General features: G+C 54.0%; 48 protein-coding genes and 1 CRISPR repeat array (2 of these 49 running past the window's edge). Of the genes, 37 read left to right on the plus strand and 11 right to left on the minus strand.

Features of this window, described 5'->3' with window-relative positions; translation table 11 throughout:
• From SNR34_RS05205 to SNR34_RS05260, 12 genes are all read left to right on the plus strand, one after another.
• Nucleotides 1–153, plus strand: partial view of a sensor histidine kinase gene (locus SNR34_RS05205; protein ID WP_486181329.1) — the 3' portion only. Its footprint begins 1,308 nt before the window's first position; only the last 153 of its 1,461 coding nucleotides appear in the window; its start codon lies off the left edge, out of view; the stop codon is at nucleotides 151–153.
• Nucleotides 150–1,322: a hypothetical protein gene (locus SNR34_RS05210; protein ID WP_486181330.1), complete on the plus strand. Its 1,173-nt coding sequence runs from the start codon at nucleotides 150–152 to the stop codon at nucleotides 1,320–1,322. Before SNR34_RS05205 ends, SNR34_RS05210 begins: the two co-directional genes overlap by 4 nt.
• A 190-nt stretch (nucleotides 1,323–1,512) precedes the next feature.
• Nucleotides 1,513–3,540, plus strand: coding sequence for an ABC transporter substrate-binding protein (locus SNR34_RS05215; RefSeq protein ID WP_486181331.1), 2,028 nt, complete (start codon nucleotides 1,513–1,515; stop codon nucleotides 3,538–3,540).
• A gap of 7 nt (nucleotides 3,541–3,547) precedes the next feature.
• The gene (locus SNR34_RS05220) at nucleotides 3,548–4,615 is read left to right on the plus strand and encodes a FecCD family ABC transporter permease (RefSeq protein ID WP_486181332.1); all 1,068 of its coding nucleotides are present in this window, start codon (nucleotides 3,548–3,550) and stop codon (nucleotides 4,613–4,615) included.
• Between the two features lie 81 nt (nucleotides 4,616–4,696).
• Complete coding sequence (locus tag SNR34_RS05225; RefSeq protein WP_486181333.1) at nucleotides 4,697–5,758, plus strand: FecCD family ABC transporter permease; 1,062 nt, start codon at nucleotides 4,697–4,699, stop codon at nucleotides 5,756–5,758.
• Nucleotides 5,759–5,790: 32 nt separating this feature from the next.
• Entirely contained in the window at nucleotides 5,791–6,621 is an 831-nt protein-coding gene (locus tag SNR34_RS05230) for an ABC transporter ATP-binding protein (RefSeq protein WP_486181334.1), read from the plus strand.
• A gap of 1,172 nt (nucleotides 6,622–7,793) precedes the next feature.
• Entirely contained in the window at nucleotides 7,794–8,492 is a 699-nt protein-coding gene (locus SNR34_RS05235) for an ABC transporter ATP-binding protein (protein ID WP_486182399.1), read from the plus strand.
• A 1-nt stretch (nucleotide 8,493) separates the two neighbouring features.
• A complete protein-coding gene (locus SNR34_RS05240; protein ID WP_486181335.1) occupies nucleotides 8,494–9,861 on the plus strand; it encodes an ABC transporter permease in 1,368 nt (455 codons plus the stop codon).
• An 87-nt stretch (nucleotides 9,862–9,948) separates the two neighbouring features.
• Nucleotides 9,949–11,025 (plus strand): efflux RND transporter periplasmic adaptor subunit, encoded by a 1,077-nt coding sequence (locus SNR34_RS05245; protein ID WP_486181336.1) that lies wholly within the window; start codon nucleotides 9,949–9,951, stop codon nucleotides 11,023–11,025.
• A gap of 660 nt (nucleotides 11,026–11,685) precedes the next feature.
• On the plus strand, nucleotides 11,686–13,863 hold the full coding sequence (locus SNR34_RS05250) for a glycoside hydrolase family 6 protein (RefSeq protein ID WP_486181337.1): 2,178 nt from the start codon (nucleotides 11,686–11,688) through the stop codon (nucleotides 13,861–13,863).
• Between the two features lie 545 nt (nucleotides 13,864–14,408).
• Nucleotides 14,409–16,751 (plus strand): rhamnogalacturonan lyase, encoded by a 2,343-nt coding sequence (locus SNR34_RS05255; protein ID WP_486182400.1) that lies wholly within the window; start codon nucleotides 14,409–14,411, stop codon nucleotides 16,749–16,751.
• A gap of 51 nt (nucleotides 16,752–16,802) precedes the next feature.
• Nucleotides 16,803–17,048 (plus strand): hypothetical protein, encoded by a 246-nt coding sequence (locus tag SNR34_RS05260; protein WP_486181338.1) that lies wholly within the window; start codon nucleotides 16,803–16,805, stop codon nucleotides 17,046–17,048.
• Here SNR34_RS05260 and SNR34_RS05265 read toward each other — a convergent pair.
• Entirely contained in the window at nucleotides 17,043–17,660 is a 618-nt protein-coding gene (locus SNR34_RS05265; RefSeq protein ID WP_486181339.1) for a histidine phosphatase family protein, read from the minus strand. The two genes, SNR34_RS05260 and SNR34_RS05265, sit on opposite strands and share 6 nt — an antisense overlap.
• 330 nt (nucleotides 17,661–17,990) lie before the next feature.
• Between SNR34_RS05265 and SNR34_RS05270 the strand changes: the two genes are divergently transcribed.
• The 14 genes from SNR34_RS05270 to SNR34_RS05335 all read left to right on the plus strand — a co-directional run bounded on the left by SNR34_RS05270 (nucleotide 17,991) and on the right by SNR34_RS05335 (nucleotide 32,091).
• Nucleotides 17,991–18,461 carry a hypothetical protein gene (locus tag SNR34_RS05270; RefSeq protein WP_486181340.1) on the plus strand — a complete coding sequence of 157 codons (471 nt, stop codon included), beginning with the start codon at nucleotides 17,991–17,993 and terminating at the stop codon, nucleotides 18,459–18,461.
• Entirely contained in the window at nucleotides 18,458–19,477 is a 1,020-nt protein-coding gene (locus SNR34_RS05275; protein WP_343261492.1) for a CehA/McbA family metallohydrolase, read from the plus strand. The genes SNR34_RS05270 and SNR34_RS05275 overlap by 4 nt, the downstream gene beginning before the upstream one ends.
• A 12-nt stretch (nucleotides 19,478–19,489) precedes the next feature.
• Nucleotides 19,490–20,230 (plus strand): glycerophosphodiester phosphodiesterase, encoded by a 741-nt coding sequence (locus SNR34_RS05280; RefSeq protein WP_486181341.1) that lies wholly within the window; start codon nucleotides 19,490–19,492, stop codon nucleotides 20,228–20,230.
• On the plus strand, nucleotides 20,227–21,246 hold the full coding sequence (locus SNR34_RS05285) for a LacI family DNA-binding transcriptional regulator (RefSeq protein ID WP_486181342.1): 1,020 nt from the start codon (nucleotides 20,227–20,229) through the stop codon (nucleotides 21,244–21,246). The genes SNR34_RS05280 and SNR34_RS05285 overlap by 4 nt, the downstream gene beginning before the upstream one ends.
• Before the next feature lie 19 nt (nucleotides 21,247–21,265).
• Complete coding sequence (locus SNR34_RS05290) at nucleotides 21,266–22,090, plus strand: ABC transporter permease (protein WP_486181343.1); 825 nt, start codon at nucleotides 21,266–21,268, stop codon at nucleotides 22,088–22,090.
• A 40-nt stretch (nucleotides 22,091–22,130) separates the two neighbouring features.
• Nucleotides 22,131–23,171 (plus strand): ABC transporter ATP-binding protein, encoded by a 1,041-nt coding sequence (locus SNR34_RS05295; protein ID WP_343261580.1) that lies wholly within the window; start codon nucleotides 22,131–22,133, stop codon nucleotides 23,169–23,171.
• A gap of 15 nt (nucleotides 23,172–23,186) precedes the next feature.
• Complete coding sequence (locus SNR34_RS05300) at nucleotides 23,187–24,359, plus strand: extracellular solute-binding protein (protein WP_339276352.1); 1,173 nt, start codon at nucleotides 23,187–23,189, stop codon at nucleotides 24,357–24,359.
• Entirely contained in the window at nucleotides 24,356–25,195 is an 840-nt protein-coding gene (locus SNR34_RS05305) for an ABC transporter permease (RefSeq protein ID WP_486181344.1), read from the plus strand. Before SNR34_RS05300 ends, SNR34_RS05305 begins: the two co-directional genes overlap by 4 nt.
• Before the next feature lie 226 nt (nucleotides 25,196–25,421).
• A complete protein-coding gene (locus SNR34_RS05310) occupies nucleotides 25,422–26,462 on the plus strand; it encodes a helix-turn-helix domain-containing protein (RefSeq protein ID WP_486182401.1) in 1,041 nt (346 codons plus the stop codon).
• A 138-nt stretch (nucleotides 26,463–26,600) separates the two neighbouring features.
• Nucleotides 26,601–28,106: an alpha-galactosidase gene (melA, locus tag SNR34_RS05315; RefSeq protein ID WP_486181345.1), complete on the plus strand. Its 1,506-nt coding sequence runs from the start codon at nucleotides 26,601–26,603 to the stop codon at nucleotides 28,104–28,106.
• A 237-nt stretch (nucleotides 28,107–28,343) separates the two neighbouring features.
• On the plus strand, nucleotides 28,344–29,531 hold the full coding sequence (locus tag SNR34_RS05320) for an amidohydrolase (protein ID WP_486181346.1): 1,188 nt from the start codon (nucleotides 28,344–28,346) through the stop codon (nucleotides 29,529–29,531).
• Between the two features lie 152 nt (nucleotides 29,532–29,683).
• Nucleotides 29,684–30,454 carry an amino acid ABC transporter substrate-binding protein gene (locus tag SNR34_RS05325; protein WP_486182402.1) on the plus strand — a complete coding sequence of 257 codons (771 nt, stop codon included), beginning with the start codon at nucleotides 29,684–29,686 and terminating at the stop codon, nucleotides 30,452–30,454.
• 168 nt (nucleotides 30,455–30,622) lie between these two features.
• Complete coding sequence (locus SNR34_RS05330; RefSeq protein WP_236420218.1) at nucleotides 30,623–31,282, plus strand: amino acid ABC transporter permease; 660 nt, start codon at nucleotides 30,623–30,625, stop codon at nucleotides 31,280–31,282.
• Nucleotides 31,283–31,335: 53 nt separating this feature from the next.
• The gene (locus SNR34_RS05335) at nucleotides 31,336–32,091 is read left to right on the plus strand and encodes an amino acid ABC transporter ATP-binding protein (protein WP_290371486.1); all 756 of its coding nucleotides are present in this window, start codon (nucleotides 31,336–31,338) and stop codon (nucleotides 32,089–32,091) included.
• A 308-nt stretch (nucleotides 32,092–32,399) separates the two neighbouring features.
• Here the strand turns inward: SNR34_RS05335 and SNR34_RS05340 are convergent, their stop codons facing one another.
• The 6 genes from SNR34_RS05340 to SNR34_RS05365 form a co-directional block, all read right to left on the minus strand.
• Nucleotides 32,400–32,654, minus strand: coding sequence for a DUF554 family protein (locus SNR34_RS05340; protein ID WP_486181347.1), 255 nt, complete (start codon nucleotides 32,652–32,654; stop codon nucleotides 32,400–32,402).
• Nucleotides 32,651–32,803 carry a hypothetical protein gene (locus SNR34_RS05345; protein ID WP_486181348.1) on the minus strand — a complete coding sequence of 51 codons (153 nt, stop codon included), beginning with the start codon at nucleotides 32,801–32,803 and terminating at the stop codon, nucleotides 32,651–32,653. The genes SNR34_RS05340 and SNR34_RS05345 overlap by 4 nt, the downstream gene beginning before the upstream one ends.
• Nucleotides 32,804–32,832: 29 nt before the next feature.
• Entirely contained in the window at nucleotides 32,833–34,155 is a 1,323-nt protein-coding gene (locus SNR34_RS05350; RefSeq protein ID WP_486181349.1) for an amidohydrolase family protein, read from the minus strand.
• Between the two features lie 88 nt (nucleotides 34,156–34,243).
• On the minus strand, nucleotides 34,244–34,852 hold the full coding sequence (locus tag SNR34_RS05355; protein ID WP_486181350.1) for a TetR/AcrR family transcriptional regulator: 609 nt from the start codon (nucleotides 34,850–34,852) through the stop codon (nucleotides 34,244–34,246).
• Nucleotides 34,853–35,194: 342 nt separating this feature from the next.
• Nucleotides 35,195–35,633: direct repeats of the CRISPR family, unit length 33 nt; unit sequence GTCGCACTCCGTATGGAGTGCGTGGATTGAAAT.
• Between the two features lie 186 nt (nucleotides 35,634–35,819).
• A complete protein-coding gene (locus tag SNR34_RS05360; RefSeq protein WP_486181351.1) occupies nucleotides 35,820–36,764 on the minus strand; it encodes an EcsC family protein in 945 nt (314 codons plus the stop codon).
• Between the two features lie 79 nt (nucleotides 36,765–36,843).
• Complete coding sequence (locus SNR34_RS05365; protein WP_486181352.1) at nucleotides 36,844–37,548, minus strand: hypothetical protein; 705 nt, start codon at nucleotides 37,546–37,548, stop codon at nucleotides 36,844–36,846.
• A gap of 762 nt (nucleotides 37,549–38,310) precedes the next feature.
• Between SNR34_RS05365 and SNR34_RS05370 the strand changes: the two genes are divergently transcribed.
• Both SNR34_RS05370 and SNR34_RS05375 read left to right on the plus strand, forming a co-directional pair.
• The gene (locus SNR34_RS05370; protein WP_486181353.1) at nucleotides 38,311–38,976 is read left to right on the plus strand and encodes a DUF6709 family protein; all 666 of its coding nucleotides are present in this window, start codon (nucleotides 38,311–38,313) and stop codon (nucleotides 38,974–38,976) included.
• A gap of 347 nt (nucleotides 38,977–39,323) precedes the next feature.
• On the plus strand, nucleotides 39,324–39,623 hold the full coding sequence (locus tag SNR34_RS05375) for a DUF4190 domain-containing protein (RefSeq protein ID WP_236420261.1): 300 nt from the start codon (nucleotides 39,324–39,326) through the stop codon (nucleotides 39,621–39,623).
• A 286-nt stretch (nucleotides 39,624–39,909) separates the two neighbouring features.
• On the opposite strand, the gene SNR34_RS05380 is transcribed toward SNR34_RS05375, so the two are convergent.
• Nucleotides 39,910–42,096 (minus strand): YhgE/Pip family protein, encoded by a 2,187-nt coding sequence (locus SNR34_RS05380; RefSeq protein ID WP_486181354.1) that lies wholly within the window; start codon nucleotides 42,094–42,096, stop codon nucleotides 39,910–39,912.
• A gap of 58 nt (nucleotides 42,097–42,154) precedes the next feature.
• Nucleotides 42,155–42,733: a TetR/AcrR family transcriptional regulator gene (locus tag SNR34_RS05385; protein ID WP_236420203.1), complete on the minus strand. Its 579-nt coding sequence runs from the start codon at nucleotides 42,731–42,733 to the stop codon at nucleotides 42,155–42,157.
• Between the two features lie 252 nt (nucleotides 42,734–42,985).
• On the opposite strand from SNR34_RS05385, the gene SNR34_RS05390 reads away from it, so the two are divergent.
• Both SNR34_RS05390 and SNR34_RS05395 read left to right on the plus strand, forming a co-directional pair.
• Nucleotides 42,986–43,534 (plus strand): hypothetical protein, encoded by a 549-nt coding sequence (locus SNR34_RS05390; protein WP_486181355.1) that lies wholly within the window; start codon nucleotides 42,986–42,988, stop codon nucleotides 43,532–43,534.
• Nucleotides 43,535–43,587: 53 nt separating this feature from the next.
• On the plus strand, nucleotides 43,588–43,917 hold the full coding sequence (locus SNR34_RS05395) for a DUF4190 domain-containing protein (protein WP_486181356.1): 330 nt from the start codon (nucleotides 43,588–43,590) through the stop codon (nucleotides 43,915–43,917).
• Nucleotides 43,918–44,424: 507 nt separating this feature from the next.
• Here the strand turns inward: SNR34_RS05395 and SNR34_RS05400 are convergent.
• A complete protein-coding gene (locus SNR34_RS05400; protein WP_486181357.1) occupies nucleotides 44,425–46,191 on the minus strand; it encodes a methyl-accepting chemotaxis protein in 1,767 nt (588 codons plus the stop codon).
• Nucleotides 46,192–46,612: 421 nt separating this feature from the next.
• Here SNR34_RS05400 and SNR34_RS05405 point away from each other — a divergent pair, with 421 nt between their 5' ends.
• Nucleotides 46,613–48,679: a CotH kinase family protein gene (locus tag SNR34_RS05405; protein WP_486181358.1), complete on the plus strand. Its 2,067-nt coding sequence runs from the start codon at nucleotides 46,613–46,615 to the stop codon at nucleotides 48,677–48,679.
• 348 nt (nucleotides 48,680–49,027) lie between these two features.
• Here the strand turns inward: SNR34_RS05405 and SNR34_RS05410 are convergent, their stop codons facing one another.
• Nucleotides 49,028–49,945: an EamA family transporter gene (locus tag SNR34_RS05410; protein ID WP_486181359.1), complete on the minus strand. Its 918-nt coding sequence runs from the start codon at nucleotides 49,943–49,945 to the stop codon at nucleotides 49,028–49,030.
• A 117-nt stretch (nucleotides 49,946–50,062) separates the two neighbouring features.
• Between SNR34_RS05410 and SNR34_RS05415 the strand changes: the two genes are divergently transcribed.
• From SNR34_RS05415 to SNR34_RS05440, 6 genes are all read left to right on the plus strand, one after another.
• Nucleotides 50,063–50,959: an AraC family transcriptional regulator gene (locus SNR34_RS05415; protein ID WP_486181360.1), complete on the plus strand. Its 897-nt coding sequence runs from the start codon at nucleotides 50,063–50,065 to the stop codon at nucleotides 50,957–50,959.
• Nucleotides 50,960–51,201: 242 nt separating this feature from the next.
• On the plus strand, nucleotides 51,202–52,914 hold the full coding sequence (locus SNR34_RS05420; protein WP_486181361.1) for a response regulator transcription factor: 1,713 nt from the start codon (nucleotides 51,202–51,204) through the stop codon (nucleotides 52,912–52,914).
• Between the two features lie 29 nt (nucleotides 52,915–52,943).
• A complete protein-coding gene (locus SNR34_RS05425; RefSeq protein ID WP_486182403.1) occupies nucleotides 52,944–54,743 on the plus strand; it encodes a cache domain-containing sensor histidine kinase in 1,800 nt (599 codons plus the stop codon).
• Nucleotides 54,718–55,869: a substrate-binding domain-containing protein gene (locus SNR34_RS05430; RefSeq protein ID WP_486181362.1), complete on the plus strand. Its 1,152-nt coding sequence runs from the start codon at nucleotides 54,718–54,720 to the stop codon at nucleotides 55,867–55,869. Before SNR34_RS05425 ends, SNR34_RS05430 begins: the two co-directional genes overlap by 26 nt.
• Nucleotides 55,870–56,062: 193 nt before the next feature.
• Nucleotides 56,063–57,136 carry a galactose ABC transporter substrate-binding protein gene (locus SNR34_RS05435; RefSeq protein ID WP_236420194.1) on the plus strand — a complete coding sequence of 358 codons (1,074 nt, stop codon included), beginning with the start codon at nucleotides 56,063–56,065 and terminating at the stop codon, nucleotides 57,134–57,136.
• Nucleotides 57,137–57,207: 71 nt separating this feature from the next.
• Nucleotides 57,208–57,671, plus strand: partial view of a sugar ABC transporter ATP-binding protein gene (locus SNR34_RS05440; protein ID WP_486181363.1) — the 5' portion only. It continues 1,042 nt past the right edge of the window; the window shows 464 of its 1,506 coding nt (coding positions 1–464); its start codon is at nucleotides 57,208–57,210; its stop codon lies beyond the right edge, outside the window.

Consider the following 57,671-nt stretch of genomic DNA (forward strand, 5'->3'; position numbering starts at 1 on the left):
AATGACGTCAACCGGGAAGAAAAGGGCAGTGCGGGTCTCGGCTTGTCCATCGTCAAAAATACGATTGAGCACCATGGAGGGCAGGTCAAGATGACCAGCGTGTTGGGCAGGGGGAGCGAAATGAGAATATTATTGCCGGAGCAGCGCCCATGAACAAAGGGTGGAATTGGTTAAAAGACAAGCGAGACATCGTCCTATTAGCCGGGATGCTGGTTGCGTTCGTAGGCGGGTTGTACGGCATCGGCAGCTTGTTCGGTATCGTGTCGGCCAAACCGAGATTGGTCGTCCTGCCCGAGAGCCGCGTAGGCGGGGCGCTTGCGCTTGCGCCGGAGCCGGATTCGTCCTTTCGGCTGGAGTCGGCGAGCAAACAGCAGAACGATTTCCCGATGTTCGATTTCCGGGTTGCCGAGCAGAATGCCATTTTTTTGAATCGGTTTCGCGCTTCCTATTCGGGCGTCAAGTTGTCGATGTTATACATGGATGACAATCATGTGAAAGATATCGCGACAAACACCGATTTTGGCATGGCCCTTAGCCCGGACGGCACCAAGGTTGTGTACAGCCGCTACGATGAGAGAAACAAGCCTCAACTATACGCATACGACTGGAAAAAGGGAACGCACCGGAAGCTGAAGGATGACCATGCCTACTGGCGCGAATTCATCGGAGACGATGTGTACGTCGCCTATGATGATGATCAATATAAAAAGGTCGACCTTACCACAGGCGATCAGGATTCGATCATTACCCATGATGAATTGTCCTCGCGTGTGTCAAGGCTCGCCGGAAATACGGCTTCGAAAGACGTTTTGACCATGCCGGAAAGCGTTGCGGTCAGCAAAGACCGACGTTTTTTCTATGTTACGGTCCAGTATGGAGAGAACAAAGAGGGTATTTACCGGATGTCGCTGAAAGACGGCAAGCAGGACGAGCTCCTGGCCAAGACCGAGTACATTCAGGAGTTCAGTGTATTGAATAATGGCAGCATCGTTATGTTGGGCGAGGTGAACGGCACGCACGGGTTATATTTGTACAAGCCGGAGAACAAGGAGTTCAAGCTGCTTCACAAAGGGGACATTTACGGATTCGGCATGGATGAAGACAGGTCGAGGATCGCCTATTTGGACGTGCTGGACAATCAGGAAGGGCAGAATGAGCTGCATGTGGCTTATTTGAAAAACGGGGCATTATCCTCGGATACGGTGATCTACCGCAACATTCAGGATTTCTACAAACTGCTCTGGTCCGGGGACAGTCTGTTTGTCGGAGGCAGCTCCATGGACATGAGCGAAATCTATCGTTTTACGTTCCGGGTATGGTAGGGGCAAATGTAGTAGAAGATAGCAATGATGGGGGTTCCCGTCTGAAAGCAAACGAGCTTTCCGGCGGGAACCTTTCAACTTCTTAATGAGAATTGTTTTCAATTATAATATAATGGGTTGTGGATTCAATGCCATGACCAGACACACAAACGTATGCTTCTGCATCAACATAGAGGAGGTGAAACGTGCAATGCAGGCGAGCCAGCCATTGCTCGTTTGGAGCCATTCGCATATCCATGTTTTGGATATCCGCTACATTGTGCGGGATCAGGGGGAAACGGGCGCGCCGTACCGGCTGCCGGCCAATTGCTTTTTGTATGCAGTGAAGGGAGAAGCGACGATCCATCTCGGCGATGTGCGCCGGCAAGTCGAACGCTTCCTTATATTGCACGGTACCAAAGGGAGTATTTTGGTGATAGACCGGGTGGAAACCTGCTTCGAATATTACCTGATCTTTTACGGGGCAACCTTGCCGGAACTGCTGAAGCAGCGGTTGCTGCCAGGCAAGGATCGGCAAGGGGCTTATTATCAAAGCTACAGCGTAGCGCCGGTATCCTCGTCCGTATTGCTGCATCAGGTGCAGGAAATGATGGCTGCCTGGGAAAACCAGTCCCGGGACAAGCTTCAGCGGATTCGCGTCAAATCGCTCATGTACCAGTTCGTGTACGAGGTTCTGCAGCAGGCCAATACCAGCGGTGCGCTGCTTGTTCACGACGATCTGGTATCCCGGGCCATCCAGTACATGCATGCCAATTATACCCGTCACATCACGCTGGAGGAGCTGGCTGCGAAGCTGTATTGCAGCACGCGCCACTTCTCCCGGATTTTCAAGAACGAGACCGGAAAAAGCCCGATCGAATACATCATTCATCTGCGGATTGCGAGATCGAAGGAGCTGCTGGTCGGCACGGATGCGACGCTTCAGGAAATCGCCGAAAGCATCGGCCAGCCTGACAGTTATTATTTCAGCAAAATGTTCAAAAAACACGTTGGCGTATCCCCTCTGCGCTATCGAACCGAACATAGATATAGCCCCACTTGTCCATATTTGCCATCCGGGATGGCACGATATGACATGGGAGATCCTTTTTTGGCGCAGTACAGTATTGATAAGGATTATCATTCTTATTTAGATGCTAAAGAGGGGGCTTCATCCATGTTCCGCAACAAAAAGTGGGCAGCAACGATGCTGCTTTGTTTTACAGTAGCGCTCAGCGCTTGCTCGACGGGAAATAGTGGTTCGGGCGGAGCGGCCGGGAATGCGGCAGACAACCAAAGCGGGTCCGTCACCCAGCAAACGGCAACAACGCAATCCGCATCAGGGGACACGGCGGCATCCCAGCCTTATCAAGCTTCCATTGAAACCAAATTTGGCAAGGTGGATATTACGGCCGAGCCGAAGCGTATCGTAGCACTGGGGTGGGGAGATGCGGAAACGGCTCTCAGCCTTGGCGTGGAACCGATCGGTGCCAGCGACTGGGTGGCCTTCGGTGGCGACGGCGTAGGGCCTTGGCTGGAGGGCAGTTACCATACAGCACCAACGATCATTGGAACGTTGGAGCCGGACTATGAGCTGATCGCGAGCCTGGAGCCGGATTTGATCCTTGACGTGAAATCGTCCGGGGATGAGGAGCGCTACAAACGTTTGTCCGAGATCGCGCCTACCCTCGGCATTCCGGAAGGAGGGGACCGTTACAAAACATCCTCCGAAGACCAGCTGCGCATGATTGCCAAGGCGCTCAACAAGGTGGATGAAGGCGAAGCGCTGCTGGCCCATGTCAATGACGCATTTGCGAAAGCGGCGAGCGATCATCCCGAATTTGCCGGCAAAACGGCAGTGGTCGGGTCCTATCAATCCAGCGGGTTCGGGGCGTATGTTACGGGCAGCACTCGCATCGACTTCATGAAACGTCTCGGCTTCGTGACGAAACAGGAGATCGAAGAGACGGAAAGCACCAACTTTGCGATCAAAGTGGCAGATGAACGCCTCGAGATGCTGGATGCGGACCTGACGGTCATTGTACCGATCGGTGTGGAGCCAAATGCGGTCACCGAGCAACCGCTGTTTCAGAAGATTCCTTCCGTAGCGGATGGCCGGGGATTGGTGCTGGATCGCGAAACATCGCGCGCATTCTCGACGGGAAGCATTCCTGCCTTGCTCTGGACCGTGGAACATCTTGTTCCGCAGCTCGCAGATGCGTTGAACGGGAAGGAGTAATCCATTGATGGCATCATCCAGTCGTTCCATGAAAAAAGGCAGGCCGGAGGAAGCCAGACACGCGCAAAACACGAAAGCGGCAGTGACAAGGACGGCAGGGCTGCTCGCCCTGCTGATCCTGCTCGCGGGCGGCGTGGTGATCAGCCTCATGGTTGGCGCCAAGCCGCTTTCTGCTGTTACCGTATGGGCAGCGTTGACCGCTCCTGACGGAAGTTACGATCATACAGCCATACTGGAGGCACGGGTGCCGCGCACGGTGCTCGCCTTGGCGGTGGGGAGCGCGCTGGGCTTGTCCGGTGCGCTTATTCAAGCTTTTACGCGGAATCCGCTCGCCGATCCGGGCATATTGGGCGTCAACGCCGGGGCAGCGTTCGCCGTTGCGGCTGGAATAGGCCTGTTCTCGGTGACGAGTATGACGGGATACATGTGGTTTGCCTTTGCGGGAGCGCTGCTGGCTACGATGGCTGTGTATGTGATCAGCGGCGGCGCAGGGAGAGTCTCGCCAACGCCGGTGCAGATTACGCTGGCAGGCGTGGCGATCGGGGCGGCGTTAAGCGGGATCACGACCGTGTTTCGCATGCTGAACAGCGAGGCGTTTTCCCAGATGCTGCAATGGAGCGTCGGTTCTCTGGCGAGAAGAAGCCTGAGCGATCTTTGGCCCGTGTTGCCGTTTATGATCGTTGGCGTGCTGCTTGCGCTCGCCGTATCGCCGGCGCTTAATGCCGTGGCTCTTGGAGATGAACGGGCCGCGTCGATGGGCGTGCACATTCAGCGGACCCGGATCATCTGCCTGATCGCGGTCACCCTTCTGGCTGGCGGAGCCACCGCCGTCGCCGGACCGGTCGGGTTCCTCGGACTGATGGTGCCGCACTGCGTGCGCTGGTTCGTCGGCCCGGACCAACGGTGGATTTTCCTCTATTCGCTGGTGGCGGCACCGCTTTTGCTGCTTGTGTCGGATGTCCTTGGCCGGGTCGTTATGCCGCCTGCCGAAATTCCGGTAGGCATCATTACGGCATTTATCGGCGCGCCGATCCTGATTCTGTTGATTCGAAGAAAAAAAGCAAGCGGCCTGTAGACCAGACCAATGCCATTAAGTTCGACTTATCTTCATGACATTGTCTATAAACGGGTTGGCATGATAAAGGGGATGAGACGATTGCGACCTGTTCAAGCCGGTCGCCGCGAGTGGGCAGTGACTTGGCCGATCAAGATCAGGCTGGGGGTCAAGGCGCTGCTGGCTACCCTGGCGATGCTCGGCATCGTCATCGCGCTCGGCGTTCTTTCGCTGATGGTGGGCACGATGCCAGTAAGCGTGGCAGACGTGTTGAAAGCCATCACGGGTCATGCCGAGGGCATGGTGCGGACCGTTGTGGTGGAGTGGAGGCTGCCCAGAGCCGTTGCCGCCATGGTGTTCGGCGCGGCGCTCGGCGCCAGCGGGGCGATTTTCCAGTCGCTGACCAAAAATCCGCTCGGATCGCCAGACATCATCGGGTTCAGCTCCGGTTCTTATACGGGGGCGCTGCTGGTGCTGCTGGGCACGGGAACCGTATCCTTTGCGGCTGTAGCTTCAGGAGCGATTCTGGGCGGAATCGGCACGGCCGTGATCGTGTATGCATTGGCTTTTCGCGGGGGCTCCAAGGGATTTCGCCTGATCATTGTCGGGATCGGCATATCCGCCATGCTGGGCAGCTTCAACTCCATGCTGCTTCTTCGCAGCGACCCGGATGCGGCGTTTGCGGCCGCGGCGTGGGGCGTCGGTTCATTGAACGGCGTTAGTTGGGAACAAGTGCTGCCTGCATCGGTTGTGGCGGTTGCGCTTCTATTGGGTGCGATGTTACAGACAAGGCCTTTGCGAGAAATGGAGCTGGGGGACGATACGGCCAAAGCGCATGGCGTTGCGGTGGAAAAAAGCCGTTTTCTGCTCATTGCCACGGCTGTGGCCTTGACGGCCGTGCCGACGGCGGTGATCGGTCCCGTGTCCTTCGTTGCGCTGGCCGCGCCGCAGATGGCCAAAAGGCTTGCGGGAGCATCGCGCAGCTTGATGCCTGCCGCAGCCATGGGTGCATTGATGATGCTGGGCGCCGATTTTGCGGCGCAGCGGCTGATACGCGGAACGGTGTTTCCGGTCGGCGTTGTAACGTTGTCCCTGGGCGGATTGTATCTGGTGTGGCTGCTGTTCATGCAGGCGAGAAAAAATGGGTCCGGTTCAGGCAGATAGGACAGGGGAGGAAAGGAACGAATCCGGTAATCATGACAATTTCCGAACATATAAAAACGGGACACGGTGCGTCTGCTGCCTCGCCACTGTGGGCCGAACATTTGAGCATTCACTATGACAAACGTGCCATTATCGAAGACCTGTCGGTAACGATCCCGCAAAATTCGTTTACGGTCATCATCGGTCCGAATGCCTGTGGAAAGTCCACGCTGCTGCGGGCGCTGTCCGGCCTGCTGAAGCCGGAGCGCGGGCATGTGATGCTGGACGGGAAGGAGCTCGCGACGTATAAAGCGAAAGAGGTCGCCCGCCGATTGGGGCTGCTGCCCCAGACGGCCATCGCTCCTGACGGCATTGCGGTAGCCGATCTGGTTGCTCGTGGCCGATATCCGCACCAGAGCATATTCAGGCAGTGGACGGAGGCAGATGAACAGATTGTTGCAGGGGCCATGGAAGCTACGGGCACGAGCAGCCTGGCTGGGCGGCTGGTGGACGAGCTCTCCGGCGGCCAGCGCCAGCGGGTATGGGTCGCGATGGCCTTGGCGCAGCAAACGCCATTGCTGCTGCTGGACGAACCGACGACGTTTCTGGACATCGCGCATCAGATCGAGCTGATGGAACTGTTCACGGAGCTGAACGCGGACGGGCATACGCTGGTAGCGGTGCTGCATGATTTGAATCATGCGGCCAGGTACGCCACACATCTCATCGCCATGAAAAACGGCGCCATTGTGGCGCAGGGAGATCCGCGGGACATCGTGACCGAGGCGCTGGTCGAGGAGGTATTCGATTTACCTTGCAAAGTCATCGAGGATCCGGTGACGGGTACACCGCTTGTCGTGCCTATCGGCAAACGTCGGGCGTGATGCAGGACATAGGCTCTGTATGTGGCGTCAAGCGGGAAAAAGCAACCCGATTCACTGAAACGAAACGGCAGTCGCGGTTCTTTTTTTGATACATAACGTTAAGAAGTTGAAGGTTGACCTGTACGTCATGAAAGTGGCGCGGGTCGACCTTTTTTTATGGGTATAGGAAGAGGTGATGACAAGTCTAACGGAAGGGCAAAACGGCTGTGGCAAAACGTTGTGGCAAAACGTTGTTGGCAAGACGTAAGACGCTGCAGACAAGATGCTGTAGGCAAGATGTTGCTGGCAAGATGCTGTTGAAGACGCTGTAGACAAAACGCTGTGGATGAAGACGCAGCTTGAAAACCACCATGCCGATTATGGCGTAACGAACCTGAGACGTCTTATTTGGTCGATTTCCGTCCTTTTCGTTTTCTTACGAACCTGACACACGTTATTACGCCTAAATGAGCCTTTTTTGGCCTGATTTACCCTAAATAAGACGCCAGAAGTTCGTTAGAGTTCAAGAGTGTGGCACATTGGGGGAGAGCACCCAAGAAGTATCTAAGGAGCACCCGAGAAGCACCCTAGAAGCACCCTAGAAGCACCCGATGCGACAAACAGTACGAACCAGGAATACCAGCAAGACGCACAAATAAAGAGTACCGACAAAGAGTACCGACAAAGAGTACCATCAAAGAACACCACCAAAGAACGCCAACAAGGATCACCTACACATATCTGGGTTCGCCTAAGGAAAAAGCGTCTCCTTTGCAAGAGGGCCTACCCTCACCGAATCGCATCCTGCCTTAAAACCATAGCTTTCAGGCATTATTGCCAAACTTGTAAGAGAGCGGGCCAATAAAAGATTCTCCCTCCAAGATTGCAGAAGGCTACTAAAGTTGTGTAATGGCAACATAGACCCTCCTACCTCAACGCCCCTCCCATGTACGAGTCATCCCCATATGTTACAAATTGGATACATCCGCCGTCAGGACGGATACAACTCGCCACTATAATCAAGGTGTACATAACGATGGGAAACCCATCCGCACGTCTGCGAACTATCGGAGTTCGCCAGAGTTTTTCCGGTTGCCGGTCCCGGCGAGGAGAGAAGTTGAGGTAAGGCGAGGTAAGGAAAGGAAAGGAAAGGAAAGGAAAGGAAAGGAAAGGAAGATGAACGATTGGCAGCAATGTTACGGGTAGAACAGGTATCGCACGCATTTCGCAACGCCAAGGAAAGTGTGCCGGTGCTTCAGGATATCAACCTCACGGTGGAAAAAGGAACGATGGTTGCGCTTCTCGGCAGCTCGGGCTCCGGCAAATCAACCCTGCTTAACTTGATGGCCGGGCTGATGAAGCCGGACCAAGGCAAGATCTGGATCGCCGATCAGGATATCGTGCGGCTGGGCGAGAACCGGCTGGCCGAGTTCCGGCGCAGCCATATCGGTTTTATTTTCCAGTCGTATGAACTGCTGTCCAACCTGACGGTACGCGAAAATGTGGAGCTTCCGCTTGTGTTTATGGGTGTAAGCCCATCCAAGCGCAAAACCAAAGCGTTAAGCCTGCTGGAACAGGTGGGGCTCGCCCCCAAGGCTGCTCTGTTCCCCTCCCAGCTATCCGGCGGGCAGCAGCAGCGCGTCAGCATCGCGCGTTCGCTCATTACCGAGCCGTCGGTTATTTTTGCCGATGAGCCGACAGGGAATTTGGATACGGAGACGGAGGAAGAGATCATTGCCATTTTGCAGCGGTTGAATCGGGAAATGCAGACCACGTTCGTCATCGTGACCCATGAGGCGGAAGTCGCTGAACAGATGCAGGTCGTGCTGACGCTTCAGCAGGGACGTCTCGTTCGCGAAACCGTGCAGCAAGCCGGAGTAAAGGAGAAGTAACGTGAGAATTTGGGATGTAACCCGCATGGCATGGGGGCAAATCGTTCGCAGGAAAGTGGTGACCCTGCTCTGCATGATCGGCTTGTCCATCGGCTCGGCCGCAATGATCATTGCGCTCAGCGTAGGGCAATCCATTCAGGCGTATAGCGAGCAGACGCTAAATGCGAATTACAAGATGGACGAAATCACGGTCACGCCGAATGAAGGCATTCGCACCGGCGGCGCGAGCCGCCAGACCTCGACGTTTGAACGGGGCGCGTTGACGCCGGAGAAAATCGGAATTATCCAGCGGCTCCCGCACGTCATCGCCGTAGCTCCGATGCTGAAGCTGGACATGGTGGAGATGGTGCTGCCCGACGGACGAAGCTCTTATGTGGAGGCGATCGGCACGGAGCTCGGGACGCTGGGCGGATTCGGATACAAGTATGCGCAGGGAAGCGGAGCGGCGGGTGGCGGACGAACAGCCGTTGCAAGTTACGGGGCAACATTCGGACTCGTCGACCCCAAAGTGACGCAAAAATTGTTCGAGCAGTTGAACAACGATCCATATAACAACGACCTGCTCCAGCAATACATGGAGATGGCGTCCAAGCAGGACAAGCTCGTGCAGGAACGGGTGCAATTCAGGTACGAGGATATGGCGAATCCCGACAAAAGCAAAACAAGCGGCTCCGTGCGGGTGACCGGGGAGCTGGCTCAGCCAACGAACATGAGCGGCGAAAGCGCCCGGAACGATAAAAAAATATATATGCCGCTCGATACGGCGCGTGCGCTGCAGGATGAGCTCGGCATGCAGCGGGCGGACGGAAAGGCCGTCGCCCGCCTGAATTCCGCCTTGGTCAAAGTCGAGGACAAACGTTATGTTGCCCAAGTGGAACAACAGATCCAGAAGCTGATGCTGAATACGGAAAGCAACCTGTTCCAGGAAGAGGCTTTGGCAGGCCAACTCGCGATGTACCAGAAGGCAGCCATCGGCATCGGCGGCTTCATCATGGTGCTGGCGTCTTTGTCGATCATCGTGGCGATGATTATGTCGACCCACCAACGCCGCAAACAGATCGGCGTAATGAAGGTGCTGGGCGCCAATCTGTGGCAGGTACGCCAGATGTTCATTGCCGAGGCAGCCATGCTTGGACTGATGGGCGGCTTGGCCGGCGTAGGCATCGCGTTTGCCGCGCTTGGCGGCGTGAACGGCCTGCTGGCAAGCCAGATGGCCGACCAGCAGAACGGGCCGATGACGGTGATCATTCAGCAGTCGGCCTTGCCGCAGGGCATTTTGTTTGCCGTCCTGGTAGGCATCGTTTCGGGCATCTACCCGGCCATCAGCGCGTCACGAACCAATGCGCTCAGCGTGATCAAGTCAGGGTGACCAAGCTCGGGCTCAAGTTCAAGCTCAAGAGCGGATCAGGCACAAGGTCCGGCCAATCACTTTATCAGCGAAAGGGAACATGCAGCAATGAAAAAATGGATCAACGTCATCGTAACCGTGGCGATTATGGCAGGGGCGGGTTACTGGCTATATGAGAAATACAAACCGCAGCCGGAGGCTCCCATCGAGGTTCCGCCGCCGATTACGTTCGAAGTGACCCGGCAAACGATGACCCAGACGATACAGGTAAAAGGAAAGTCGGTCTACACGGACCAGACGGACGTCTTTGCGCCATACGCCGCAAGCATCAAACAATGGAACGTGAAGAACGGGCAGCAGGTGAAGAAAGGGGACGTGCTGTTTACGCTGGATACTTCGACGCTTCAAACGGAGGTCCAGCAGCTGCAAAGCGATCTGGAGAAGGCGAAGCTGGAAATCGAAATCAATCAGGTGACCATGGATCAAGCCGACATAAGCGCATCGCTCGGCGTAACCGAGGAAGAACGCAAAAAGGCTTTTGCCGACCGGGAGAGTAAACGCATGACCAATGAGCTGAACCAGAAAGCAATCGCCTTGAAAGAACAGGACATACAGAAGAAGCAAGAGGTCATCGGCAGGGCGACCGTGTACGCTCCGGCATCGGGCATCTTCCAGTTGAACGATTCCGACACGAAGACCCGCATGGTCAGCGAAGGCCAGTCCGTAGGCAGCATCACGAACACGTCCAAGCTGCAATTCATGGCGGTCATCGGCGAAGAGGAACTGTTTACGCTCAAACCCGGCATGCCGGTAAAAGTTCGCATGACGGCCAATAAAGAGCCGGAGTTCACGGGCAAGGTGAGCAAGGTATCCAAATTCGCCCGCAAAGGCTCCGACGCCGACCTCAAGCAGGCTTCCCAGTTCGATATCGTCATTGACCTGAAGCCGGATGCCCGGATGTATGGCGGAGTCAGTCTTGAGGGAGAGATTGAAACGGCGCGCAAGGACAAAGCCACCGTCGTTTCAAGCCTCGCCATCATGCGCGATCAAGCCGAACCTTACGTGCTGCTCGACAAAGGAAACGGGCAGACCGAGCCGCGAACCGTGAAAACCGGCATGGAGTCGGGGGACCAGACCGAAGTGATTAGCGGATTGAAGCCGGGGGATATCGTGGTTTTACCTTAACAGCAATGAATCTAGTAGGTGTCGAGCATGGCATCTGCCGAAAAATAAGGACAAGCCGGGCAAAGAGAACCGTTTTTGCCCGGCTTGTTTGTTGCCGTTGATTCTCTTCTAAAAAATATAAAATATTTTAATTAATTCAATTTACAGTAATATTTTCATAGGGTATAATCGATTCAAAAGGAGGTGAACATGTCGTGTAAGGTTCAAACGAGCGAAACGCCAGATCATGTGCTTCCATTAACTTCAATTTAGTAAGCGCTTACTCGCAGCCGGTCAACCACCTCATCACGAATACCCGCAATCACCCTCAGAGCAGCATCCACATTTGCCCATTTCTTTGCATCGGTTCGGTTTTACTTACAGACTTCGACGCAACAAAGCATCGCTAATCTCCTTTCAGTGCTTGACCTTCAACATTTCATTTATCCATCGAGAGCTCCTGTATACGTAGACGAACTTTCCGGCCTGTCCAACTTGCCATGGAATCGTTCGATCCATCGCATGGTTCAGAAGCATGCATTATCAAATTGTTTACGGAGGTGTGCCTGCCAATACCCATCCATACATCAGGGCGTTCTCTACCGGGCATGTTCATCTTGCCGACCCAGAGGATCAGTCATGAGGTAATATCCAATCCAAAAGGAGAAAGGTGGAATTATAATGGCAAAGAGGAAAACGATACCGGGAAGCCCGGCGGGAAGGAAAAAGCTGTTCCGCAAGAGCGTCAAACAAGTGCTTGCAGGAGCTTTGCTGGCTGCGGGCATCTTCCCGGGCATGACTGCGGACCCGATCCGGGCAGCGGAGGCGCATGTGGACAATCCGTTCGTAGGTGCCACCGCATACGTCAATCAGGATTATTCAACCCTGGTGGACACGTCGATTGCACAGACGTCCGACACGGCGCTCAAGGCCAAGATGGAAACGGTAAAATCGTATCCGACCGCCGTCTGGGTCGATCGCATCGCGGCAATCTATGGGGGGGCCGACAATGCGGGCCGCAAAAGCGTGGAGCAGCATCTGGACGCCGTCCTCGCGCAGAAGCAGCCCGGCGTGCCGATTACGGCCACGTTTGTCATCTATAACCTGCCTGGCCGGGATTGCCACGCGCTGGCCTCCAACGGCGAGCTGCCTTTGACGCAGGCTGCGCTTCAAACGTATAAAACGGAGTACATTGATGTGCTCGCCGATATTTTTGCAGACCCGAAATACCAGGATATCCGCATCGTCGCGGTTATTGAGCCGGACAGCTTGCCGAACCTGGTCACCAACCTGAGCACGCCAGCCTGCGCGCAAGCGAGTTCCACCGGCATCTATGAAGAGGGCGTGCAGTACGCGATCAATAAACTTCATGCCATTCCGAACGTATACAACTATCTGGACATCGGTCATTCCGGATGGCTCGGCTGGGACAACAACCGTACAGGAGCCATTGCGCTCTATACCGATGTTGTGCAAGGAACGACGTCCGGCTTGAACAGCGTGGACGGCTTCATTACCAACACGGCCAATACGACGCCGCTGCATGAGCCGAACCTGCCGAACCCGGATCTGAACATTGGCGGCCAGCCGATCCGTTCATCCGATTTCTACGAATGGAATCCGTATTTCGACGAAACCGATTTTACCGCCGCCCTCTATAACGGGTTTGTGCAGGCAGGATGGCCAAGCAGCATCGGCTTCCTCATCGATACGAGCCGCAATGGCTGGGGCGGGCCGAATCGGCCTTCCACCGCATCGGGCAGCAATATCAACACCTACGTCGACTCCGGACGCGTCGATCGCCGCGACCATCGGGGCAACTGGTGCAACAACAGCGGAGCAGGCATCGGGCAGCCGCCGCAGGCAGCACCGGGGGCCGCTCATCTGGACGCCTATGTATGGGTCAAGCCTCCGGGCGAGTCGGACGGCTCCAGCTCCGCCATTCCGAACAATGAAGGCAAGGGCTTCGACCGGATGTGCGATCCCACGTTCGTCACCCGGGATGGCGTTCTGACCGGCGCGCTGCCGAATGCACCGATTTCCGGGCACTGGTTCCATGACCAATTCGTTATGCTCGTGCAGAACGCGTTTCCGGTGATCCCGGCGAGCAATGGCGGCGGATCTACGCCGGGCAACGGCGAAACGGCGCCTTCGGCACCTGCATCACTGACGGCGACGGCCGGCAACGGTCAAGTGACTTTAAGCTGGAGCGCGTCTTCCGGAGCAACGAGTTATCATGTAAAACGCGCGACGAATGCATCGGGACCATACGCAACGGTGGCCGCAAACGTGACTGCAGCATCGTACACGGATACGGGCCTGACCAATGGTACGACGTACCATTACGTGGTGAGCGCGGTGAATGCGGCAGGCGAGAGCAGCCCTTCCGTCGCCGCGACGGCAACGCCGCAGAGCGTGGTCGTTCCCACAGGTGATCTGGTGGTGCAATACCATGCAGGAGATACCAATGCGGCCGATAATCAGATCAAACCCTATTTCAATATCAAAAATACGGGAAATACGGCCGTAAACCTGAGCGACTTGAAGCTTCGCTATTACTTTACGAAAGAAGGCAGCGCCGCGATGGATTCAGCCATCGATTATGCCCAGATCGGAGGCAGCAACATCCAGCGCACGTTTGCGGATGGGTATGTGGAGCTCAGCTTCACGGCAGGGGCAGGCAGCATTCCGGCTGGCGGACAATCGGGGGATATCCAGCTGCGGATGTACAAAACAGACTGGAGCAATTTTGACGAAACTGACGATTATTCCTACGATCCGACCAAAGCTTCTTATCAAGATTGGAGCAAGGTAACTCTTTATAAAGACGGAAGCCTGGTATGGGGCATTGAGCCTTGAGGCTACTGCCGAGGCAGTGCTCAGCGTTTTGAAAGAGCTTGGATAACAAGGACAAAACCGCGATCCTCTGGCAAGGAGGATGGCGGTTTTTCCTTTATTTCAAATTTTAAACACTGAATAGTGCCTATTTTGCACTGAAAATTAACTATATTGAGACAGGAACGGGCTCTATAATAATAGCCGATGGGCAGATCAAGAGGGGCTGCTCTAACCATTTCGGCAGGTTGCCAGGGATCAGGCTTGGCAGCGGGGGCCGAAGGATGAAAGGGGGATCGGATCGATGGCCTGCGGCAGATCGTATGCCGCGATGCAAAGAAAGGCATTTTTTTATTTCAAGCAAAATGTAAGCGTATCCATCCAAAGATGAATGAAATCTGGCTGATTCTTCAATAGAGCGGCCAAACGTTCCAAAGCTTGATCATGAAGCTGCTGCAGCATCACCGATTCGGTCTAAGGGAGAGTGAAGGTGGATGAATTCGGAAAGACACATGTCAAGGTTTCAGAACAAGGTATCGCCATTGTACTCAAAACGTGGAAAGACACGCATGCCTTTGGCGGCAAAAGTGCTTTCCTCCGCGCTTAGCGCAGCTTTGCTTCTGGCAGGCACTTCAGGAATCGCCGGGGCGACAGAGCCATCCGTTAGCGGTTCGGCTGATGTTGAAATGCAATCCAACAAAGGAGGCGGTCAGGTGAAAAGCATTCAGCTCGAATACCTGGATCGGGGGCTGGTCGCCGCATCGACATCCGAGGGTGTGTTTCTCAGCTGGAGGCTGCTGGCGGACGAAGCAACGGGATACAGCGACAAGCGGTTGACGGGAACGGACTTTAACGTTTACCGCGACGGCAAGAAGATCGCGACCGTAACGGACAGCACCAATTATGTCGATCCGGCAGGCAAAACGTCCTCCAAGTACCAGGTCGCCGCCGTGAACTCCAAAGGCAAGGAAAGCAAAAAAAGCGATGCCGTCAAACCTTGGGCCAACGGGTATATCGATCTGCCATTGCAGAAACCTGCCGATGGTGTGACTCCTGCCGGAGAAGCCTATACGTATTCCGCCAATGACATGAGCGTCGGAGATGTGAATGGCGACGGCCAATACGAGTTTTTCGTCAAATGGGATCCATCCAATGCCAAGGACGTTTCGCAAAAAGGATATACAGGCAACACTTACGTCGATTGTTACACGCTGGACGGGCAGCTGTTGTACCGGATCGATCTCGGGGTCAACATCCGTTCGGGTGCTCATTATACGCAGATGCTCGTTTATGATTTCGACGGGGACGGCAAGGCTGAATTGATGTTCAAAACCGCTCCTGGCACCAAAATCATCAAATACAACAAGAAAGGCAAAGTCACTTCCGAGAAATACATCACCCTGCCGAAGGAGGACCGCAAAGCGGGCTATTCGAACGAGGATGATTACCGTCTGAGCGCAAAAGGATATTACGATCATGTAGTGCAGATGTTCCGGAACTGGCACAAGCACGAGGAAGTCGTCAAGGGGAACTGGCCTGCCACGCTGGAGGAAGCCTTCGGCATCGAGAAAAAGTATACGTATCCTCTCTCCCAGCAGGATGCGGAGAGCTTGGCCGACTACTTTATGGACGTGTACGCGCCGGAACGGAGCGCACGGAACGATCTGCGCACGTTTGAAGGTTTCATCCTGAACGGGCCGGAATACGTGACCGTCTTTGAAGGCGAATCCGGCAAAGAGCTGCAAACCGTACCTTATGAACCGGAAAGGCATGACGATGGCCTGATGTGGGGCGATTACGCGATGGCGCGCATCGAACCCGGCAACCGGGTAGACCGGTTCCTGGCAGGGGTGGCGTATCTGGACGGCAAGAAGCCTTCCGCTATTTTCGCGCGCGGATACTATACTCGCTCCACAATGGTCGCCTACAACTGGGATGGCAAGAAGCTGAAGAAGGAATGGAAGGTGGACAGCGGCTGGACGCCGATGAAAAATCCGTTCAACGACGGGCCGCATGGCGTAGACGGCACAGATCCGCAATACGGTTCGATCACAACGCAGGGAGCCCACTATTTCAGCGTGGCCGACGTGGACGGGGACGGCAAGCAGGAAATCGTGTACGGCTCGGCCACGATTGACCATGACGGCAGCGTCTTGTACAGTTCCACCGACGTCATGCCGCCGGAGAGCGCTGCGCCGGGGACGGTGGCCCGCTTGGGACACGGCGACGCGATTCATGTGGCGGACATCGATCCGGATCGTCCGGGGCTCGAAATTTTCATGGTGCATGAAGGCGGCCCTTGGGCTCCGTACGGTTATTCGCTAAGAGACGCCAAGACCGGCGAAGTGATCTATGGCGGGTATACCGGCAAAGATACCGGACGCGGCATGGTCGGCGACGTTGACCCGACGCGCAGGGGCCTCGAAACGTGGGCCGTAGGCCTGTGGACAGCCGATGGTCAGAAGATCAGCGATACGGCTCCAGGTACCAACATGAGCATCCGTTGGGCAGGCAACATGACGACCCAGATCGTGGACGGCGCGATCGACGTGACGCCGACGATCAAGGATTGGACGCGCGGCACGCTGCTCACCGCCACGGGCACGCTGACGAACAACCATACGAAAGGAACGCCGTCGCTCGTGGCGGACATTTTCGGCGATTGGCGCGAGGAGTTGCTCGTTCGCACGGCAGACAGCTCCGCGATCCGCATCTACCTGAGCACCGAGCTAACGGATCGCAAGCTGTACACGCTGATGCATGACGCGATGTACCGTGTGGGCATCGCCGGCCAGAACAGCGGCTATAACCAGCCTTCGTATCCGTCGTTCTACATGGCTTCGGACATCGACTGGTCGAAGATACCGCTGCCAAAGTTCCATACGCCAGACAAAGGTAAAGGCGACAAGTAAGTAAGGTAACCGGTAAACGAATCTCCAATAAGGCAAGGAAAGACAAAGGCTTTGACGGACCACGAACTGCTTGCGGCAGGCATTTCGGGTCCCGTCAGGGCCTTATTTTCGTTTTTCCAAGAAACAGGCTCACAATGCTGTGCCCCAAGGGTTAACAATAACGAAAAACTGAATACGCGCTGCATCGCAAGAGCCGCAGAATTCATGCCTGACATTGCTCGTGAAATTTCGCCCATCGCGGTTCGCCGCTTGGACGAACGTGCAGCCAGTGAATTTCATTCGCAGAAGGATTCATGACAGATGTGAAACGGAAGCAAAGTCGGACAGGCAATACCGTCCGTTGTCATGAATCAACCGCGTGATGGAGCACTCCGGCACAAGCTGGCTCTGCTTGGCGATAAACGCATCGTGCCATACGTTCAGCTCTTCTTCGCGGAACAAGTGAACCAGCAAATCAGTGATCAAGCCACCATGCGTAACAATAACAATATTGCGATCATCATCGGATGATGCAGCCGATACGGCACCAAGCTCGTTCAGGCATTCGGAGAACCGCATCCCGGCCTGCCGGGAGGAGTCGCCCACCGGTGGCGCATAATCGGGATCGCGCGTGCAGCGGTCCCACATCTCGACGAATTGCTCCAGCGTCTGGCCGGGCAGATCCCCCCAGTTTGCCCGCTCTCTCAGGCGTACGTCCTCCATCAACGGTGCTTGGATCCGTGCAGCAATGCAGTCGGCCGTTTGCCGCGCCCGCCGGAGCGGACTGGTTACGATGAGGTCAGTGGGCATTGGAGACAATATGCGTGCGACGGCTTGGGCCTGCCGTATGCCTTCAGCAGTAAGGGGAACGTCACCGATCGCCTGCTCTTTGAGCCCATGCCTGACCAGATAGAAAGTATGGGTAACCATGAAATAACCTCCTTTACAAATATAACAGCATTCATGAATTCATAATTAGATAATAATCTAATTATATAATCGACTAATTTGTATTTGCAATCCCGAACATGAAAAGTCAATGCGCATCTTCTCCTTCTTATGCAATGCCACCTGATAATCACGCGGCGGGTTAGAACAAGTTCGAAGCGTTCTCAGGCCCCCAATTTTCTGTTCTCCCTTTTACAAAAGCTTAACATCGTGATGATATCGGGCTAATCCTTCCTCCGTAACATAAGTGGCATGTGGGATCGTTCCCACTGTGGGAACGATCCCACATCACGGCAAGGGAGGATCATCCCCATGAACCTGATGGACATCCAAGGACGCGTGACTCCTGAACAATCCGGGACGCATCTTCGAATTCCTTTTCAATTGACGGCGAATGCCGAGCGCTTGAACATCCGATTCGCGTATTCGCCGAAGGTGCTGGAGGATCGTGAGCGAGCACTCGCTTTGCTGGAGGCCAGTTTTGCCAAATACGTATTGCCGGATCAACAGGAACGGGCAGCGGCACGGGCCGACACCTATTTGCCGTTAAACAATCTGATTACCGTCTCGCTGGATGACGAGCATCAATATCGTGGAGCATGCCATAGGCATGATCCTGTGCAAGAACTGCACCTATCTGAGCTTCACGCATCCCCAGGGCTTGTCCGTGGGTTGATCAGGCAAGGGCGCTGGACAGTGACGCTTAGCATCCACTGCATCGTGACGGCTGCGTGCGATTATCGCCTGAAAGTCTGGACGGATGAAACGGAGGTGCAGGCATGAAATGGCTCGCCTGTGAGCTGCATACCCATACGCTGCACAGTGACGGAAGTCAGACGCTGTCCGAACTGGCCGCGGGAGCAAGCAAGCTTGGCTTCGACGCGATTGCCTTGACGGACCACAATACGATGTCCGGCCTGGCCGATCGCAAAGACATCGCTAAGGAACATGGGTTGCTCATTATTCCGGGCATGGAGTGGACAACGTTCCACGGACATATGGTCACGCTTGGGCTGGATACGTACGTGGATTGGCGGACCGTAGACAAGGACGGCATTTTGGATGGCATTGCAGCCGTCCACGAACAGGGCGGCGTTGCAGGACTTGCCCATCCTTTTCGAATCGGAAGTCCGGCCTGCACCGGCTGTTATTGGGAGTATGAGATCAAAGACTGGTCTGCCGTCGATTACATCGAGGTTTGGTCCGGGACCTTTGCCCCGATCCAACACAACAATCAACGGGCATTCGCTTTATGGAATGACAAGCTGAACGAGGGCTATCGCATATCCGCTACTTCCGGCCGCGACTGGCATACGCAGGCCGACACGACGGATCCGCTGTCCGTGACGTATTTGGGTATTCCGGACGATGCCGATCCTGACGAGGAACAACTCGTCCAGGCCCTGCGCCGCGGACATGTCTCCGTAACGGTCGGTCCGCTGCTGGAGTTAGGCATCAAAACCGGAGGTGCCGCTTATGATCTTGGAGCGATCATTCCGGCACATCCACCGGATGCACACGGTGGCGATTTCGCCATCGCATCGGTGTCGATCGATTTCTCGGTCAGGCCGGGTCGATGGACGCTGCCGGGACGAACCTGCAAGCTGGTGCTGCAGTCCAATCTGGGCACGGAAGTTACTCGTGAGGTGTATGCACCCGAAAGCCATGCGCGATTGGAGCCATGCGAATTGAACATTCCTGATGCCACTGGCCGCAGGTGGATCAGGGCCGAATTATGGGGCAGCGTGCAGGGTGCTTATATGCTGATCGCATTTACGAATGCCATTTATTTTGAATAGGAGTGCATGCAGATGAAGCCATTTCCATGGGTAACCGCACACACGGGATGTATGGGCTTGCCGGAGCATTCAAACGAATCGCTGCACGCGGCGCTCGCGCTGGGGGCGGACATCTACGAAGACGACATACGTGTGACGCGGGACGGCGTGCTCGTGCTCGCCCATGACAACGAAGTGGTGCTGGCAGACGGCAACCATGGCAGCATATCCAGCTTGACGCTGGACGAACTGAACGCCGGCTTGCTGCAGCCGATTCCCCTTTTGGAGCCGATGCTGCGGCAGATCGGAGCCGCGGGCAAAACGATGAATCTGGACATTAAAACGCCGGCCAGCCTGGAGCCTGTCTTCCATATGTTAACCCGGCTGCAAATGACGGACCAAGCTTTCCTGAGCGGCTGCGAGTATGAAGTGGCCATGGAGGCCAACCGTTACGGAAACAACGTCCCCAAGCTGCTGAACGTAAACGTGGACAGCTTCCGAACGCTTGATTACGCGGAGGCCGTCAAGCAAGCATGCCATGAAGCAAGGTCGGCGAATTGCTTTGGGCTGAACATGCCCTATGTATTGATCCGCCCGGAACTAATGGAAACGGCCGAGCGCGAACAGCTGAAGGTCTACGCATGGACCGTGACCGACGCAAGCGACATGGCCAGGCTCGCCGGGATGGGCGTGGCGTCGATCACGACGCGGAACGTGGCCGGGCTGATGGCCGTCAAGGCGCAATGGAATGAAGCGAAGGAGAAACGCGATTGAATACCAAGCTGAATCACAGTTTAAAGGAGCTGGCGCAGCTGGCCGGCGTATCGAAGTCCACGGCTTCGCGCGTCATCTCCGGCAAAGGCTACGCCAGCCCCGAGGTGCGCGAACGCGTGCTGAACGCGGCAGAGAAGCTGCGTTATAAACCAAACGCCGTCGCCAGGGCGATGGTGACGAAACGCACGAACAACATCGGCGTCATCGTGTTTCGCGAGACGCTGCCGATCGTGTCCCATCCGCTGTATGGCAAAATCATCGATGCCATTCTCATGGCATCCGAAGCGAGAGGCTACTCCGTTTTCCTCAAAACCGACAAGGAAATGTCGCTTCGTTCGACCGACTACATGCTGGAGCAGCGGGTAGATGGGCTGATTCTGGTCAGCCGATTACGTAAAAACGTCATCGATTACGTGAAGAAATTCAACATCCCGTATCTGATGGTCAACGGATCGACGGACGATCCGGAGGTCATTCATCTGGTCAGCAACGACGAAGAAGGCGGGGAACGCGCGGCGGAATATATGCATGGGCTCGGCCATCGCAGGTTCTTCATCCTGTCGGGCCCGGGCGCGCACCGAAGCCACTCGCTGCGGTTATCCGGTTTCCACAAGCGATTGCTGCAGCTGGGCGTATCCGGGGAGGAGGATATTTTCATCGCCGAATCTCCCGAATCCCATTTCGATTATGGCGCCCGGCTGATGAACCAGCATTACGACGCATTTCGCGCAGGCGGATACACGGCCTTGTTCACGACGAACGACATGCTGGCATTGGGTGCGATGAAGGTGCTGCTGGAGCACGGGGTACGGATTCCGGACGAAGTCGCCGTGATGGGGTATGACAACATTGAGCTTGGCGCGATGTATTCGCCGGCATTGACGACGGTGAGCGTGAATGCGGCAGGCATCGGCCGGGATGCGGTCGACATTCTCGACCGGTTGATCGGCGGGGAGAAGGACGTGCCCCCGCTGGTCGAATATGACAGCGAAGTCGTGATCAGGCAGTCTACTTGAAGTGGATGGAGGGGAAATCATGCTGTGGTATTGGAAAGCGGTCGGCCTCAGGCGGATTGTGGAATTTGTGCTCCTGACGATCTTTGCCGTGTTTTTTGCCGGACCGCTGCTGAATTTGCTCGTGCTGGCGTTCAGCGAGAAATGGAACTATCCGGACGTTCTTCCGCAGGTATGGGGCTTTAAATGGTGGAACTTCGTGCTTGCCAAGGACGATATCGTCTCGTCCATTTCCTTGTCGTTCCTGATCGCGACGCTGGTTACGGCGTTATCCATCTTGCTGTGCATTCCGGCAGCCTATGCGTTTGCCCGGATACAGTTTCCGCTGAAGCGAATGTTCCTGTTTTCGTTTCTGCTGACCAACGCGTTTCCGAAAATGGGACTGTACGTATCGATCGCGGTGCTCTTCTACAAGGTGGGGTTGATGAATACGCTGCTGGGCGTTGTGCTGATCCACATGATCAACGTGCTGATGTTCATGACCTGGATTCCGACGGCTGCATTCCGCAACGTACATGCCGCCCAGGAAGAATCGGCGAGGGACGTGGGAGCGACGCCGTTCAGGGTGTTCCGCAGCATCACGCTGCCGATGGCCATGCCGGGAATTCTCGTTGCATCGGTGTTCACGTTCCTGCATTCGTTGGATGAAGCCCAGGGCACGTTCCTGGTCGGCATTCCCGATTTCAAAACGATGCCGATCGTGATGTATTCGATCATTTCCGATTTCCCGAGCAGCGCGGGAGCGGTGTTCTCCATCATTTTGACGCTGCCAACGATCATTCTTCTGATTGCCGCGCAGCGGCTGGTTAGCGCGGACGTGCTGGCCAGCGGATTCCAGGTGAAGTGACGGGGCGGAGAGCTTCATGACAGAAAGGGGCAACAGCATCATGCAGTTGAAGGTACAGGAATTGACCAAACGCTACAAAACCGGCGACGGCGTCAGCGGAATCAATCTGGAAGTGGCAAAAGGGGAACTGGTCACGCTCCTCGGTCCCTCGGGCTGCGGCAAAACGACCGTGCTGCGCAGCATCGGCGGCTTTCTGGAGCCGGACTCGGGCGACATTCTCATCGAAGGACAGAGCGTCATCAAGCTTCCGCCGGAGAAGCGGCCCACATCGATGGTATTTCAGAGCTACAATCTGTGGTCCCACATGACGGTGTACGACAACCTGGCGTTTGGGCTGAAAATTCGCAAAATGCCCAAAGCCGACATTCGCGCTGCCGTATCGGATGCGCTCCAGCTCGTTCGCCTGCCCGGCTACGAAAAGAAATATCCGTCGCAATTGTCAGGCGGTCAGCAGCAGCGGGTCGCGCTGGCCCGATCACTGCTGCTCAAGCCGGCGGTTTTGCTCCTGGACGAGCCATTCTCGGCGCTGGATGCCAAGCTGCGGCACGAGATGCGGGAGGAGCTGCGCGAAATCCAAATGCAGACCGGACTTACGATGGTGTTCGTTACCCATGACCAGGAAGAGGCCTTGTCCTTGTCCGACCGCATCATCGTCATGAACAAAGGGAATATCGAGCAGATCGCGAAGCCGCAGGAAATTTACGATGAACCTGCATCGCTGTATGTCGCCAGCTTTATCGGCAAAATGAACTTTTTGGAGGGGGTGGCGGATGAGCAGAACATCCGTGTCGGGGAAGCCGTTTTTCCGAATGACAAACATTTGCGCGGAAAGGTAACGGTAGCGGTTCGACCGGAAGACGTGGGCATCCACGACGGATTGCAGGGACAGGGAATGTTGGCCGGCAAGATCAAACACATCATGATTCTGGGGCACTACGCCGAGGTAACGGTCGATCTGGCCGGCCTTGGCAGTCTGCGGACGTTTCAAACGAAGGAAGCGACGCAGCAGTTGCGAATCGGCAAAGACGTTCAAGTATCGATCACCCGATTGACCGGATATCCGGAACTCGTAACCCAATAACGGAGGCTGAAAAAAATGCGCACAAAAAAAACCTGGTTGACCATGTTCTCTTCAGTGATGCTGTCTGCTGTCATGCTGGCCGGATGCGGAAACGGCGCTTCGAACACCGCTGCGTCGTCCGAAGGCGGTTCATCCACGGCCACAGCGGCCGAAACGACGACTTCGTTCAATTTCTATTTTACCGGATCGCAAAACGTGAAGGACCTGTGGGATACACTGGTTCCGATGTTTGAGGAGAAAAATAAGGAAGTCGACGTGAACCTGGTTTACATTCCGTCCGGAACGGGTGCCCAGCCAACCTATGATCGCATCATGGCGGCCAAACAAGCGGGCAAAGGCTCGGGCGACATCGATCTGTATGAAGACGGCATCGCCGTTGTTTCCCAAGGCATCAAGGATGGCGTATGGTCCCAGCTGAGCGAGGGCGACATTCCGAACATCAGCAAAGTCAGCGCGCAAACGATGAAGGACGTCGAAAACTATGCCGTTCCATATCGCTCTTCCGCCGTGGTACTCGCCTATGACAGCACCAAAGTGGCGAACCCGCCCAAAACGATGGACGAGCTCTTGCAATGGATCAAAGCCAACCCCGGCCAGTTCGCTTACAATGATCCGTCCACCGGCGGTTCTGGCAGCTCTTTCGTACAGACGGTCGTGTATAAGGACCTGCCCGAAGAAGACATCCACAACAGCGATCCGGCCGTGATGGAAAAGTGGGAATCCGGTTTTAACACGCTGAAAGAATTGGGCCAATACGTGTATGGCGACGGCATCTATCCGAAGAAAAATCAGGGTACGCTTGACCTGCTCATGAACGGCGAGGTGTCGATCATCCCGGCATGGTCCGACATGGTGCTGCAGCAGATCAACGAAGGCCTCCTGCCGGATACGGTCAAAATGCAGCAGATCACGCCAGGCTTCAACGGCGGACCGACATACCTGATGGTGAACGGCGAATCGGACAAGAAGGAAGCGATCAACCAGTTTATCGATTTCGTGCTGTCTCCTGAAGCACAAGAGGTTATCGTGGATAAAATGAACGGCTTCCCTGGCATCGAGCTCTCGAACATGTCCCAGGACATGCAGAACAAATTCAACGGCGTATCCGACGGGTTCCGCACGTTCAACATCGGCGATTTGAGCACCGAGATGAACAAACGCTGGCAGAATGAAGTTGCGGCGCAATGAGTAAAAAAATGAAACAGGCGATCGCAGGGCTCGCCATGGTCCTTCCTTCTTTTGCCGTCCTGCTGTTCGTGGTCATCATTCCGATCATCCAGTCGCTGATCATGAGTCTCAGCAATGGCGAGGGCGGCTACGATCTCAGCCGGTATCAGATGTTATTTACCGATAAAGGCATGCGGGCCAACATCATCTTTACGCTCCGCATCACGCTGATCTCCTGCGTGCTTGTGCTGCTGGTCAGTTATGCGCTTGCCATCTACATGCGGTTCAACAACGGCCGGATCGTGGAGATGATTCGCAAAACGTACATGATTCCTTTGTTCATTCCGGGCGTCATTGCCATCTACGGGCTGATCAACCTGCTCGGCAACCATGGCTGGCTGGCACGGCTGTTGGACGGCACGGGCATTGAACTGCCGCGGATCATTTTCGACGAAAAGGGCATCATCATCGCCAATCTGTGGTTCAACATACCGTTTACGACGATGCTGCTCAGCTCCGCGCTCGCGAGCATCCCGTCTTCGGTCATCGAGAGCGCAAAGGACGTGGGTGCAGGCAAGTTGAAGCTGTTCGTTCGTTTCATTCTGCCGCTGACCTACAAGACGTTTCTGGTGGCCGTGACGTTTGTGTTCATGGGCGTGATCGGATCGTTTACCGCACCGTTCCTGATGGGCGCCAATTCCCCGCAAATGCTCGGCGTGTCGATGCAGCAGGTGTTTAGCGTATTCCAAGAGCGGGAGCAGGCTGCGGCCATGGCCTTCTTCTCGTTCCTGCTCTGCTCGGTCATGGGGGCATTCTACATCCGGTCGATGTCGCAGGAGGAAAACGCCAAGGCTTGATATTGTACTATGCATCGTTTCATGAAGCGTGACCCAGTTAGAGAGCTCATCAGCCAAAATAGGATAAACGCTCCGCTCCGGCTTCCCCAATGTGCAGTGATGCATGTTGGCGGACAGCCGGAGTTTTGCGTTATACGGACAGCCGCGATGGGTCCAAACCTGCTACAATGGAGCCATGACGATATGGCAGAACGGACGGGGAGGTTAGGATATGGAACAGGGAAAGTTGAACGGGAGTTTGTACCAGCCGGAGCTGCGCGCGGGAGACTGCGGTCCGCGTTTTTACGCCTACTACTACAAGCAATGGGACGATTACGAAATGTCCCACCATGTTCACGATTCGACCGAAATCATGTACATCATCTCAGGCATGTGCAGAGTGGACGTCAAGATGCCGGACGGCAGCACGGAACAGGCGGTGTTGAAAAAAGGACAGTTCATCCTGCTGGATGCGGGCGTTCCGCACCGACTGCTGGTGCAGGACGGCGTGCCCTGCCGGATGCTTAACGTGGAATTCGGCTTTGCGCCCGCAGCGCCGGGCCAGCCTTCGATTCGCCAGCTCGCGCGGGAAGAGCAGGAGGTCGCAGCTCTGCTCGACGGAGCGTCTCCTTATCTGGTGCTGCCTGATCCGGAAGAGGTATACCACATCATGAAAAGCCTGGTGCTGGAGCTGGACCAGCGCGGCTTGGCTGCGCAGGAACGGCAGGATCGAACAGGCGCCGCCGCGCTTGCAGTGCCGAATCCGCTGCGCGTGCTTGCGCCCGAAGAACGCTCGCAGCATCGCGAAGCCCGCAACCTGCAGTTTCCCGAACAGGGCACGTTAGTGCGCACGCTGTTCGTCCAGCTGCTGGTTCGGGTGGCCCGCCTGCGCGGGGAGCAGCGCCGAAGCGCGCTTGACCAGACCGAGCTGTACGTGAAGCGCACGATCGAGTTCATGCATCAGAACATGGACCGCAGCATTCAAATGAAGGAGATCGCCGCAACCGTCAACCTGCATCCAGGGTATTTGCACCGCATCTTCCGCAAGCATGCGGGACGGACCCCTGCCGATTACCTGACGATGCTGCGCATGGAAAAGGCCAAAATGCTGCTGCAGCAGACCGACATTCCCGTATCGGAAATCTCGGATTACGTGGGCGTGGGCAGCCGCCAATACTTTCATATGCTGTTCAAAAAACATACGGGGCTGACGCCGCTGGAATTCCGGGCATCCATGGAGCGCCATGTTAGCCATTATCCGGATGGCAGCCATGCGGAGGGGGGATGAAAAGTGAGGATTTTTGACACCCTTTCCGCAAAAAGGTCATGATTTTGATAACGCTTCCCCGAAGGGCATTGCTACAATGGACTCATGTGGTGAAACAATAACCGAAGCAGTGTCTTCGGACAATGGGAGGACATGGGCATGTCGTTTAAAGTGGCCTTTATCGGGGCAGGCAGCATCGGATTTACGCGCGGATTGTTGCGGGATCTGCTGACCGTGCCGGAATTCAAAAACATCGAGGTGGCGTTCTGCGACATCAACCAGCACAACCTGGACATGGTGACCGAGCTGTGCCAGCGGGATATTCGCGAAAACGGACTGGACATCCAGATTCAACCGACGACGGACCGCAGGGAAGCGCTCAAGGATGCCAAGTACGTGCTGTGCACGATACGGGTAGGCGGGCTTGAAGCGTTTGCGACCGACGTGGACATTCCGCTGAAATACGGGGTGGACCAGTGCGTCGGGGACACGCTGTGCGCGGGCGGCATTATGTACGGGCAGCGCGGCATCGCCGAGATGCTGGACATCTGCAAGGACATTCGCGAGCAGAGCGCGCCGGACGTGCTGCTGCTCAACTACTCGAACCCGATGGCCATGCTGACTTGGGCCTGCAACACATACGGCGGCGTGCGCACGATCGGTTTGTGCCACGGGGTACAGCATGGGCACCATCAGATCGCAGAAGTGTATGGGCTGGATAAAAAGGAAGTGGATATCGTCTGCGCAGGCATCAACCATCAGACCTGGTATATCAAGGCGTCGCACAAGGGCGAGGACCTGACGGCAGGTTTGCTCGAAGCGTTCGAGAAACATCCGGAGTACAGCCGGACCGAAAAGGTGCGCATCGACATGCTGCGCCGCTTCGGGTATTACAGCACGGAATCGAACGGCCATCTGAGCGAATACGTGCCTTGGTACCGCAAACGTCCGGACGAGATCCAGGACTGGATCGACCTGGGCAGCTGGATCAACGGGGAGACCGGAGGATATTTGCGGGTATGCACGGAAGGACGCAACTGGTTTGAAACCGACTTCCCGAACTGGATGAAAGATGAGCCTATGTGTTTCGTTCCGGAAAAAAGAGGCGAAGAGCATGGTTCGTACATTATCGAATCGCTGGAAACGGGACGCGTATACCGCGGGCATTTCAACACCGTCAACAACGGCGTGATCTCCAACCTGCCGAATGACGCAATTATCGAAGCACCGGGCTATGTGGACCGCAACGGCATCTCGATGCCGCATGTCGGCGATCTGCCGCTCGGACCGGCAGCCGTATGCAACGTCAGCATTTCGGTACAACGTCTGGCGGTAGAGGCGGCAGTGCATGGCGATGACCAGTTGCTGCGTCAGGCATTCATGATGGACCCGCTCGTCGGCGCGGTATGCAATCCGAAAGAGATTTGGCAAATGGTCGACGAGATGCTGGTCGCGCAGGCGAAATGGCTGCCGCAATACGGCGAAGCCATTGCAGCGGCGGAAGAGCGGCTTGCGGCGGGCAACCTTATTCCGACGAAAGCATACGAAGGCGCAGCGCGGCTCAAAGTGAAAACGGTGGAAGAGATGCAGCAGGACCGCGATGCCGCCAACAAAAACGCGGGCGAGTCCGACAAGGGCAAAGATCGCGAAAAGGTACAGCAATAAGATACAGCAATAAGGTGAACTATAAAGTGAATCTATGAAGTGAAGCGATAAGATGAAGCAACAACATCGAAAGGCTTCATGATGCAAGGCGCAGCCGTTAGACGAGGGAGTCTGGCGGCTGGGCTTTTTTTGCATATGAAAATCGATTATACAAAGCGGGCCATTTGGATTATGATGGAATAACCAAGTAAGTTAATGTGTTTACATATAATAGCCATTTAATCTAGGAGGATGATAATGATGTCAACTATACCTGAACCATTGACCACCGAACTGATTGAGCAAGTTATTGCCTGGCGCAGGCATTTGCACCGGCATCCCGAGCTTTCGTTTCAGGAGCATGAAACGTCCCGGTACATCGCCGGCATATTGGAATCGTTCGGCGGACTGGAGATCAGCCGCCCTACGCCGACAAGCGTCGTTGCCAAGCTGATCGGCGCCCATCCGGGCAAAACGCTGGCTCTGCGTGCAGACATCGACGCATTGCCGATTGAAGAGGAAGCGCCGATCGAGGACGCTTCCCGCAATCCGGGCGTCATGCATGCCTGCGGGCATGACGGGCATACGGCCACGCTGCTGGCCGTGGCCAAGCTGCTTAGCGCGCGAAAGGAGCAGCTTCGCGGCGAGATTCGTTTTATTTTCCAGCATGCGGAGGAAATGCCGCCGGGCGGTGCAAGAGAACTGGTTGCGGCAGGCGTCATGGACGGGGTGGATTGGGTCGTGGGCGAACACTTGGCGTCCCTTCTGCCTGTCGGTCAAATAGGCATTGCCTATGGCGAAATGATGGCTTCGCCAGACAACTTCACCATTCTTGTCAAAGGGTACGGCGGGCATGCGGGATCTCCACATAGGGCGGTGGACGTCATCGCCATTGGCGCCCAAATCGTGACCAACCTGCAGCACATCGTGTCCCGGAATGCCGATCCGCTGGAGCGCCTCGTGGTATCCATTGCCCAATTTACCGCAGGGGCCTCCCACAATGTCATTCCGGATCAGGCGATCATCAAAGGAACGGTACGGAGCTTCAGCACGGAAGTGCGGGAAGAGGCCGAAAGAAAGATCGAGCGCATCGCCGGCGGAGTCGCTTCGGCGCATGGAGCGAGCATCGAGCTGGATTACGTGTACGGCTACGATCCGGTCGTGAATGACGAGGGACTGACCCGTACGATTGAAGCGGTGCTGGTGGAAACGTTTGGCCGGGACGCCGTCGTTCATCAACCCCCATCCATGGGCGGCGAGGATTTCTCGGCGTATCAGCGCGCCGTTCCAGGGACGTTTTTCAATATCGGCGCAGGCAATGTGGATAAAGGCATCGTGTATCCCCATCATCATCCCAAATTTATGATTGACGAAGCAGCGCTGCAGAACGGCATATTGGCTTTCGTTAAAATTGCGGAACATTTGCTTGAGTGGAACCGGGATTAGTCAAACAATGTTCAACATCTGGATATGCAGGATAGGATTAACCTTGCGAATCTCTCGACTCTTTTTCCATGCTATGTTATTATAAAAACTCTGATAACGTGGTAACGAGCTAAAGCGTTTTGCTGGCTATAGACATGGAGGGGTAAGAAATGATGAAGAAAAAGGGAATCGCACTGTTACTGATCAGCATGTTCATCGTTGTACTCGCGGGCTGTTCGGGCTCGGCAAGCAAAGACGACAATACCATCGTCGTAGGCATCGACGACAAATTCGCTCCGATGGGTTTCCGTGACGAGCAAAACGAAATCGTAGGTTTCGATATTGATTATGCCCGCGCGGCCGGGGAGAAAATGGGTAAAGAGTTCACGTTCCAGCCGATCGACTGGTCTTCCAAGGAATCCGAGCTGAACAGCGGCCGCATCGACCTGATCTGGAACGGATACACGATCACGGACGAGCGCAAGGAGAAAGTCCTGTTCACGAAGCCGTATCTGGAGAATAGCCAGGTGGTCGTGACGCTGGCCGATTCGCCGATTACGAAGCTGGACGAGCTGGACGGCAAAAACGTCGGTCTGCAAGCATTGTCCTCTGCGGCAGATGCACTCGCGGCAAGCCCGCTGAAAGACAAAGTAAAAGCTTCCGAATTCAAGGATAACGTACTTGCCCTGACCGACCTGAAAACGAAACGCCTGGATGCCGTCATCATCGACGAGGTTGTAGCAAGATACTACATGTCCAAAGAAGAAGGAACGTTCAAACTGCTGGACGAATCGCTCGCTCCCGAGCAATATGGCGTTGGCGTGAAGAAAGGCAATGAAGCACTGTTGAACGAGCTGCAAAAAGCTCTTGACGAGATGAACTCGGACGGCACGGCTGCCGAAATTTCGAACAAGTGGTTTGGCGAAAACAAGGTGCTGAAATAACAGGTTTGATCCGATGAACTTAGATTCGCAAAGGACCTGACAATATCGATTGAACGGCATGGCCTGAAACCCTTTATGCCGCCGTTCACTACCAAGTGACCCCGTATTTCCGATGGAGGCAATGCCTTCGTTGGAGTGCGGGGTCAACAGATTAGAGGAGATTGAATCATGAGCTGGGATTATATATCTACCGTATTAAAACCGATGCTGGACGGGGCGCAGACAACGATCATCATGTTCCTGGTCGCGATCGTATTGTCCGTGCCGCTCGGCTTCGGCATAACGCTGGTCATGCGCAGCCGCTTCAAACCGCTGGCCTGGCTGGCGCACGCGTACGTTTACGTTATGCGCGGCACGCCGCTGCTGCTGCAGGTGCTGTTCTTCTGCTTCGGCCTGCCGCTGCTGCCGGTGATCGGGGAGCATCTGGTCTTCGACCGCTTCGTGTCCGCAGCGATTGCGTTTGTGCTGAACTATGCCGCATACTTCGCGGAAATTTTCCGGGGCGGCCTGCTTTCCATCGACAAAGGACAGCAGGAAGCGGCGCAGGTGCTGGGGCTTAGCCGCTGGCAAACGATGACCAAAGTCATCGTTCCGCAGATGATCCGCGTGGTGCTGCCGGCAACCGCCAACGAATCGATCACGCTGGTGAAGGATACGGCGCTTTTGTACGCCGTGGCCGTGCCGGAGCTGCTGTATTACGCGCAGGCGGCGGTCAACCGCGACATGCAGCTGATTCCGTTTTTCTTGGCCGCAGTCATTTATTTGGTGATGACCCTTGTGCTGACCGTTCTGTTCAAGCTGTTGGAGAAACGTTACTCGTTTAAATAAGCTGCGGCGCAGAGGCCGCACTCAAAATCAATCCGTTAAAGGACTGTCTAAACATGTCACATATCATAGAAGTCAACCAATTGAAAAAATCGTTCGGCACGCTGGACGTCCTGAAGCAGGTTTCCTTCAGCGTGGAGCCGGGCGAAGTCATTGCCGTCATCGGACCGTCGGGCTCCGGCAAAAGCACCATGCTGCGCAGCCTGATCCATCTGGAGGAAATTACGGGCGGCACGATCCGCCTGCAAAATCAGGTGCTGGTTGAGGACGGACGTTACGCTTCCGGTGCGGACATTCGCAAAATGACCGACCGGATGGGCATGGTGTTCCAGCATTTTAACCTGTTCCCGCACCTGACCGTGCGCGCGAATCTGGAGCTGGCGCCGAAGACGCTGAAAAAAGAAAGCAATGCCGCTATTCGTAAGCGCAGCATGGAACTGCTGGACAAGGTAGGGCTGGCGGACAAGGCCGATACCTATCCGGGCAATCTGTCCGGGGGACAGAAGCAGCGCGTGGCCATCGCCCGCGCCCTCATGATGCAGCCGGACATCCTGCTCTTCGACGAGCCGACCTCCGCGCTCGATCCCGAGCTGACGGGCGAAGTGCTGCGGGTCATCAAACAACTCGCCCAGGAAAACATGACGATGATGATCGTCACCCATGAGATGAGCTTTGCCCGCGACGTGGCGGATCGCATTTTCTTCATGGACAACGGCGAGATCGCCGAATCCGGTACGCCGGAGCAAATTTTTGGCAATCCGCAGCTGGAGCGTACGCGTACGTTTTTGCAGCGGGTAGAGCTGGACGCCTAAGCCAGGCTGCACATCATAAAGAGCGAAATCATGCCGGACCACGAGGGGACCGGAAGATTCGCTCTTTTTTGCGTTGACGATACGATGTATGCTGATCGTAATTTACGCTGCAGTCTTCCGCGAGCGCTAACGAATCTCACACACCTTATATGGGCCGTTTTCGTGGTTTGCAGCACCTAACGAACCTGAGAAGTCTTATGCAGCGTAATTTGGGCCGTTCGGGCGTCATTTCACCATAATAACGTGTCTCAGGTTCGTTACGATTCAACGTGAGCTTTATTCCGGTCGGATAGGATGCGTCAAGTTCGTTACAGCAAAAATATGGGGATGAACAAGGCAGGCAGCAGGTTCAACACGTTGATTTTTGTAATGTTCAGAATGTTCAAGCCGGTGCAGAGCGCAAGAATGCCGCCAATGATCGTGATTTCGTTGATGACGCTGGTCGTCATGTATCCGGAAATGAGATCCGCGGAGAAAAATACGGCCGTTTCGATAACAAACAATATAAGTGATGTGAGCATGATGCCGATTCCGAAAGTGGAAGCCAGAATGAGCGCCGTCATCCTTCATTCAAACGGCCCGCACTGATGCCGATGATCAGGGCGCTGACGCCGATCACCTGGTTCAGGATGGATTTGTAGCTCTCATGGATGAACCTTTGGAGATGGCTCCGATCGTGCTGCCGCATATCATCGAAAAACAATTGATCCATATTCCAAGCATCGTGTTCACTCCTGAGGATTACCACACCGAATTTAGAAGTTGGTCGACTTCCGGGATTCGGGTGACGGATGGGGTTGGGATAAGATTGCCGTTGACCATGACCATGTTGACGTTCGACAAGGCTTCGATACGCTCCAGCGGGTTATGATCGAGGACGATCAGATCCGCGTTTTTGCCGACTTCAAGCGTACCGGTAAATTCATCCACGCCCAAAATGTTTGCATTGGTTCGGGTAGCCATCTCGATGACCTGTGCCGTGCTCAGACCGGCCTGTCTCATGTAATGGTCGAGTTCTCTCCACATGTCGTAATGCGTAACGAACGGCATCGCGGCATCGGTGCCGACACCCATCGTAATGCCGTGTTCAATGGCTTGATGCACGCTTTTCAACATGGATGTGTAAACCAGCCTGGAGTTTTCCTTCACGGTTGCGCTCACCTTTGTGACACTGGTGTCCAAGGATGCCGACGGATAAGCGGCTTGCAGAGTCGGGATCAGGGCCGTGTAACCATTCAGGGCATTGGGATTGTTTTTATACAGGTCGATGATTTCGTCATCCATTTCTGCGCCGTGCTCGATCGTATCGACGCCGCCTTTTAACGCCACTCTGACGCCTTCCGTGCTCTCCACATGGGCAGCGACCCGCAGCCCGATTTTGTGCGCTTCGTCGCAGATCGCGGCTACTTCGTCCACCGTCATTTGCAAACGGCCCGCTTCGCCGACCATTTTGGCATCGGTCACCCCACCGGTCACGCATATTTTGATCAAATCCACGCCGTGTTTCACATTGATGCGCACGTTTTTGCGCGCTTCCCATGGGGAGTCTCCCACCAGAGCGAGGTAGGGTGCGCCGTGTCCGCCCGTGACGCTCAGGAAAAACCCGGATACAAGCAAGTTCGGGCCAACGAACGCGTTGGCATTGATTTCATCGCGGAGCGCCACATCGGTGTAGAAAAATTCGCCGACGCTGCGCATCGTGGTCACCCCGGCATGCAGAGCCGTCAGCGCATTGCGTTTCATGCGTTTTATCAGCACGCTTTTTCCGAATTTCGTGTTCAAAATGTGGTTGTACGCAAATTGCAGCATGCCTTCGCTGGCGGACAGCGTGAACGGCTTGCCGTCGGCGAACAGGTGAACGTGGGCATTGATCAACCCTGGCATGACATATTTGCCCGCAAGGTCGATCGTTTCATAATGGGCGGGGATGTCCATTTCGTGTTCTTTGCCGATTTGTTGAATGCGTCCGTGTTCATCGACCAGAATGGTCATGTTTTTGGCCAAACCTTGATGCTGGTCGCCGTGGATTACATTGCCGTTGGTGAATGCATAGGCCTTTGTCATCATAAAATCCTCCTTGAATGCGATGTATAATGAATGAATAATTCATTTTTGGGGCGAAAAAAAGGGCACAAGGTATGTCCGGCTTTTTTTACTCGTTCAAGCTTTTCATACCGTGCAGTCTGTAAATGCTCAACGCTTCGAAAATACGTCTGCGGCTGTCGTCGCTCATCTCTCTTTTCAGCAGATCCAGATTCATGTCGATGACATTGTGGGCGATGATGTTGAGCATGACCATGTTTTCTTCGTGGCCGATTTCGTAGCGTTTATACCGATCCTTGAGATAGGCCTTTTTGGTTTCGATCATCAGGTCGACCAGCTCGTTTTTGGCGTTGGTGTACGTGGTACCTTTGTTTTTTTCGAAAATGATCACGATCTGTTTGCTGTACTTCGTCAACACGTCCACTTGAGCCTGAAACAGGGCAGACCGCTCCTCGCTGTCGGCGCCGTCGAAAAAATGCTGATTATCGAAATGAATCGTCTCGACCAGCACGTTTTTCAGGTATTCCACCAAGGTGGGCGGCACGACGGAGTAGAACAGATCCTTTTTGTTTTTGAAATAGGTGTAGATGTTGCCAACGGAAATGTTGATCTCGTCCGCGATATCGCTCATCTTGGCGTCCACAAACCCTTTTTCGAAAAATACCTTTAACGCGGCATATTCGATTTCTTTTTTGACTTCGTCTTTTTTGGACTGCAATCGGAACGTCTCCTTAAAAGTGAATGGTTAATTCGTTATTAATGTAATCCTGTTTTTGAGGCTTGTCAAATCATCGGATGTTGATAGGGGGAACGGAGGAGATGTGGGGCAGTGTGGTGTGTGCTGTGGATGGCAGGATTATTGCGGTTGTGGTATCATTGGTGCAAATGCCAAGCTCACATAAATTTCCTGGGAGATTCGCACCTCGAAAAATGTCGAAAAGATCGTTTTCGTGACCATTTGGCAATGAAGAGGGATGCTTTGGTTAAGAGAAGGTACTAAAAATGACGTAGGAAAGTTCATTATTTTGAATTGAGTGCGGTTTATACGTTATTTTTCGCTGTCGCACTCCGTATGGAGTGCGTGGATTGAAATATCAACAAAAACAGAATTGCAACAATTCCGCCAAGGGTCGCACTCCGTATGGAGTGCGTGGATTGAAATAGCACAAGATTGTGTTGTTTGATTAAATCCCTGTAGTCGCACTCCGTATGGAGTGCGTGGATTGAAATCGGAATGCTGAAGCGATCAAAAAACTTGGTGTTTGTCGCACTCCGTATGGAGTGCGTGGATTGAAATCACATGTATCCGAAGAACACGAACGCAAATAAAATGTCGCACTCCGTATGGAGTGTGTGGATTGAAATACCTGTCTTGATCGTCAATTCGTGGATCGTCGGGTCGCACTCTGTATGGAGTGCGTGGATTGAAATATGGCCGCAAAAGCCGTAAAGATCCAAATGCTGAAGTCGCACTCCGTATGGAGTGCGTGGATTGAAATTTTTTGTCAGATATTTTATTACATTCAGCTAACGTCGCACTCTGTATGGAGTGCAAGGTTTATAGTGTAGAAAGGTAGGCCCTTGAGGGCAACGAAAAAAGCCCGGCATATGCCGAGCTTTTTTGAGTGAGAACCGATTTGAGTATCCGGCTAAAGATAATTTGCGGTAAAGTCATCTCTCAGCGTTTATACGGGAACCTCCTGTAGTCTTTTCACTTCCAATTGAATGAAATGATGGACATGATCCTGTCCGTATTTATTGTCCAGATAAAGCTTGCGGAAATAATTTTTGGCATTGGTGTGGTTCATTTGCTGAAAAGCCAGGTTAAGTCCTGCATTAAAAACGGCACCTGCAATGGGCACGATCATGCCCAGTTCCTTTTGCGTGATGACGACGCCTAATCGCTCAGCAACCTTTTGCACGAGCCGGATGAGTTGGGGACAGGATTTTTCGATGACTTCGGCGGTCAATTCCCCAGCCATTCCTTCGGCAAACTTGGTTGCAGCCCTCACTTCGGAAAAGGCCAACGATTTCGCCGCCAGAAACCCTTCATCCGAAGCGGATGATGTTGGTGCCATCGCCGCCAAGACATGCGGAATATTCATCGGATCAGCTGTGGAGTATCCATACGACGCCGCAATTTGACTTACATGCCGGGACATCAGCGTCATGGAGGCGGTCACGTCAGCTGCGACGGTCACTGGAAGCAACAGTCCGCCTGAAAGAGTTGTTGCCATTCCCAATGCTGCGCCCTCGGCCGTAACCAAAAAACCGTTGCTGACATCAAACGTATCTGCCACGATATCCATCTCTCTCAAAGGCAAGCCGCGGATCTCCTCTAGACCGGCAATGCGGATATTGTGTTTTTTCATGTATTCTTTGCGAATGGCATCTTCGCTGGTTAATGCTTTGGCCATTTTGATCGTTCCCCGCAAAGAAGACTCAATTGTGGAGTCGATGCGGGTGATGGCTTTTTTGATCATCTTGCTATTGGATGAATGAGCGGCCTCCATGAGTTTAGACACGGGTTTTCCGGCGACTTCAAGCGCAGCTTGGACCGGATTGACCGAAACTTGGCTTTTGGCCATTTCCCCAATGACAAATTGTTCGTACTCCGTAAAGGTCGGCATGATGATTTCCCTCCAGTACAATCGAATGATGATTCCACGCCAACAGCGGACATCTCAAGTCAAAAGCATCCGCCTGGGTTTAGGCTTTGTAGTCTGGGTTATGCTGTTCGTATCCCCCATTTGGACGGTTCACGCTGGTATCCCCGTCGCCATCCCTGTAGTACCCCTCGACGTGCGTGCCGTCTGCGCGATCATAACCTTCGACATAATGAGGTTCAACGTGGTGAGTATTCGGATTTTCGATCGTAGCGGTATCGGTCTGCTCGATATTTGCTGTCGCCGTTGTATGTTCAATAGGCGCTGCATGATTTGGGTCGCTTTCGGCTGCAATTTCACCTATTCCATCTGCACCATCCGCCACGTCAAGTATGCCGACTGCAATGACACTCACCGCCGCGGCAGTGACCAATCCTTTGGCACCGTGCTTCACGCGATCCAGATCCTCATCCTTGATGCCCGTAACGACATCTTTGCCGTTGTTGTAGACGTATTTGGCAGAAGCAACGACGCCTTTGGCGGTATCAGACACAGCGCCACCAATGTCGTTCAAGCCATGATCCACCGTGGCTCCATCGTTTGTAATTACCCCTTTAGCGACATCATATACACCGCTGGCAAGATCGCCCACCGTGCGTCCGGTATGTACGGTTGCTTTTTCAACGCCGTTGCCGACTTCTTTGATGTATTGGCTGCCTGTGACTTCACCAACAACCCGGACGGATCCGCCGAGCACTCTGCCTGTAACTTTTCCCGCGAATTGCCCCAAATCTTTTAGGAAGCTCATATTGTCATTCTCCTTAGACACGTTAGGTACTCAAAGTGCGTCGTTTTTCTTATCCATAATTGTATTATATACGGTTATAAGGGGAAAAGCGGCGCAAAGGTTTGGAAATTTAGGTGCGAACCTCATGCTCACATGAATTTCCCGGGGGATTCGCACCTCGGAATTTGTCGAAAAGATCGTTTTCGTGACCTTTTGGCAATGGATTTGCTCCATTAGTTGAGTGATGTATAATAAAAAAGATGAAGTTACGTAACGATTGTTCCGATTGACACATTTGTTACGTCATTTTTTGCTGTCGCACTCCGTATGGAGTGCGTGGATTGAAATTTACGGTGGTACAAACATGGGGAAAATCGTAAATAAGTCGCACTCCGTATGGAGTGCGTGGATTGAAATTTGCTGATAATGCAACGTACCCACCTGACATAGGTCGCACTCCGTATGGAGTGCGTGGATTGAAATCGCGAGAGAGGGCGGCCGTTAATGAGCTCGTCTAGTCGCACTCCGTATGGAGTGAGAGTGGATTGAAATATCCAATGTTGATCAACCGCATTCTCACGGCCCGCGTCGCACTCTCTATGGAGCGCATAACAACAGAAAACCTGGAATGCGACAAAGATGCGTAAACGATTGTTTACGCATCTTTGTGTTGTTTCATACGAGGTTGGAAGAATAATTATCAAGACCAATTCTTCATATTTTTCCCTGATTGACCGATAACTACTATGAAGTGGAAGAAATAATTGGGAAGGGGAGAATTAATTGCAAGAACAATATGCTTTAGAGAAGAAGAGAGTCATACGTGGCTTTCTGATTGCAGCTGTGTTGGCCACACTCGTGTTCGGAGGTTTTATCGTCTCAGGTTTGATCAACAACGCGAAGTATGCGGAGGGGCCCAGAGATTTGAACCATTTGGATCCGGGAACCCTAAAGGCAGGGGACTACGTTGAGGTACAGTTCGAGAAGATGCACCAAGCTTTTGCCAGGTATTATATGCAGCGGGAAGGAAATGATCTGGAGGTGAATCACTACCTGTATTACATCTATCCTTATCAAGAAAAAGGACTCATTGTGCAAGTGCTCGCACAACATTCATCCCGATACGACCAGCTTGCGTATTCTTCGAATAATGGCGAACTGTCTATGGATACCACGATATACAACACGGGCAGTATGCAAAAGATAGACCCCGAGATTAAGGGGCACGCCACTGAATATATGAAGGAACTTACGGGTACCGAAAAACCATTCGAGGAAGAGTTCTGGCCTTATATGCTTAATTTGGACATTCCTAAGGAAATTGGAGAGGATCAGTCGTCGTTCATACTTCAAATTCTGGGAGGCATTTATCTAGGCATTATTCTATTGGTCGGTCTAATCGTACTCGGAAGATTGAGTGTGCTGAAGCATAAATACCGTCAGTATTAATACATAAGATTGGGCAAAATAACGTTGTAATAAGCGTGAGCTGATTCAACTGTGATTGCAAAAATCCTCCAAATCATGTGATCTGAAATAAGAAAGAGCCCAAAAACCAGGGGATAACTTCGATCCGAATATGTTTTTGACTGTTGGTGTGGTCACATATAAAATGACTTGTTCAACTTCTTTACAGGGCCCCATAAGAAAATTTTTACGAAACCCTTAGCATTTACAAAATATGGAGTATGATTCTACGCACGATCAAGTATAATGGTAGTCAATGAAATGAATGGGGAGGATTTACCTTGGAACATCGTCAGAATGATTGGGATCAGAATTTTCATGATCCACTCATGCCACCGCCACCACCATATATGCCGCTGAAAACGAATGGCAAATCGATTGCCGCACTCGTTTTGGGGATATTGTCCATCATGATTCCATACCTTGGATTTTTGATCGGGATCGTTGCCATCATCTTTGCAGCACTGGCCCTCAAAGAACTCAAGGTTCGCATGGAGCAGGGGAAAGGACTGGCCATCGCCGGTCTCGTCTGCGGAATCATCGGTACAGCGATTTATGCCATCATTATGTTGATTCTTCTCATTGTCTTCTTCGCGGCAGCTGCCGGAAGCAGTTATTACGGCTACTAAAGCCCCATTGAGAGATGGAGTCGGCCATTCTGATTGCATGGTCATACTGACATCTTAGTTTGGATGATAAAAAGACGGTCTTCAGGTCATTTGCGGATGATCTGTAGATCGTCTTTTTTTGGCGTGGTAAGGGTAGATGAGGCAGCATCCAAGCGATGAAAGTCAGTTACATTTCAAAAAAAGCAAGGCCGTGCATGAAGCGACGACCTCTCGCGATTGGACCGAGTTGGGCGAACATTTCATGCCAGCCTTGCTCTTTTAACGATTGGACGTTCACCGATAAAGATTAAGCATGAAACGCCGCTTCCCCTTGAACTTGTTCGACGTTCTCTTTACGGTGTTTCATGAAATACGCAAACGTGGCACCAAGGCCGATGACGGCAAAAATGCACATGATTCCGAGTTGATCCCAGGCTACGCCGAACAAGCCGCTGCTAATGATCGCTTTGTAGCCTGTTACCGAATAGGTCATCGGCAGCCATGGATTGAAGCCTTTCATCCAATCCGGAATGAGCTCCAGCGGGAAGGTTCCGGCACTGGTGGTCAGTTGGAATATCAACATCAGAATGGCGATGAAACGTCCCGGATTATCCAGCCAGGTCACCAGCGCTTGTATGATGAACATGAACGTCAAGCTGGTCACAAAGCTGAACAGCAGGAAGAGCGGAACGCTTTGGACCTCCAGCCCGAGTCCGTACAGCACAAGCAGGGAGGCGAGCAGCGACTGCGCCGCGCTCATGAGGCTGAATGCCAGCGTTTTGCTGACGAACCGATTCCAGCTGCTGGCTTCAGCCACGGCGCCGTCACGCACCGGCACGACCAGTGTGGCGATCAGCGCACCGACGAATAGACCCAGGGACATGAAATAAGGCGAGAATCCCGTACCATAGTTCGGAACTTCATTATATTTCTGTTCTTCGACCTGAACCGGCTGCGCGTACATGGATACAAGTTCATCTGTTTTGGTGACGCTGGACGTTTCCTCTGCTGCTTCATTTAACTTGTCGGCAAGCGTACCCGATCCGTCAGCCAGCTTGACGGTGGCATCGTTGAGTTTGCCCGCGCCTTCATCCAGTTGGCGGGAGCCGTCCGCAACCGATGCGATGCCTCCAGCGAGCTGCTGCACGCCATCGGTGAGCCGACCGGTGCTGGCGTTTAACTGTCCGGTGCCCTGAGCGAGCTTTGCTCCACCCGCCGCGGCTTCGGCCAGCTTGGCGTTGAATTGCTTCATATTGTTCGCGAGCTGATCCTGCCCATCGGCCAGCTGCGATACCCCTTGCAGCAATTGCTCCTGGCCCTGCACAAGCTGCGAACTGCCCTGATGCAGCTGCTGTTGGGCAGCTTCCAGCGTCCGGCTGCCTTCAACGAGCTGCTGCCCGCCCTGATAAACCTGCTCGCTGCCTGCGGCAACGGCCTGGCTTGCGGCGAGCAGCTTCTGCACTTCGGGGGTTGCCGCCAGTTGCGGGCTGCTCTGCGCGAGCTGCTCGAGCCCTTGGGCCACCGCTTTCGCGCCATCGGCGACTTGGCCGCTGCCCGCCACCGAGGCTTGCAGTCCGGCGGAGAGCTTCGCCGCGCCTTCCTCGGATGAGGCCAGGCCTGCATCAAGCTTGGCTGCGCCGTCACGCGCGGCCTTGGCACCGCTCAGCAGCGACTGGCCTCCGGCGGACACTTTGGCGGCTCCTGCCGTCAGTTGGTCTCCCGCATCGGACAACCGGGACAAACCGCCCGAGAGGGTAGAAGCGGCGTCATGCAGTTTGCCGGCGCCTTGCGCCAATTGTTTCGCGCCGGTTTGCAGCGTTTGCGAACCGTTTTCCAGCTCGCCCGCGCCGCTGGCGAGCTTCGTCAGATTTTCCTTGAGCGTGGTTGCGCCGTCATGCAAACGGGATGCGCCGTCGCTCAACTGTCCGGCACCGTCCCCTGCATCTGCCAGTCCGTCCGAGATGACGGCTACCTGGTCGAGCAACGTTTCCGTATAGGTTTCCGTGACTTTGGCGGACACTTTGGCTTTGATCTGTTTTACCGCCGTTCCCCCGATCTGGCCTGCGAGGAAGTTGTATCCTTCGTTTGGTTCATAGATCAGTTCGGCAGGCTCGGGATGATCGTCCATCAAGGTGGTTGCACGGGCGGAGAAGTCCTCGGGGATTACGATCGTCATATAATACGCGTTATCCTTCATGCCCTCGTCGGCCTGTTCGCGTGAGACGAACTGCCAGTTGAAGTCATCGCTTTTTTTCAGCTCGTCGACCAGATTCTGCCCGACTTCCAGCGTTTGCTCATTGTAAGTTGCTCCTTGGTCATTGTTGACCACCGCGACAGGCAGTTCGTTCATTTTGCCGTAAGGGTCCCAGAAAGCTTCCAAAAACATGCCGCTGTACAGCACCGGTATAAACAGCACAACGACAATCGGTATGATTACTTTCGGTTTTCTGAGGGCGGACCCGAGTTCCCGGAAAAACACAGTCATTGATTTCATGATGTTCTCTCCCCATCGTTTCTTGTTCTCTCTATATGGATTGCATGCGCGGGTTCCTCTAATTCGGGGATAGTCCGTTCTTGAGGAACGGCCCGACAAATGCCTTAATCTGCTCCTTATGGAGCGCAGGATGCACTTTGTTCCAATCGGAGGCCAGGGTGACGTACAGCTTAAACAGCACAAATGCGACGATCTTCGGGTCTTCCTGCCTGATCTGTCCCAATGTCATTGCACGTTTGACCTGCCGCTCCAAATATTCGAGAATCGCCGTTTCCACCTTTTGCAGCCCTTCCTTCGCCTGCGGCGTTCCGAAATCATGAACCTCCTGAAAGAGCTTCAGCAGCAGCTCATGCTCCTGCCTGTACTCCAGCAAAACATCCATGCTCTCATGCACATTGTCGAGAAAAGAGTGCTCTTCTTTCACGGTTTGCTCCGTAATTCGTTTCATGTCGGCAATGATGGAGTGCAAAATTTCGCGGAACAACTCTTCTTTGTTTTCGAAAAAATTGTAAATCGTGCCTTTGCCCACATGCGCCAGTCTGGCCACTTGCTCCATGGTCGTTGCCTTATAGCCAAACAGGGAAAAGGATTTCTCCGCAGCGGAGACGACCTGCTGCCTTCGGTTGATATCGGCCATGCATATTCACCTCCTTGTCAGAAAGGATGTTGATCTCATGTACTCGTGGTACCTGATTTAAGGAATTGACCAATTTACTATATCGGTCATTCGGTCGAATTAACTGTAGCATCTGGACCAGAGATCCGCATGTGATGTTCGTCATACTTTTGGGAGGTAATAGAGGAAATGGGGAAATGAAAAGAGGGAGTAACAATAATGTCATCCACCTATTGGGTGATTATGGTACTTTTTGTGAATAGGGGGGACGTCATGAAAAGGTTAGGCATTTGGCTGCTGCTTGGTCTCTCGTTGACAGGCTGCTATGGTGAGAAAGAAGCGACGGAAACTTCCCGTCTTGAGGGGATCGGCAGTGAGGCAGGTCGTGTAGATGAGCTGGAACAACTGCGGAATGAAAATGCAAAGTTAACGCAGCAATTAGAAGCGCAAAATGCTGGTCTGGTGAATGAAGAGGAATTGCAGGGGAACATCCGGGAGACGATGAATCTGGCATTCAAGCTGATTTCCGCCATGGAAAACGAGGACTATGCTTACATGGAGTCCGTGGCTTCTTCTCATGTTGACATCCTCAAAGCGCAAAATTCGATCCGCTTTGAAGACGGCGAGCATAAATACGAAACGGCATTTCTGAAGAACGTCCGTCCGGGAGATTTGGAGTTCAGAGGGTACCATCAGGAAGAAGCGAATCGCTCTGTTCTCATGCTGGCTCGGCTCTATGATGAAGGGTACGCGGAGTTGGTGTTCAATTACATTCGTGCCGAAAACGGGAGCTGGCAGTGGGATGGTTTCTTAACGAACTGAACACCAATACCCAGGTAATGGAAACTATTGAAGAGAAGTAGGGAGAGCTTACTTTGGAACAGCATCAACCTGGTTGGAATCAGCATAGATTACCCCCACCTCCGCCTTATGGACCAAAGACGAACGGTAAATCCATTGCCGCTTTGGTCTTGGGCATATTATCGATCATCGCTCCGTACGTGGGGCTCCTGATCGGCATTGCTGCCATTATTTTTGCGTCGTTGTCTCTTAAAGAGATCCAACGCAATCTGGAACAAGGACGGGGAATGGCCATTGCAGGCCTGGTATGCGGCATCATCGGCACGCTTATTTATGCGATACTGTTTGTGCTGCTTTTGCTTATGGTCTTTTTATACAACGAGGTATCCGTGTCGGGGTTGTGATAGGGTTTTTAAGGAGGTAAGACAGGATTGCTGCAACTCAGACAAAGGTTGATTCAGTCTGTAATCAGGTGCGAACCCCAAGCTCACATGGTTTTCCTGGGGGATTCGCACCTCAGAATTTGTCGAAACATAGCGAATCACAACCTTTTGGCAACACTTGGCGCAGGAAGTTAGCATAAATAGGTGATATCGATCGTTGGAAGTTGCGGAATAACGTGTTAAATTGTTTAGGAGAAAGACATATACGTCTTTTTCGCTGTCGCACTCCGTATGGAGTGCGTGGATTGAAATTGTAAAGGGGCGGGGCAGGATGTTTGCCCCGATATCCATACGCAGTGCGTGGGTTGAACTTTTGAAGCTGATAAAGCTAAAGCTGTAATCTTCTTCTTCCAGTCACACTCCCAGGCACCAGCAACCAACAAAAAAACCAAGGCATCGAGTCAACAGCTCAGATGCCTTGGTTTTTTGCGTAATAATGGTCTTCTTTTTTGGTCGGTTAGAAACTGATCAGTTTCCTTTTACCTTAAAGAACGAAATCAGTTCCTGCAGCTGCTCCGAAACCGCGGACAGCTCGTCGGAAGCTGTAACGATGGAGGCCATGGAGGCTTCCTGCTCGGCCACGGATTGCTCGATCTGTTTCGTGCTGCTTGCCGCCTTGCTGACGCTCGAGGACAGTTCATCCGCCGTGGCGGACATTTGCTCCGTGCTGGCCGAAATTTCTTGGGTGGAGCTGGAGATGTCCTGAATCTGATTGGCGACTTTGCCCGTCGCGGACAGGATATCCTCGAAGAATACGCCGGTTTCGCTAGTCACGCTCATCCCTTTTTCAACCTCTTGGGAACCGAGCTGCATCGCTTCGGCGGACTGCAAGATGTCTCTCTGGATCTCGTCGATCAGAGCACGGATCTGCGTGGCCGATTCCTGAGATTGTTCTGCAAGTTTCCGGACTTCTCCGGCCACCACCGCAAATCCTCTGCCTTCTTCGCCGACGCGCGCCGCTTCGATGGAGGCGTTCAGGGCAAGCAGGTTGGTTTGCCCGGCAATGTCGGTAATGATATTGACGATGCTGCTAATCTCGTTGGAACGGTTCTCCAAGGATTGGATGGACGCGTACGTGTTCTGTACCGCGCCGGATATCAGGCGCATCTGATCAATGACTTGCTGCATGATCTCATGGCCGGAATTGGAGCGCTGCTCCATGGTCAGCGCTTCGTCGGCCGCGTCTGCCGAGCTGCTGGCGATCGTCTGCACCACTGTGGACATTTCGGTCATGGCACGGGCGCTTTCTACGGTAGCCAGATTCTGTGAGCGGAGTCCCGCAGAGATTTCGCGGATGTTGCTGCTGATCGATTGAATGTTTTCGTTGTTCGCGGCCGAGATCTCCAACAGCTTTTTGGACGAGTCCGAGAGGTGGCCCGACGTCGTTTTCACCTTGAACATCGTATTGTTGATGCGTTCGATCATCGTATTGAATTTTTCGTTGATGATGCCCAGATCGTCCCGTCCCGTTTGGATGGATACGTCGAGGTTGCCCGTGCTGACTTCTTCGATGCCCTTCATCAGGTTGCGGATCGGACGCAGTGTCTTTTTCAACAGAACGTACTGAAGCACCATGAACAGAAGCAGGAAGCCGATAAGGAACATCAAACCGTATGTAAGCAGTTTGTCCAGTCCTTTCGGAACTGCGCTGGCATCGACGTCGAAAAAGAGAGCGGCGTAAATGGACCCGTCGGCATTGTTGATCGGATACATCAAGGTGGTCCATGTTCCATATTCATCCGTATAGAAATCGCTGAAGGCCGGTTTGCCGTCGATTTTCATTTGTTCCAGGACAACGACGTTATTTTCGGGAAGAGGGTACATGGCGCCTGCGGCCAGATTGCTCTCCTCAAAGGGCTCCAACAAATTGGTAGGAACCGCAATAATGGACGTGCCGTTACCTTGCTCCAGTTCCGAACCGAAAATGTACGCTTGCGCGATGTTTGGATAAAACTCATGGATGGAGTCCAGATACGTTCTAAGTTCCGATTGTACGGGACCGGAATAACTTTTTTCGTTGACAGCCTCGGCGACTTTGCCGGTGTCCAGGTCGTTGTACCATTTTTCGGTAATGACGGTGGCCTGGTCGTGCAGCTGTTCAACCAAAATACTTTTTTGCAGCTGATATGCTGCCGTAATCAGGATTATACCGATCAGCGTGATGCTGCCGAACGAGATGATCAGGTTTTTTGCGAAAAATGGAAGGGTACTCCATCGAAACTTTGCAAACAACATGGTTCACTCCTCTTAGTTTGTATTTGTCGAATTTTCATGTTTGTGCAACTTGCTTATTCCTATCCATGATGGAAGTATTATACGTGTTCATATTATATTTCCCATATATTTCATTTGGAGGGGGTATATTTAACTAAAATAAGCTGTACAAACATGAGGCATTCAAGAAATATATCGGATACTAAGTAACTTTTATGTTAGTTTTGGAATCAAAAGGGTGCTAAAGGACCAACATTTGAAACGCATTTTCCGCGTTTCTTTCACATTTATGTTTATTAATGAATATTTGCGCAAATCTCAGGTATTAAATTTACAACGATTAACTTCTTCTTGGATTTAAGATTCATTCAAGGTTTGTCTCCTAGACTGGGTATATAAGCCAATGTTTTGCTTACAGAAACCAAAAGGGAGGACTTGATACGTGAATAGGGTCATGAAACGTTTTGCAGCTGCGGCACTGTCGCTGTCGATGGTTGCGGCGCCTCTGGCATGGACGTTGGGAACGTCGACCGCCTATGCCGCGGAAGAGGGAAGCACAACATCCACGCCAGCGTATTCTTCGCTGTTTGAGGGAGACCGCGTGATCGATGTGAAGGTGACGATCAGTGATGAGGACTGGGAGAGCATTCTCGCCAGCCCGATGGACAAGGAATACAAAAGCGTAAGCGTAGAGGTAGACGGCAACAAGCTCGATAACGTCGGTTTTTCCACCAAAGGCAACATGACGCTGAGATCGGTAGCCTCGATGGAGGATTCGGACCGTTACAGCTTCAGACTGAAGTTCGACAAATACGATAAAACCCAGACGCTGCTCGGATTGGACAAAATGGTGCTGAACAACAACTACACCGACCCGTCTTACTTGCGCGAATACCTGCATTATGAGGCACTGCGCAGCATCGGGATGGACGTGCCGGAAACGACGTTCGTCAACCTGTACATCAACGGCGAGTTGTTCGGATTTTATACCGGGGTCGAGTCGGTAGACGACAGCTACCTGGAACGGAACTATGGCGAAGGATATGAAGATGGCGTTCTGTACGATACGGAAGAGAAAAGCTATTTGCAATATGAGGAAAATGAGGAGTACAGCACCCTGACAAAGGATTTGGGCTCCGACAAGGACAAAACGAAGCTCAAAAACTTCATTAAAGTGCTGAATGACATGCCGGATGGCGAAAAAGGCGAGATCGAGAGCGTACTGGACGTCGATTCCGCGCTCAAATATATTGCAGGGAACGTTGTATTCGGCAACTATGACAGCTACAACGGGGACAAAGGGCATAACTACATGTTATACGGTGACGCCAACGGCAAATTCAGCGTCGTGCCGTGGGACTTTAACATGTCTTTCAACGGATACTCCGCTGGAGGCGGTGGACGTGGAACGACAGGCACCACCGCAACAAACACAAATGCAACGACCGCATCCATAGATGAACCGGTACTGGGCATCAGCATGGATAGCGTGCCAATGATCAGCAACCTGCTGGCCGTGCCGGAATACAAAGCGAAGTATCTCGGCTACGTGAATGAGCTGACCGATTACCTTGAAGGCATTCAAGACCGGATCGCCGATCTTTCCGACCTGATCCGTCCGTATGTGGAAGCCGATCCAAGCAAGTTCTACACGATGGAACAGTTCGAGTCCAACATTACGTATTCCGCAAATGCTGAAGGAGAGGGAAGTATGGGCGGATTCGAGGGCATGACGCCTCCTGAAGGGTTTGAAGGCATGACACCTCCGGATGGCATGACGCCGCCGGAAGGATTCGAAGGCATGACGCCTCCGGATGGAACGACAGCGCCGACGAGACCTGACGGTACGGCAAGCGGAATGGCGGATGGCAGCGACGAGGCGGCGGCTGCCGGGGATAACGGCAGCACGGCAGGCAGCATGCCAACGCCTCCGCAAGGTGGTTTCGGCGGCGGGCAAGGCATGGGTAACATGGCAGCCGGCTCCTTGACCACCTTTGCGCTCAACCGCCTGGCCAACCTGCAGGAACAGCTTGGACGCGAAGTAACGCCATTGCCGGAAACGTCCGATGGGGCAAGCCAATCAACGGGTACGGATGCTTCTTCCGGTACGAGTGCAGGAACAGCTGCGGGCAATGCTTCCTCAGGTTCAACGAACAAGGATATTTCCGTAACGCTGGACGGCAAAACGGTATCGTTCCCGAATCAGGCACCGATTCTGAAAAACGGAAGAGTTATGGTTCCTGTGAATTCGATCCTTGAAGCGTTGGGTGCGAAAGTCACTTGGGACAAAACTGCGAAAACCGTAACCGCCGAACTGGGCGAGCAAACGCTGGTCATCAAGATCGGCAGCAGTGCAGCCACGCTAAACGGCGCATCGCTGGATCTCGGCACACCGGCCATCCTTCAGAACAATCGCACGCTTGTGCCGATTCGCCTCGTTACCGAGGCATTGGGAATGAAAGTGGACTGGGACAAGACGGCTTCGCAAGTGAGCCTGACATCCAAGTAAGCAGCTTGTGAAAAGAGCAGGGACGTTGATGCAATGATGCATCAACGTCCCTTTTTGGGCTGACGAACCTCAGACACGCTATTCGGTCATCTTTGGGTGTATTTTTCGGCTAAAGAACTTCAGACACCTTATTCGGCTCAAAATGAACCAGATAACGCGATGTGTTCGGTATAACGCCTCTCATGTTCGTTAGAATTCGAAATGTTCGAAATGACGCCTAATAAGACGTCTCAGGTTTGTTAGGCATGAATGCCTTCCCCGGCTGCGAAGCTCCTGCTCAAAGTTCAGCAGAAGTGCACCGCATCAACCCAAGCAGAACAACTTCACGCCATCGGTCTGCGCATACGCCTATCCCGTCGTTGAGGTGGTCGATTCCGCCGGTTTGTCGGCAGCCATAAAAGCAACGATGATCAGAATGCACGCCGCGCCGATCCACTGGAACAGGCCGAAGGGGTCATGCAGCCAGAACACGGTCGTGATCACGGCGGCGAGCGGTTCGAGACTTCCGAGCAAGCTTGTTTCTTTGGGGGCGAGGTAGTTCAGGCTTTCGACATAGAACCAGAACGCAAGCATCGTGCCGAACAGGATGACGAAGGCCAGATACAGGTAGGCATCGCCTGTTAGAAGTCCTTTTTCGATCCGCCACGGCGGGTGAATCAGGGAAAGGGCAGATCCCCCGATCACCATTGACCAACCTACGATGACGAGCGAATCGAACTTTTTGAGCAGCGGAATGGCATACAGCGTGTAAAAGGCGGCCGCGACGCCCGACAATATCCCCCATACGATGGCTGGCGTGGGAACGGACAGCTGGGAGAACGAGCCGTTGGTCAGGAGCAGGAAACATCCGGCTAGCGCCAGCGATACCGTGATTCCATCCCTGGGCGTCAGCTTGGCCTGTCTGCTTATAAACAGGTACCCGATAATCATAACCGGTGACAAGTATTGCAGGAGGGTAGCTACGGCGGCATTGCCTTCTTTGATCGAAGCCATGTAAGTGTATTGGACGGCAAGCATGCCGATCAGTCCAAAGATGAGCAGACGCAGCGCGTCTTTCCAGTGGGTCCAAATGGACCAGATTTGGCCGCGATTGCGGTTAAAGCCTTGAATGGACAGCAGCAATACGCCTGCCAGGAGCAATCGCACCGCGACGAACCAATTCACGTCCACGCAGTAGTGCTGGAACAGTTTTTTGGCCACGGTGCCGCCAATACCCCAGAATACGGCCCCTGTAATAATGTAAAATAATCCTTTTCCCCGATGCATGTTCATCTCTCCATCATGAATGTAAAAATAGTATGTTATATTGTAGATATTAAAAGGAAACGACTGAATATTATACTCGAATCGGATGAAGAAATATAAATATATTGAGGTAAAGGGATGCAAATCATGGATTTTCAAATCGACCCCGATTTAAGGGAACTGACAGAGCATCGCACGATCGTGCTGCCGCTTGCATGTTACCGGACGACCATTCGCAAACATATGCAGGGACATATTCCGCTTCACTGGCACGAAGAGTTTCAATTTGTCCGCGTGATGAAAGGGCAGGCTGATTTCCGGGTGCAGGATAAGCAGGTTCGTCTGGGTCAGGGAGAAGGTTTGTTTATCAACAGCGGTTGTTTGCATATGGCGACGGATGAACATCGGACGGGGTGCGTATATATCTGCCTGAACGTAGCGCCATCGTTTGTGGTGTCCCAAGAGCTCTATTCGGCTTACGTTTATCCTTACATGCAAGCGACCAATCTGCCTTATGTACGTTTGAATGCAGAAGAGGAGTGGGCTGAAGCCATCCTGGAAGCCATTGTTGCCATTCATCAGCTGGTGGAGCAGCGCCCGGCCCATTATGAACTGGACATTACCGCAAATCTCGCCCGCTTGTGGAAAAACCTGATCGCCAACGGATTCCCGCTGGAATACGAACAGGCAGAGATGCTGAAAAACCGGCGCATGAAGGCGATGCTGGACTGGATTCACCGACACTATGCCCAGAAAGTGCTGCTGGACGATATCGCGCGTGCAGGGCAGCTAAGCCGGTCCGAATGCTGCCGTTATTTCAAGCGAATGCTCAAGAAATCACCGCTTCAATACGTCATGGACGTCCGCATTCGGCAGAGCCTGGTGTTGCTCCAGCAGCCGGAGCGCAGCGTTACGGATGTCGCCTATCAGGTGGGATTCAACAGCACCAGTTATTTCATCCAGCAGTTTCGCCAATCGATGAACATGACACCCATGGCCTATAAAAAGTCCACGCAGAACGGTCTTTCTTCCTGACAAGGCTTGCTGGATCAGGCGGTTAAGCTAAGTAGCATGTTGGAAGTGCATAACGATTCATCCATGCGCAGAGTATGGATATTACGAAGTCATCCTTGATGGGTGGCTTTTTGGCCTGTAATAAAGTAAGCGGTTACAAAACAAGGCCGATATTGTATAGTATGATGGCAAGCTTGAGCCGTTGAGACATATATATAACTGCCTGGGCACATGCCCTGCTTGAATAAAAAGGAGGAATCCCGATGTACCGGGTGCTGCTGGTTGACGATGAAGAGGATGTGCGGGAAGGTTTGGTCGTGGAATTGGACTGGGAAGCGCTGGATTTGCGGATCGTTGGTCTTGCCGAAAACGGAAGGGAAGCGCTGGAAATGGCCGAACGGGTCGAGCCGGACATCGTGGTGACGGATATCAGCATGCCGTTCATGGACGGTCTTGAGCTGGCCCGCAGGTTAAGGGAGCGCAATCCGCTCGTCAAAGTCGTCATTCTGACCGGATACGATGAATTCGATTACGCCCGGCAGGCTGTTTCGCTGAGCGTGGATGAATATTTGCTCAAACCGTTTTCTGCCGCGCATCTGGCCGAACTGCTCACCCGCCTGCGCGGACAAATGGCCGCCGAGGTGGCAGAACGCGAAAATGTGCAGCAGCTGCGCGAACATTACTATGCCAGCCTGCCTTTGATGCAGGCCGACCTGATGGCGACCTTGCTTCATCGGCGGAAGCCGCCGGCCTACATTCACGGCAAGGCAGAGCAATGCGGGCTGGATCTGAAGGGCATCCGTTACGGCGTATCCGTGGTAACCCTGCATACGGACGGCAAAACGCCGAAACAGTCCCTGAACGCTTCTTCCCTCAAGTCAGATCAGCGTGAAACAACGGAAGAAGTTCAGGCATCTGCCGCGGGCGCCATACGGGACTCGGAAGACGGGGAGTTGAAGCAGTTCGCCGCCTTGAATGTTGCGGCAGAAGTATGGGCAGAGCATGAAGCAGGCCATGCGTTCATTCATCAGGAGGCCATTGTGCTGCTGTTCGTCGACCGGTGGGGCGGAGAGGATGGTGAGAAACGACAGCAGCAGGCGCTCGAAACGGTCATTCGCAGCATCAACCACTATTTGCGCATGCAGGCTACGATCGGTTCTGGAGCTTTGGTCCAATCGCTGGACCAAGTGAAGCACGCTTACGAGGATGCGCTGCTGGCGCTGGATTACCGGCTTGTGCCGGGAACGGACCCGCTCATCTATATCGGCGACGTGGAGCGGCAGGCGGCTGGCAAGCTGCGCTTCGACGAGTTGAAACAGCAGGCGCTTACGCGCTGTCTGAAGGCAGGCACGCAGGATGAACTGGATGAGGTGCTGGACATCATTTTCCGGGAAATTACAGCCGAACACGGCCGCAGCGACATCCAGCTCTATTTGATCGAGGCGTTGACCACGGTTTGGAAGGCGGCGCAGGCCTCCGGGGAACAAATGGAGGATATCTTCGGAGCGGGATTCCAGCTGTACGCCGATCTGTTCCGGCTGCCCGGTCTGCCGGAAGCCCAGGGCAGGGTGCGCGAAGTATGCGCCAACGTCCAGAGACGGATCGCCAGCGGACGCCAGCATGCATACAAGGATATCGTGGAGCAGGCGCTTGCGTTTACGAAGCAGCACTATGCCGACCCGGAGCTGTCCATCCAGAAGGTATGCGGGCATCTGCACATCAGCTCCGGTTATTTTTGCGCCATTTTCAAAAAAGAAGTGCAGCTGACCTTCCTGCAATACCTGATGCAGATTCGCATGGAGGCCGCGAAAGAGCTGCTTCGTTCCACGGATCTGAAGTCGTTTCAAATCGCCGAGCAGGTCGGGTTTGCCGAGCCGAACTATTTCAGCTTTTGTTTTAAGAAACATATCGGCATCTCTCCCAAGGAATATCGTAAGCAAGCATCCTCCTCTTCGGACGGAGGAAGGATGCCATGAGGAGCTTGGCCGGCTGGATCGGACGCCGCATGCTCCGGGTTCGCACCGGGCTGCAGTCCTTTGCCTGGAACAGCATCGGTGCCATCATCATGCTGTCCTTTTCCGCGTTCATCGTACTTGTGCTTACGATCATGTCGATGCTGCTCTACGACAAATTCGCGCAAACGGCCGAACGCAGCGCCGAACTGAGCACGAAACAGATCGTGGACCAGGTCAGCTACAATCTGGAGGATTATGTCCGCAGCATGTCGCATCTGTATCGCGCGATCGAGGAGCATATGCTGCGGGACGGCACCTGGGAAGGCGAGCAGGTCGACAAACAACTCGACACCTTGCTTAGCAGCAGGGAGGATATCCTGTCCATCACACTGCTGGATTCGGACGGTCGTCTGCTCAAAAACAGGCCTGCGGCCGCGCTGAAGCCGAGCGCCCACGTCACCCAGCAGGGGTGGTTCCAATCCGCGCTGCGGGTACCCGATCATTTGAGTTTTTCGTTGCCGCACATCCAAAACATGTACGAAGGTCCCTATCGGTGGGTCGTCTCCATGAGCAAAGGCATTACCGTTCAGCGGAACGGACAGGAGCAGCAGGTCATCCTGCTGGTGGACATCAACTTCAAACAGATGGACGAGCTGAGCCGCAGGGTCAGCCTTGGACAGCGCGGATACGTATACATCATCGACGAAAGCGCAGGCAACATCGTGTATCATCCCCAGCAGCAATTGATGTACATGGGGCTGCGCAGCGAAAACATCGAACAGGCGCTTGTGGCCACAGGCAGCTACGAAGACGAAGCGGACGGCCAGAAAAGGCTGAACACGGTCAAATCCGTCCCCAATATCGGATGGAAAATCGTCGGCGTTGCCTATCTTGACGAGATGCTTACAACCCGGCAGGAAGTCGGCGGGTATATGGTTCGCGTGCTGGCGGTGGTGCTGGTGCTCGCCGTTCTCGTATCCCTTATGCTTTCCGCCAGCTTAACGCGGCCGATCCGGCGCATGGAACGCAAGATGAAGGCGGTGGAACGCGGCGATTTCAACGTGGAACTGCCCATCGAAGGTCCGCTGGAGGTGGAGAGGGTATCGCGCCGTTTCAACCTGATGGTGCACAAAGTCCGTACGCTGATGGATGAAATCATCCGGGAACAGGAGCAGAAACGGCGTTTGGAGCTGGAAGCGCTGCAGGCGCAAATCAATCCCCATTTTTTGTACAATACGCTGAATTCGGTCGTGCGCATGGTCGGCATGAGCCGCAACGAAGAGGTCGTCACGATGATCACCTCGCTGTCGCGCTTGTTCCGCATCAGCCTCAGCAAAGGAAAAACGATCATTACGGTCAAAGAAGAGCTGGAGCATGCCCACCATTATTTGACGATCCAGCAGATGCGCTTCAAACGCAAATTCCGCTTCACTTTAAACGCGGACGACGATACGCTGGACTGCCTGACACTGAAGCTGCTGCTGCAGCCGCTCATCGAAAATGCAATCGTGCACGGCATCGAATACGACATGGACGAAGGGCATATTGAAGTACGCGTATATCGGGAAGCGGGTTGCCTGGTGTACCGAATTACGGACAATGGCGTCGGCATGAGCGAGGAGCAGCTGCGTGCGTTGGCACAAGGATATCCCATGGCGAGAAGCGGCGCGGGTTCGGGCGTTGCGGTGCGCAATGTGCACGACCGGATTCGGCTGTATTACGGCCATGCTTATGGATTGGAATATGCAAGCGAGCTGGAGGAAGGCACGACGGTCTGGATTCGCATTCCGGTGCAGCGGGCACCAGAGGAGGGTGGAGCGCAGGATGATCAGAAAAAAACGATGGCTTAGTGCGGTTTGGATCAGAAACCTCCTTCGCAGACGCCGGCTTGCGCTGACGGCGGCTGCGGCATGGGGTCTGCTGTTGATCAGCACCGCCTGCGGCGGCATGTCCGGCAGCAGCAGTTCCGGTTCAGCGCCGCTGCGCATAGGGCTGATTACCCCCGCCGGCGCAGGCGAGCTGGCGCAGGCGATCCGGCTGGGCGCCGAGGCCGCGGCCAAAGAAAGCGGAGCCGCGCTGGTTGCGGTGGAGGCCTATCCGCCGGCACAGCCGACCTCGGGAAGTGCCGTGTCCGATAAGGTCGGCACAGGTGCAGACGCCTCGCGCGCCAAGGGCCATGCCGTGTCGGCGGAAACCGGCATGTTAACCCTTGAGGAGCGGGAGCAGGCGCAGATCGAAGCGGTCGCACGCGCTTTGAAGCAAGGGGCATCCGCGCTTATCGTGGACCCGATGAGCGAGCATGCGCTGACGGAAATGGTTCGTCAGGCGGCAGAATCCGGCGCGGCGGGGACAGCGGTGCCCGTCATCGTGCTGAACGATGAGTTTCCGGTCGAAGGCATTGCCAGCGTCATTTCCATCGATCATGAAGACGCGGGACGCCAGGCAGGCGAAGCGATGGCGGAATTGCTCCATGGCTCGGGAACCGTCGTTTTGCTTGGCTCGGACCCTTTGAACCATCCGGGCCTTGCCCGGCGGGAGCAGGGCATTATGGAGGCGCTGGGATCATATCCGAAGATTGAAGTGCTTCCGGCAATTTCATGCGGCACGCGGGAGGAATGCGGGCAGAAGACAGCCCGGATGCTGGACCGAAACCCGGTGAACGGCATCATCGCCCTTCAGGAGATGGCCTCCCTTGGCGCGGCGGATGAGCTGAATCGGCACGAATCGGCGGCGGAGGTGAACGTCGTCGCCTTTGGCAGCGAGCAGCAGCAGCTTGCGCAGCTGCAGGAAGGCGTTTTCCAGCAATTAATCGTACAGAACGGCTTCAGCGCGGGATATCTCGGGCTGAATCAGGCGGTGGCCAGACTGCGTGGCGGCCAGACCCAGACGCGCGTCACGCTCGAAACCAAGCTTGTCGGCACGGACAATATGTTCTGGATGGATAACCAGAAGCTGTTGTTTCCTTTTGTGCAATGAACGGGGCGGGATTTCATGTCAGGCTTGTCGGTGACGGGACACGTTCCGCAGAACATGAAGGAACGACGTCGAACTGGTGAATTGAGGAAGATTTCGATAAAACGGATGAAGATATTGTATTCGCATCGGATGTAAACCCTTTCATAATAAAGGCATCGGGTTAACCGAATGAAATTGGGGGAGGTCATCAGGGATGAAGAAAACATGGATGACGCTGCTGGTTACTGCAATGATGGTCGTGGCGGCAGGTTGCAGCAGCGGCGGTGGAGAGAGTGCGGGAGGCAGTACCGGTACCGACACGGGCGGCGACAAGACGGGAACGGAAACGGTCGCAGAGACGCCGAAGATTGGCGTGGCCATCTACAAATTCGACGACACGTTTATGACCGGCGTGCGCAATGCCATGACCGCCGCGGCCGAAGGCAAAGCTGCACTGGATATCGTGGACAGCCAGAACGCGCAGCCGACGCAGAACGAAAAAGTGGACCTGTTTGTATCCAAAAAATACAACGCGATGGCCGTCAATCCGGTAGACCGGACTGCTGCAGGTGTCATCATCGACAAAGCAAAAGCAGCGGACATTCCGGTCGTGTTCCTGAACCGCGAACCGGTTGCGGAGGATATGAACAAATGGGATAAAGTGTACTACGTTGGCGCCAAAGCGGAGGAATCGGGCACGATTTCCGGCCAGCTCATCGTGGATTACTGGAAAGCGCATCCCGAAGCGGACAAAAACGGCGACGGCAAGCTGCAGTATGTCATGCTGAAGGGCGAGCCGGGCCATCAGGATGCCGAGCTGCGCACCAAATATTCGGTGCAGGCGATCCAGGATGCGGGCATCGAGGTCGAGGCGCTGGCTGAAGATACGGCCATGTGGGACCGCGTCAAAGGACAGGAGAAAATGCAGGCTTTCCTCGCGTCCCATGGAGACAAAATTGAAGCCGTGCTGGCGAACAATGACGACATGGCCCTCGGCGCGATCGAAGCGCTGAAGGCGGCCGGTTATTTCAAAGACGGCAAAACGATGCCGGTCGTCGGCGTAGACGCAACGGCTCCGGCGATTCAGGCGCTGCAGGACGGCACGATGCTCGGCACGGTGCTGAACGATGCAAAGAACCAGGGCGCGGCAACCGTGGCGCTGGCTTCGGTACTCGCCAAAGGGGAGACGCCGACCAAGGAAAATACGGGCTATGACATTACGGACGGCAAATACGTCTGGATCGCTTACAAAAAAATTACGAAAGACAACATCGCCGACGCCCAATAATAATGCACAGCAGGGACGTCCGCCGTGAGGGGGCGTCCTTTTTTGCCAGGCTATGGAAGGGGAGAACAAGCATGAAATCGCCGTATCTGCTGGAGATGGACGGCATATCCAAGGCGTTTCCCGGCGTGCAGGCCTTGAGCCAGGTGACGCTGAAGGTCAAGCCGGGAACGGTGCATGCCTTGATGGGCGAGAACGGGGCGGGCAAGTCCACGCTGATGAAATGCCTGTTCGGCATGTATCGTCCCGATGAAGGCATGATTCGCATTGATGGAGAACAGGTGCAGATTTCCAGCTCCAAAGCTGCACTTGAGCACGGCATATCCATGATTCATCAGGAGCTGAATCCCGTCCCGCACCGTCCGGTAATGGAGAACATTTGGCTTGGTCGATTTCCGATGAAGGGCTGGTTCGTGGACGAGAAACGCATGTATGACGACACGTTGGCCCTGTTCAAAGATCTGAACCTGGACATCGACCCGAAGGCCCAGACCCGGACATTGTCCGTGTCCAAAATACAATCGGTGGAGATCGCCAA

This window comes from Paenibacillus sp. XP01 (genome assembly GCF_057364885.1).

Excerpts from the sequence above, each read along its gene's own strand:
- SNR34_RS05210 (WP_486181330.1), top strand. The coding sequence starts at position 150 with ATGAACAAAGGGTGGAATTGGTTAAAAGACAAGCGAGACATCGTCCTA.
- SNR34_RS05215 (WP_486181331.1), top strand. The coding sequence starts at position 1,513 with ATGCAGGCGAGCCAGCCATTGCTCGTTTGGAGCCATTCGCATATCCAT.
- SNR34_RS05220 (WP_486181332.1), top strand. The coding sequence starts at position 3,548 with ATGGCATCATCCAGTCGTTCCATGAAAAAAGGCAGGCCGGAGGAAGCC.
- SNR34_RS05230 (WP_486181334.1), top strand. The coding sequence starts at position 5,791 with ATGACAATTTCCGAACATATAAAAACGGGACACGGTGCGTCTGCTGCC.
- SNR34_RS05235 (WP_486182399.1), top strand. The coding sequence starts at position 7,794 with ATGTTACGGGTAGAACAGGTATCGCACGCATTTCGCAACGCCAAGGAA.
- SNR34_RS05245 (WP_486181336.1), top strand. The coding sequence starts at position 9,949 with ATGAAAAAATGGATCAACGTCATCGTAACCGTGGCGATTATGGCAGGG.
- SNR34_RS05250 (WP_486181337.1), top strand. The coding sequence starts at position 11,686 with ATGGCAAAGAGGAAAACGATACCGGGAAGCCCGGCGGGAAGGAAAAAG.
- SNR34_RS05255 (WP_486182400.1), top strand. The coding sequence starts at position 14,409 with ATGCCTTTGGCGGCAAAAGTGCTTTCCTCCGCGCTTAGCGCAGCTTTG.
- SNR34_RS05265 (WP_486181339.1), bottom strand. The coding sequence starts at position 17,660 with ATGGTTACCCATACTTTCTATCTGGTCAGGCATGGGCTCAAAGAGCAG.
- SNR34_RS05270 (WP_486181340.1), top strand. The coding sequence starts at position 17,991 with ATGAACCTGATGGACATCCAAGGACGCGTGACTCCTGAACAATCCGGG.
- SNR34_RS05275 (WP_343261492.1), top strand. The coding sequence starts at position 18,458 with ATGAAATGGCTCGCCTGTGAGCTGCATACCCATACGCTGCACAGTGAC.
- SNR34_RS05280 (WP_486181341.1), top strand. The coding sequence starts at position 19,490 with ATGAAGCCATTTCCATGGGTAACCGCACACACGGGATGTATGGGCTTG.
- SNR34_RS05290 (WP_486181343.1), top strand. The coding sequence starts at position 21,266 with ATGCTGTGGTATTGGAAAGCGGTCGGCCTCAGGCGGATTGTGGAATTT.
- SNR34_RS05295 (WP_343261580.1), top strand. The coding sequence starts at position 22,131 with ATGCAGTTGAAGGTACAGGAATTGACCAAACGCTACAAAACCGGCGAC.
- SNR34_RS05300 (WP_339276352.1), top strand. The coding sequence starts at position 23,187 with ATGCGCACAAAAAAAACCTGGTTGACCATGTTCTCTTCAGTGATGCTG.
- SNR34_RS05305 (WP_486181344.1), top strand. The coding sequence starts at position 24,356 with ATGAGTAAAAAAATGAAACAGGCGATCGCAGGGCTCGCCATGGTCCTT.
- melA (WP_486181345.1), top strand. The coding sequence starts at position 26,601 with ATGTCGTTTAAAGTGGCCTTTATCGGGGCAGGCAGCATCGGATTTACG.
- SNR34_RS05320 (WP_486181346.1), top strand. The coding sequence starts at position 28,344 with ATGATGTCAACTATACCTGAACCATTGACCACCGAACTGATTGAGCAA.
- SNR34_RS05325 (WP_486182402.1), top strand. The coding sequence starts at position 29,684 with ATGAAGAAAAAGGGAATCGCACTGTTACTGATCAGCATGTTCATCGTT.
- SNR34_RS05330 (WP_236420218.1), top strand. The coding sequence starts at position 30,623 with ATGAGCTGGGATTATATATCTACCGTATTAAAACCGATGCTGGACGGG.
- SNR34_RS05335 (WP_290371486.1), top strand. The coding sequence starts at position 31,336 with ATGTCACATATCATAGAAGTCAACCAATTGAAAAAATCGTTCGGCACG.
- SNR34_RS05340 (WP_486181347.1), bottom strand. The coding sequence starts at position 32,654 with ATGACGGCGCTCATTCTGGCTTCCACTTTCGGAATCGGCATCATGCTC.
- SNR34_RS05345 (WP_486181348.1), bottom strand. The coding sequence starts at position 32,803 with ATGGATCAATTGTTTTTCGATGATATGCGGCAGCACGATCGGAGCCAT.
- SNR34_RS05350 (WP_486181349.1), bottom strand. The coding sequence starts at position 34,155 with ATGACAAAGGCCTATGCATTCACCAACGGCAATGTAATCCACGGCGAC.
- SNR34_RS05360 (WP_486181351.1), bottom strand. The coding sequence starts at position 36,764 with ATGCCGACCTTTACGGAGTACGAACAATTTGTCATTGGGGAAATGGCC.
- SNR34_RS05365 (WP_486181352.1), bottom strand. The coding sequence starts at position 37,548 with ATGAGCTTCCTAAAAGATTTGGGGCAATTCGCGGGAAAAGTTACAGGC.
- SNR34_RS05375 (WP_236420261.1), top strand. The coding sequence starts at position 39,324 with ATGCCACCGCCACCACCATATATGCCGCTGAAAACGAATGGCAAATCG.
- SNR34_RS05380 (WP_486181354.1), bottom strand. The coding sequence starts at position 42,096 with ATGAAATCAATGACTGTGTTTTTCCGGGAACTCGGGTCCGCCCTCAGA.
- SNR34_RS05385 (WP_236420203.1), bottom strand. The coding sequence starts at position 42,733 with ATGGCCGATATCAACCGAAGGCAGCAGGTCGTCTCCGCTGCGGAGAAA.
- SNR34_RS05390 (WP_486181355.1), top strand. The coding sequence starts at position 42,986 with ATGAAAAGGTTAGGCATTTGGCTGCTGCTTGGTCTCTCGTTGACAGGC.
- SNR34_RS05400 (WP_486181357.1), bottom strand. The coding sequence starts at position 46,191 with ATGTTGTTTGCAAAGTTTCGATGGAGTACCCTTCCATTTTTCGCAAAA.
- SNR34_RS05410 (WP_486181359.1), bottom strand. The coding sequence starts at position 49,945 with ATGCATCGGGGAAAAGGATTATTTTACATTATTACAGGGGCCGTATTC.
- SNR34_RS05415 (WP_486181360.1), top strand. The coding sequence starts at position 50,063 with ATGCAAATCATGGATTTTCAAATCGACCCCGATTTAAGGGAACTGACA.
- SNR34_RS05420 (WP_486181361.1), top strand. The coding sequence starts at position 51,202 with ATGTACCGGGTGCTGCTGGTTGACGATGAAGAGGATGTGCGGGAAGGT.
- SNR34_RS05425 (WP_486182403.1), top strand. The coding sequence starts at position 52,944 with ATGCTCCGGGTTCGCACCGGGCTGCAGTCCTTTGCCTGGAACAGCATC.
- SNR34_RS05430 (WP_486181362.1), top strand. The coding sequence starts at position 54,718 with ATGATCAGAAAAAAACGATGGCTTAGTGCGGTTTGGATCAGAAACCTC.
- SNR34_RS05435 (WP_236420194.1), top strand. The coding sequence starts at position 56,063 with ATGAAGAAAACATGGATGACGCTGCTGGTTACTGCAATGATGGTCGTG.